General features: G+C 68.2%; 52 protein-coding genes (1 of these 52 only partly in view). 22 read left to right on the forward strand and 30 right to left on the reverse strand.

Going from position 1 to position 55431, the window contains the following annotated elements; genetic code table 11:
• The first annotated feature begins 47 nt into the window (after positions 1–47).
• The 6 genes from EOW65_RS02305 (at position 48) to EOW65_RS02330 (ending at position 5392) form a co-directional block, all read left to right on the forward strand.
• Complete coding sequence (locus EOW65_RS02305; RefSeq protein WP_128147390.1) at positions 48–602, forward strand: thioredoxin family protein; 555 nt, start codon at positions 48–50, stop codon at positions 600–602.
• Positions 602–1282 carry a phosphoglycolate phosphatase gene (gene gph, locus EOW65_RS02310; protein WP_128147391.1) on the forward strand — a complete coding sequence of 227 codons (681 nt, stop codon included), beginning with the start codon at positions 602–604 and terminating at the stop codon, positions 1280–1282. The genes EOW65_RS02305 and gph overlap by 1 nt, the downstream gene beginning before the upstream one ends.
• 73 nt (positions 1283–1355) lie before the next feature.
• Positions 1356–2219, forward strand: a complete 864-nt coding sequence (locus EOW65_RS02315) for an MBL fold metallo-hydrolase (protein ID WP_206364006.1) — start codon at positions 1356–1358, stop codon at positions 2217–2219.
• A 35-nt stretch (positions 2220–2254) separates the two neighbouring features.
• A complete protein-coding gene (locus EOW65_RS02320) occupies positions 2255–2683 on the forward strand; it encodes a TIGR01244 family sulfur transferase (protein ID WP_128147393.1) in 429 nt (142 codons plus the stop codon).
• A 20-nt stretch (positions 2684–2703) separates the two neighbouring features.
• Positions 2704–4455 carry a SulP family inorganic anion transporter gene (locus tag EOW65_RS02325; RefSeq protein ID WP_128147394.1) on the forward strand — a complete coding sequence of 584 codons (1752 nt, stop codon included), beginning with the start codon at positions 2704–2706 and terminating at the stop codon, positions 4453–4455.
• 130 nt (positions 4456–4585) lie between these two features.
• Positions 4586–5392 carry a LuxR family transcriptional regulator gene (locus tag EOW65_RS02330; RefSeq protein ID WP_128147395.1) on the forward strand — a complete coding sequence of 269 codons (807 nt, stop codon included), beginning with the start codon at positions 4586–4588 and terminating at the stop codon, positions 5390–5392.
• A gap of 325 nt (positions 5393–5717) precedes the next feature.
• Here EOW65_RS02330 and tsf read toward each other — a convergent pair whose 3' ends face one another.
• Both tsf and rpsB read right to left on the reverse strand, forming a co-directional pair.
• On the reverse strand, positions 5718–6617 hold the full coding sequence (gene tsf, locus EOW65_RS02335) for a translation elongation factor Ts (protein ID WP_128147396.1): 900 nt from the start codon (positions 6615–6617) through the stop codon (positions 5718–5720).
• 111 nt (positions 6618–6728) lie between these two features.
• Positions 6729–7484, reverse strand: coding sequence for a 30S ribosomal protein S2 (gene rpsB, locus EOW65_RS02340; protein ID WP_113900212.1), 756 nt, complete (start codon positions 7482–7484; stop codon positions 6729–6731).
• Between the two features lie 294 nt (positions 7485–7778).
• Here rpsB and EOW65_RS02345 point away from each other — a divergent pair, with 294 nt between their 5' ends.
• The 3 genes from EOW65_RS02345 to EOW65_RS02355 all read left to right on the forward strand — a co-directional run bounded on the left by EOW65_RS02345 (position 7779) and on the right by EOW65_RS02355 (position 10366).
• Entirely contained in the window at positions 7779–8675 is an 897-nt protein-coding gene (locus EOW65_RS02345; protein ID WP_128147397.1) for a PfkB family carbohydrate kinase, read from the forward strand.
• Entirely contained in the window at positions 8672–9586 is a 915-nt protein-coding gene (locus EOW65_RS02350) for a pseudouridine-5'-phosphate glycosidase (RefSeq protein WP_128147398.1), read from the forward strand. The genes EOW65_RS02345 and EOW65_RS02350 overlap by 4 nt, the downstream gene beginning before the upstream one ends.
• Before the next feature lie 63 nt (positions 9587–9649).
• On the forward strand, positions 9650–10366 hold the full coding sequence (locus tag EOW65_RS02355) for a DUF502 domain-containing protein (RefSeq protein ID WP_128147399.1): 717 nt from the start codon (positions 9650–9652) through the stop codon (positions 10364–10366).
• On the opposite strand, the gene EOW65_RS02360 is transcribed toward EOW65_RS02355, so the two are convergent.
• Both EOW65_RS02360 and EOW65_RS02365 read right to left on the reverse strand, forming a co-directional pair.
• Positions 10327–11376: a patatin-like phospholipase family protein gene (locus tag EOW65_RS02360; RefSeq protein WP_128147400.1), complete on the reverse strand. Its 1050-nt coding sequence runs from the start codon at positions 11374–11376 to the stop codon at positions 10327–10329. The two genes, EOW65_RS02355 and EOW65_RS02360, sit on opposite strands and share 40 nt — an antisense overlap.
• A 125-nt stretch (positions 11377–11501) precedes the next feature.
• On the reverse strand, positions 11502–12275 hold the full coding sequence (locus tag EOW65_RS02365) for a 3-hydroxybutyrate dehydrogenase (RefSeq protein ID WP_128147401.1): 774 nt from the start codon (positions 12273–12275) through the stop codon (positions 11502–11504).
• Positions 12276–12579: 304 nt separating this feature from the next.
• On the opposite strand from EOW65_RS02365, the gene EOW65_RS02370 reads away from it, so the two are divergent.
• From EOW65_RS02370 to EOW65_RS02380, 3 genes are all read left to right on the forward strand, one after another.
• The gene (locus tag EOW65_RS02370) at positions 12580–14400 is read left to right on the forward strand and encodes an extracellular solute-binding protein (protein ID WP_128147402.1); all 1821 of its coding nucleotides are present in this window, start codon (positions 12580–12582) and stop codon (positions 14398–14400) included.
• A complete protein-coding gene (locus EOW65_RS02375) occupies positions 14397–14513 on the forward strand; it encodes a lipoprotein (RefSeq protein WP_113900206.1) in 117 nt (38 codons plus the stop codon). The genes EOW65_RS02370 and EOW65_RS02375 overlap by 4 nt, the downstream gene beginning before the upstream one ends.
• 111 nt (positions 14514–14624) lie before the next feature.
• Positions 14625–14942: a hypothetical protein gene (locus EOW65_RS02380; protein ID WP_128147403.1), complete on the forward strand. Its 318-nt coding sequence runs from the start codon at positions 14625–14627 to the stop codon at positions 14940–14942.
• A gap of 135 nt (positions 14943–15077) precedes the next feature.
• On the opposite strand, the gene EOW65_RS02385 is transcribed toward EOW65_RS02380, so the two are convergent.
• From EOW65_RS02385 to EOW65_RS02395, 3 genes are all read right to left on the reverse strand, one after another.
• A complete protein-coding gene (locus tag EOW65_RS02385) occupies positions 15078–16235 on the reverse strand; it encodes a multidrug effflux MFS transporter (RefSeq protein ID WP_128147469.1) in 1158 nt (385 codons plus the stop codon).
• Positions 16236–16386: 151 nt separating this feature from the next.
• On the reverse strand, positions 16387–17037 hold the full coding sequence (locus tag EOW65_RS02390) for a DsbA family oxidoreductase (RefSeq protein ID WP_128147404.1): 651 nt from the start codon (positions 17035–17037) through the stop codon (positions 16387–16389).
• Entirely contained in the window at positions 17034–18560 is a 1527-nt protein-coding gene (locus EOW65_RS02395; RefSeq protein ID WP_128147405.1) for a class I adenylate-forming enzyme family protein, read from the reverse strand. The genes EOW65_RS02390 and EOW65_RS02395 overlap by 4 nt, the downstream gene beginning before the upstream one ends.
• 48 nt (positions 18561–18608) lie before the next feature.
• On the opposite strand from EOW65_RS02395, the gene EOW65_RS02400 reads away from it, so the two are divergent.
• Entirely contained in the window at positions 18609–19232 is a 624-nt protein-coding gene (locus EOW65_RS02400; RefSeq protein WP_128147470.1) for a helix-turn-helix domain-containing protein, read from the forward strand.
• Between the two features lie 155 nt (positions 19233–19387).
• Here EOW65_RS02400 and EOW65_RS02405 read toward each other — a convergent pair whose 3' ends face one another.
• Entirely contained in the window at positions 19388–20503 is a 1116-nt protein-coding gene (locus EOW65_RS02405) for a DUF6456 domain-containing protein (RefSeq protein WP_128147406.1), read from the reverse strand.
• 226 nt (positions 20504–20729) lie between these two features.
• Between EOW65_RS02405 and EOW65_RS02410 the strand changes: the two genes are divergently transcribed.
• A complete protein-coding gene (locus EOW65_RS02410) occupies positions 20730–21017 on the forward strand; it encodes a DUF6477 family protein (RefSeq protein ID WP_128147407.1) in 288 nt (95 codons plus the stop codon).
• On the opposite strand, the gene EOW65_RS02415 is transcribed toward EOW65_RS02410, so the two are convergent.
• A complete protein-coding gene (locus EOW65_RS02415) occupies positions 21018–22598 on the reverse strand; it encodes a helicase HerA-like domain-containing protein (protein ID WP_128147408.1) in 1581 nt (526 codons plus the stop codon).
• A gap of 452 nt (positions 22599–23050) precedes the next feature.
• Between EOW65_RS02415 and EOW65_RS02420 the strand changes: the two genes are divergently transcribed.
• Positions 23051–23743, forward strand: coding sequence for an invasion associated locus B family protein (locus EOW65_RS02420; RefSeq protein ID WP_128147409.1), 693 nt, complete (start codon positions 23051–23053; stop codon positions 23741–23743).
• A gap of 63 nt (positions 23744–23806) precedes the next feature.
• On the opposite strand, the gene EOW65_RS02425 is transcribed toward EOW65_RS02420, so the two are convergent.
• From EOW65_RS02425 to EOW65_RS02440, 4 genes are read right to left on the reverse strand one after another with little or no spacing between them, the layout of a single operon-like run.
• Positions 23807–25009: a beta-ketoacyl-[acyl-carrier-protein] synthase family protein gene (locus EOW65_RS02425; RefSeq protein WP_128147410.1), complete on the reverse strand. Its 1203-nt coding sequence runs from the start codon at positions 25007–25009 to the stop codon at positions 23807–23809.
• Between the two features lie 4 nt (positions 25010–25013).
• Positions 25014–25292 carry an acyl carrier protein gene (locus EOW65_RS02430; protein WP_128147411.1) on the reverse strand — a complete coding sequence of 93 codons (279 nt, stop codon included), beginning with the start codon at positions 25290–25292 and terminating at the stop codon, positions 25014–25016.
• A 6-nt stretch (positions 25293–25298) separates the two neighbouring features.
• Entirely contained in the window at positions 25299–26399 is a 1101-nt protein-coding gene (locus EOW65_RS02435; protein WP_128147412.1) for a UDP-3-O-(3-hydroxymyristoyl)glucosamine N-acyltransferase, read from the reverse strand.
• 50 nt (positions 26400–26449) lie between these two features.
• On the reverse strand, positions 26450–28072 hold the full coding sequence (locus tag EOW65_RS02440; RefSeq protein WP_128147413.1) for a L,D-transpeptidase family protein: 1623 nt from the start codon (positions 28070–28072) through the stop codon (positions 26450–26452).
• A 309-nt stretch (positions 28073–28381) separates the two neighbouring features.
• On the opposite strand from EOW65_RS02440, the gene EOW65_RS02445 reads away from it, so the two are divergent.
• Positions 28382–28936, forward strand: coding sequence for a YcbK family protein (locus EOW65_RS02445; protein WP_394342726.1), 555 nt, complete (start codon positions 28382–28384; stop codon positions 28934–28936).
• Between the two features lie 70 nt (positions 28937–29006).
• On the opposite strand, the gene EOW65_RS02450 is transcribed toward EOW65_RS02445, so the two are convergent.
• Positions 29007–30032, reverse strand: a complete 1026-nt coding sequence (locus EOW65_RS02450) for an AbrB family transcriptional regulator (protein ID WP_164879963.1) — start codon at positions 30030–30032, stop codon at positions 29007–29009.
• A 230-nt stretch (positions 30033–30262) separates the two neighbouring features.
• Here EOW65_RS02450 and EOW65_RS02455 point away from each other — a divergent pair, with 230 nt between their 5' ends.
• From EOW65_RS02455 to EOW65_RS02465, 3 genes are read left to right on the forward strand one after another with little or no spacing between them, the layout of a single operon-like run.
• The gene (locus EOW65_RS02455; RefSeq protein ID WP_128147416.1) at positions 30263–33703 is read left to right on the forward strand and encodes a transglutaminase family protein; all 3441 of its coding nucleotides are present in this window, start codon (positions 30263–30265) and stop codon (positions 33701–33703) included.
• A 21-nt stretch (positions 33704–33724) separates the two neighbouring features.
• Complete coding sequence (locus EOW65_RS02460) at positions 33725–36142, forward strand: circularly permuted type 2 ATP-grasp protein (protein ID WP_128147417.1); 2418 nt, start codon at positions 33725–33727, stop codon at positions 36140–36142.
• Between the two features lie 9 nt (positions 36143–36151).
• On the forward strand, positions 36152–37036 hold the full coding sequence (locus EOW65_RS02465) for a transglutaminase family protein (RefSeq protein ID WP_128147418.1): 885 nt from the start codon (positions 36152–36154) through the stop codon (positions 37034–37036).
• Positions 37037–37039: 3 nt separating this feature from the next.
• Here the strand turns inward: EOW65_RS02465 and EOW65_RS02470 are convergent, their stop codons facing one another.
• The 14 genes from EOW65_RS02470 to pyrH all read right to left on the reverse strand — a co-directional run bounded on the left by EOW65_RS02470 (position 37040) and on the right by pyrH (position 49755).
• Positions 37040–37324 carry a hypothetical protein gene (locus EOW65_RS02470; protein ID WP_128147419.1) on the reverse strand — a complete coding sequence of 95 codons (285 nt, stop codon included), beginning with the start codon at positions 37322–37324 and terminating at the stop codon, positions 37040–37042.
• Positions 37324–38478, reverse strand: coding sequence for a lipid-A-disaccharide synthase (gene lpxB, locus EOW65_RS02475; RefSeq protein ID WP_128147420.1), 1155 nt, complete (start codon positions 38476–38478; stop codon positions 37324–37326). The genes EOW65_RS02470 and lpxB overlap by 1 nt, the downstream gene beginning before the upstream one ends.
• Positions 38475–39287 (reverse strand): LpxI family protein, encoded by an 813-nt coding sequence (locus EOW65_RS02480; protein WP_128147421.1) that lies wholly within the window; start codon positions 39285–39287, stop codon positions 38475–38477. The genes lpxB and EOW65_RS02480 overlap by 4 nt, the downstream gene beginning before the upstream one ends.
• On the reverse strand, positions 39284–40078 hold the full coding sequence (gene lpxA, locus EOW65_RS02485) for an acyl-ACP--UDP-N-acetylglucosamine O-acyltransferase (protein ID WP_128147422.1): 795 nt from the start codon (positions 40076–40078) through the stop codon (positions 39284–39286). The genes EOW65_RS02480 and lpxA overlap by 4 nt, the downstream gene beginning before the upstream one ends.
• 3 nt (positions 40079–40081) lie before the next feature.
• Positions 40082–40543, reverse strand: a complete 462-nt coding sequence (gene fabZ / locus EOW65_RS02490; RefSeq protein WP_128147423.1) for a 3-hydroxyacyl-ACP dehydratase FabZ — start codon at positions 40541–40543, stop codon at positions 40082–40084.
• 80 nt (positions 40544–40623) lie between these two features.
• On the reverse strand, positions 40624–41310 hold the full coding sequence (locus EOW65_RS02495; RefSeq protein ID WP_128147424.1) for an OmpH family outer membrane protein: 687 nt from the start codon (positions 41308–41310) through the stop codon (positions 40624–40626).
• A gap of 9 nt (positions 41311–41319) precedes the next feature.
• Positions 41320–43698 (reverse strand): outer membrane protein assembly factor BamA, encoded by a 2379-nt coding sequence (gene bamA / locus EOW65_RS02500; protein WP_128147425.1) that lies wholly within the window; start codon positions 43696–43698, stop codon positions 41320–41322.
• 217 nt (positions 43699–43915) lie between these two features.
• Positions 43916–44089 (reverse strand): hypothetical protein, encoded by a 174-nt coding sequence (locus EOW65_RS19865; RefSeq protein WP_164879964.1) that lies wholly within the window; start codon positions 44087–44089, stop codon positions 43916–43918.
• 91 nt (positions 44090–44180) lie between these two features.
• Positions 44181–45524: an RIP metalloprotease RseP gene (gene rseP / locus EOW65_RS02505; RefSeq protein ID WP_128147426.1), complete on the reverse strand. Its 1344-nt coding sequence runs from the start codon at positions 45522–45524 to the stop codon at positions 44181–44183.
• Between the two features lie 3 nt (positions 45525–45527).
• Positions 45528–46706 carry a 1-deoxy-D-xylulose-5-phosphate reductoisomerase gene (dxr, locus tag EOW65_RS02510; protein ID WP_128147427.1) on the reverse strand — a complete coding sequence of 393 codons (1179 nt, stop codon included), beginning with the start codon at positions 46704–46706 and terminating at the stop codon, positions 45528–45530.
• 3 nt (positions 46707–46709) lie between these two features.
• The gene (locus EOW65_RS02515) at positions 46710–47531 is read right to left on the reverse strand and encodes a phosphatidate cytidylyltransferase (RefSeq protein ID WP_128147428.1); all 822 of its coding nucleotides are present in this window, start codon (positions 47529–47531) and stop codon (positions 46710–46712) included.
• The gene (gene uppS / locus EOW65_RS02520; RefSeq protein ID WP_128147429.1) at positions 47528–48271 is read right to left on the reverse strand and encodes a polyprenyl diphosphate synthase; all 744 of its coding nucleotides are present in this window, start codon (positions 48269–48271) and stop codon (positions 47528–47530) included. The genes EOW65_RS02515 and uppS overlap by 4 nt, the downstream gene beginning before the upstream one ends.
• A 36-nt stretch (positions 48272–48307) precedes the next feature.
• Positions 48308–48871: a ribosome recycling factor gene (gene frr / locus EOW65_RS02525; protein ID WP_128147430.1), complete on the reverse strand. Its 564-nt coding sequence runs from the start codon at positions 48869–48871 to the stop codon at positions 48308–48310.
• Between the two features lie 152 nt (positions 48872–49023).
• A complete protein-coding gene (gene pyrH / locus EOW65_RS02530) occupies positions 49024–49755 on the reverse strand; it encodes a UMP kinase (RefSeq protein WP_128147431.1) in 732 nt (243 codons plus the stop codon).
• 135 nt (positions 49756–49890) lie between these two features.
• Here pyrH and miaA point away from each other — a divergent pair, with 135 nt between their 5' ends.
• Together miaA and EOW65_RS02540 are read left to right on the forward strand one after the other, a co-directional pair.
• Positions 49891–50781 carry a tRNA (adenosine(37)-N6)-dimethylallyltransferase MiaA gene (gene miaA, locus EOW65_RS02535; protein ID WP_128147432.1) on the forward strand — a complete coding sequence of 297 codons (891 nt, stop codon included), beginning with the start codon at positions 49891–49893 and terminating at the stop codon, positions 50779–50781.
• A gap of 101 nt (positions 50782–50882) precedes the next feature.
• Entirely contained in the window at positions 50883–51758 is an 876-nt protein-coding gene (locus EOW65_RS02540) for an AraC family transcriptional regulator (protein ID WP_240664457.1), read from the forward strand.
• Positions 51759–51904: 146 nt separating this feature from the next.
• On the opposite strand, the gene adh is transcribed toward EOW65_RS02540, so the two are convergent.
• Together adh and EOW65_RS02550 are read right to left on the reverse strand one after the other, a co-directional pair.
• A complete protein-coding gene (gene adh / locus EOW65_RS02545) occupies positions 51905–53431 on the reverse strand; it encodes an aldehyde dehydrogenase (protein WP_240664458.1) in 1527 nt (508 codons plus the stop codon).
• 169 nt (positions 53432–53600) lie between these two features.
• Positions 53601–54692, reverse strand: coding sequence for a hypothetical protein (locus EOW65_RS02550; RefSeq protein WP_128147433.1), 1092 nt, complete (start codon positions 54690–54692; stop codon positions 53601–53603).
• 170 nt (positions 54693–54862) lie between these two features.
• Between EOW65_RS02550 and EOW65_RS02555 the strand changes: the two genes are divergently transcribed.
• Positions 54863–55431 carry the 5' portion of a metallophosphoesterase family protein gene (locus EOW65_RS02555; protein ID WP_128147434.1) on the forward strand. The gene runs 685 nt beyond the window's last position, so only the first 569 of its 1254 coding nucleotides appear in the window; it begins with the start codon at positions 54863–54865; the stop codon falls past the right edge of the window.

Genomic DNA, 55431 nt, shown 5'->3' on the forward strand with positions numbered 1-55431 from the left:
GCGTGCTTGCGCTACTGTGCGGGCGTCCTTGAGTGCAGGAGGTTCGGATGGCGGTCACCCCCCCGGTTTGCGATTTCGGTTGGAAGGCGCCCGGCTTCACCCTGCCCGGCACCGACGGTCGCGACTGGTCGTTTGAGGCGATCCGCGGGCCGAAGGGCACGCTTATCATGTTCATCTGCAACCATTGCCCCTATGTGCAATCGGTGCTCGACCGGATCCTGCGCGACGGTGCGGCGCTGATCGAGGCCGGGATCGGCGTTGCCGCGATCTCGGCGAATGATGTCGCCACATATCCCGAGGACAGCTTCGAGAACATGGTGCGGCTGGCCCGGGACCGGGCCTTCCCCTTCCCCTACCTCTTTGACGAAACGCAAGAGGTGGCAAAGGCTTACGGCGCGGCCTGCACACCGGACTTCTTCGGGTTCAATGCCGCGGATGAGCTGCAGTATCGCGGCCGGCTCGATGCCTCGGGCCGCACCGCCGGCCCCGCGGACGCCAGGCGCGAGCTTTACGAGGCGATGCTGCAGGTCGCCGCAACCGGAAAAGGCCCGGCCGAGCAGGTCGCCTCGATGGGCTGCTCGATCAAGTGGAAGGACGCCTGATGACCCTGCCCGCCCTGATCTTCGACCTCGACGGCACGCTGATCGATTCCGTGCCCGATATCCACGCCGCCTCGAACGAGGTGCTGGCCGAGAACGGCTTTGCGCCGCTCACGCTGATGCAGGTGCGCGGCTTCATCGGCCGCGGCGTGCCGCATCTGGTGCACTGCCTGCTCGAGGCCTCGGGCGCGGGCGGGGATGAAGTCCTCCAGGCCCGGATCACCGCCGAGTTCAGCGCCCGCTACGAGGGCGCCGTCGGGCTGACCGCGCTGTTCCCGGGCGTGCGCGAGGCGCTGACCGCCTTCCGCGCCGCGGGCCATCCGCTGGCGATCTGCACCAACAAGCCGCTTGCCCCGACCTCGGCGGTGCTGCGCCATTTCGAGATCGAGCCGCTCTTCGCCACGATCATCGGCGGCGACAGCCTGCCCGCGCGCAAGCCCGACCCCGCGCCGCTTCTGAAGGCGCATCAGATGCTGGGCGGCGGCCGCGCGCTCTATGTCGGTGACAGCGAGGTCGATGCCGAAACCGCACAGCGTGCTGGCCTGCCCTTCCTGCTGTTCACCGAGGGCTATCGCAAGGCCCCGGTCAGCGCCCTGCCCCATGCCATCGCCTTTTCCGACTTCGCCATGCTACCCGGCATCGTCGCGCATTGGCCCTGGCAGGCTGACCTCGCGTCCCCCTGACACATTCGCCGCTTGCGATATGTTTCAGACAGCCTATATCTGGCGGAATCAGGAGGATACGATGAGCGAGAGCGTGAACCCTGCGGTGAAGCCTTTCTTCGACGAGGCCACCAACACCGCCACCTTCGTGGTTCGTGATCCGGGCGGCGACGTCTGCGCGGTGATCGATTCCGTGCTCGACTTCGATTACGCCTCGGGCCGCACCGACACCCGCTCCGCCGATGCGGTGATCGACTGGATCCGCGCCGAGGGGCTGCGCGTCGAGTGGATCCTCGAAACCCATGTCCACGCCGATCACCTGTCGGCGGCGCCCTATATCCAGGAACGCCTTGGCGGCAAGATCGGCATCGGCGACCGCATCACCGTGGTGCAGAACACCTTCGGCAAGATCTTCAACGAGGGAACCGAGTTCCAGCGCGACGGCTCGCAATTCGACAAGCTCTTCGTCGAGGGCGACCGCTTCGCCATCGGCGCGCTCGAGGGCCATGTGCTGCACACCCCGGGCCACACGCCGGCCTGCCTGACCTATGTCATCGGCGATGCGGCCTTCGTCGGCGACACCCTCTTCATGCCCGATTACGGCACGGCGCGCTGCGACTTTCCGGGCGGATCGGCCGATGCGCTCTATGCCTCGATCCAGAAGATCCTCACCCTGCCCGACGCGACCCGGATCTTCGTCGCCCATGACTACAAGGCGCCGGGCCGCGACAGCTATGCCTGGGAGACGACGGTCGCCGAGGAGAAGGCGCGCAACGTCCACATCGGCGGCGGCACCTCGCGCGAGGATTTCGTCAAGATGCGCGAGGCACGCGATGCCACCTTGTCGATGCCGCGCTTGATCATCCCGTCTTTGCAGGTCAACATGCGCGCCGGTCAGATGCCGCCCCCAGAGGACGACGGCAGGACCTATCTGAAGGTGCCGGTGAACGGGCTCTGACCCGGCCGGCATCCCCGGTCGAGCAGGAGAGACAGATGGACGTTCGGCAGATCACACCGGAATTCGCGGTGGCGCCGCAGATCACCCCCGAGGATGTCGCCGAGGCGGCGCGGATGGGTTTCCGCACGCTGATCGACAACCGCCCCGACGAAGAGGCCGGCGACGCGCTCGACAGCGCGGCGATGGCGGCGGCGGCGGCCGAGCACGGGCTCGCCTTCCACTACCTGCCCTATTACCCGGGCGCGATGACGCCCGAGCTGGTCGCCGAGTTCGAGGCGGCGATGGAAGCGATCGAGACGCCGGTTCTGGCCTGGTGTCGGTCGGGCACGCGCTCGTCGCACCTGTGGGCGATGTCGCAGGCGGGCACGCGCCCGGTGGACGAGATCGTTACCCTCGCGGCCGAGGCTGGCTATGACCATACGGGGCTTGCGCCCCTGCTCCGGATGCACGCTGAAAGGCGTTAAAGAATGAACCGCAAGCCCCCATGCTGAAAAGATATTTTCCGATCCTGACATGGGGGCGCGACTACGGCCGCGCGACGTTTGAGGCAGATCTGGTGGCGGCGCTGATCGTCACCATCATGCTGATCCCGCAGGCGCTGGCCTATGCGCTGCTGGCGGGTCTGCCGGCGCAGGTCGGGCTTTATGCCTCGATCGCGCCGCTTCTCGGCTATGCGCTTCTGGGCACCTCGCGCACGCTCGCCGTGGGCCCGGTCGCCATCATCTCGCTGATGACCGCGACCGCCGTCGGCGGGCTTGCCGCCCGCGGCACCCCCGAATATCTGGGCGCGGCGGTGGCGCTTGCCTTCCTCTCCGGGCTGATCTTCGTGGCCATGGGGCTTTTGCGGCTTGGCTTCATCGCCGCCTTCCTCAGCCATCCGGTGATCTCGGGCTTCATCTCGGCGACCGGCATCCTGATCGCCGCCGGGCAGATCAAGCATTTCCTCGGCGTCGGCGTCGAGGGCAAGACACTGCCGCCGATGCTTCTGGGCCTGGTCGAGAACCTTCCCGGGATCAAGCCGGTGACGGTGCTGGTCTCGGTGCTGGTGCTTGGCTTTTTGTACTGGGCACGCAAATACTTGAAGCCATTTCTTGAGGCACGCGGCCTGTCCCCGCGGCTGGCCGGTGTGCTGTCGCGGGCAGCGCCCCTGGTCGCCGTTGCCGGCAGCACCGCGGCGACCTGGGCCTTCGACCTCGAGCGCTATGACCTTGCCGTCGTCGGCCATGTGCCGCAGGGCCTGCCGGGCCTCGCCCTGCCGCCGCTCGACCTCGCGCTCTGGCGCGAGCTGGCGCTCCCCGCGCTGCTGATCACCATCATCGGCTATGTCGAGACGATCTCGGTCTCCCAGACCCTCGCCGCGAAACGGCGCCAGCGCATCGACCCGGACCAGGAGCTGATCGCGCAAGGCGGCATCAACCTCGCCTCGGCCTTCTCGGGCGGCATGCCGATCTCGGGCGGTTTCGCCCGCTCGGTGGTGAATTTCGACGCCGGCGCCGCGACCCCGGCCGCCGGCGCCTTCACCGCCCTCGGCATGGCGCTGGCCACGCTGCTGCTGACGCCCGCGCTCTTCCATCTGCCGAAGGCGACGCTGGCCGCCACGATCTTCGTCGCCCTCGCCTCGCTCATCGACCTGCGTGCGCTCGGCCGGGTCTGGCGCTACAGCCGCAGCGACGGCATCGCGATGCTCGCGACGATCGTCGTCACCCTGATCGAGGGCGTCGAGACCGGCATCGCCACCGGGGTCGTGCTGTCGATCGGGCTGCATCTCTGGCGTTCGTCGCGACCGCATTACGCCGTGATCGGCCAGGTTCCGGGAACCGAGCATTTCCGCAATGTCCGCCGCCACCGCGTCGTGCTGGCGCCCGAGGTGTTGTCGATCCGCATCGACGAGAGCCTGTGGTTTGCCAATGCCCGCTTCCTCGAGGACGTGATCTACGACGCCGTTGCCGCCGACCCGGAGATTCGCCATCTGGTGCTGAACTGCCCGGCGATCAACGCCATCGACGCCTCGGCGCTCGAGGCGCTCGAAGCGGTGAACGTGCGGCTCAAGGATGCCGGCGTCTGCCTGCACCTGAGCGAGGTGAAGGGCCCGGTGATGGACCGGCTGCTGCGCTCGGGCCTGCTCGGTGCGCTTGGCGGTCAGGTTTTCCTGACCCAATTCGACGCGATGAACGCACTTGCCCCGGCGCTCACCCGCGAGACACTGGCGCAGCCGCGCTGCGAAACCGCGCGCTGAGCTTCCGGGGCGGCGCGATTGTTTCCCAGAGTGCGACAAGGGTTGCGCCGTAACTCTCCCCCATGCCAATATCGTCGCTGCGACCAATCGTGCGCTCACGGCGCCACGGGTCCCGCGAATTGGGAAACAGATGATAAATCATCTCGAAAAACTTCTTTCTCTTCAGGATATTGATAAGCTTTGGGAGCTCCATTGCGAGCTTATGTCTCAATACGGTTTCGACCGGCTGATCTATGCCTTCACCCCTTTCCGCACCGGGGCCGGGCTTGGCCGGCTTGAGGACACGCTGATCCTGTCGAACCATGATGAGCCCTACCTGAATGAATTCCTGCGCGGCGGGCTGTTCATGCATGCGCCGATGGTGCGCTGGACCGCCGAGAATGTCGGTGCCTGCTCCTGGAGCTGGGTCGAAGAGCGCGTGCGCGCCGGCCTGCTGACGCCGCCGGAACTGCATGTGCTCGACGTCAATCACCGGCACGGGGTGCATGCGGGCTATTCTATCTCGTTCATCGACGGATCGAGTCGGGCCCGCGCCGGTATCGGCCTGTGCGCCGAACCCGGCCTGCGGCAAAGCGATGTCGACGAGATCTGGGAGCGCCATGGCCGCGAGCTGATGGTGGTGAACGCGATCACCCATCTGCGGATCTCGACCATGCCCTTCGTCACCGCGCACCGGGCGCTGACGCGACGCCAGCGCGAGGTGCTGGAATGGGTGGCCGATGGCAAGACCACGGCCGATATCGCGATGCTGATGGGGTTGACGATTGCGACGGTGGAAAAGCATCTGCGGCTCGCGCGCGAGGCGCTCGATGTCGAGACCACGGCGCAGGCGGTGCTGAAAGCCTCGCTGCAGCGGCAGATCTTCTTCAACCGCTCCTACATTGACGGCGCGAGCCGGTCCTCCGCAGGCAACGGTGATAATTTTTCCTTTAAGTAAGGAAAACCGGACTGGCGGGAATCTCTGCATTCGGCTTTCATGTCACCGTTCCGTGAGTGGTGGCTTCGGCCAGGAACAGGGGCAAGGGCCGGGTATATTGCCGGCGAAAGCTCCAGCCGGTTTTCCGGTTGCGGCTCGGGCAGGTGCATTCTCACCACGTCCGGGCCGTTCTCATTTCTGCAGAAACGCCAGCAGACGCCCGGAGCGCCCGTGCATTTCACGCAGCGTGAACCGGTATCCCCGCATGCGGGCTGTCTTTCCCGACCGCACAAAAGCAAACGCCGCCCCGGAGGGACGGCGTTGCTCGATCTTCCGAAAGGTCGGATCAGGCGCCGGCCATGGTCTTGGCGACCTCAGCGGCGAAATCCTCTTCCTTCTTCTCGATGCCTTCGCCGACGGCGATGCGCTCGTAGGCGATGATCTCGACACCGGCGTCCTTGGCGGCCTGCGCCACGGTCAGATCCGGGTTGATGACGAACTTCTGGTTGAGAAGGGTGTTCTCTTCCAGGAACTTCTTCATCCGGCCCGGGATGATGTTGTTGTGGATCACCTGCTCGGGCTTCGGCTTCGCCGAGGTCGCGTTCTCTTCGAGCGCCTTGGCAGTCTGCACCTCCAGCTCGCGCTGCAGCACGGCCGGATCGAGCGAGGCCTCATCCAGCGAGGCCGGCGCGGTCGCGGCGATGTGCATCGCGATCTGCTTGCCGATGCCGTTGTCCGAGCCCTTCAGCGCCACGAGAACGCCGATCTTGCCCATGCCGGGAGCGGCGGCGTTGTGCACGTAGGAGACGACGACGTCGCCCTCGACCTTGGCCATGCGGCGCAGGGTCATGTTCTCGCCGATCACGGCGATGGCGCCGTTGATCGCTTCCGAAACCGGCTTGCCGTTGACTTCGGCGACTTTCAGGCCCTCGACGTCGGCAGCGGTCAGCGCGGCGGTCGCGATGTCCGAGACGAGCTTCTGGAAGTCGGCGTTCTTGGCGACGAAGTCGGTTTCCGAGTTCAGCTCGACCGCGACGCCCTTGCCGCCGTCGACGGCCACGCCGACGAGGCCCTCGGCCGCAACGCGGTCAGCCTTCTTCGCAGCCTTCGCCAGGCCCTTGGTGCGCAGCCAGTCGATCGCGGCTTCCATGTCGCCGTCGGTCTCGGTCAGCGCCTTCTTCGCGTCCATCATGCCTGCGCCGGTCGTCTCGCGCAGTTCCTTCACCATCGCTGCGGTGATCGCCATCTCGGCCTCCTCGAAATCTTTTGGAATCTCGGCGCGGTTGAACCACGCCGTCATGTCAGCGGAATGACATGACGGGGCCAGGCGGTCTCGCCGGCCCCGTCGGGTGAGGTCTCAGGCCCCGACTTCTTCCTCGACCGGCGCTTCTTCCAGCGCCCCGAGGTCGACGCCCGCGGCGCCCATCTGCGCGGTCATGCCGTCGAGGGCCGCGCGCGAGACGAGGTCGCAGTAGAGCGCGATGGCGCGCGCCGCGTCATCGTTGCCCGGGATGATGTAGTCCACACCCTTCGGCGAGCAGTTGGTGTCGACCACGGCCACGACCGGGATGCCCAGCTTCTGCGCTTCGAGGATGGCGAGGTCTTCCTTCGACACGTCGATGACGAAGAGCAGATCCGGCAGGCCGCCCATTTCACGGATGCCGCCGAGCGAAGCCTGAAGCTTCGTCTGCTCGCGTTCCATGTGCAGGCGTTCCTTCTTGGTCAGCCCTTCGGCGCCCGAGGCCAGAACCTCGTCGATGTTCTTCAGACGCTGGATCGACTGGGAGACGGTCTTCCAGTTGGTCAGCGTACCACCGAGCCAGCGGTGGTTCATGTAGTACTGCGCGCATTTCTCGGCGGCATCGGCGACGGCCTTCGAGGCCTGACGCTTGGTGCCGACGAAGAGCACGCGGCCACCCTTGGCGACGGTGTCACGCACCACCTGCAGCGCCGCGTCGAGCATCGGCACGGTCTGGGTCAGGTCGATGATGTGGATGCCATTGCGCTCGCCATAGATGAACTCCGCCATGCGCGGGTTCCAGCGTTGCGTCTGGTGGCCATAGTGAACGCCAGCTTCGAGCAGCTGACGCATCGAGAAATCGGGAAGCGCCATGTTCCATTTCCTTTCCGGTTTGCGCCTTGGCGGAGGATCAGGGATCTCTCCCAACCGGTGGACCGCCGGGGATGTCTCCCCCGGAAGGCCCGCCTCCGCCTGTGAAGTGCGCGCCATATAGCCGGCCCCGCTCCGGCTGGCAAGCGGCGGATGCCTCCGGCGGGAGTATTTTCGCCAGGAAAAGCCCTCCCTCTCCTTTTCCTGGCTGAAATCCTCCGGGCGGAGGCCGCAGGACGGGGGCATGGCGCCCCCTCTCCCTCTTGCGTCGCGCGCCCCGTCGGGGCACCAAGAGCCATGGACAAGACACCCGACATTCTGTGCATCGGCTCCGTGCTGTGGGACATCATCGGCCGCGCGCCGCTGCATATGCGGCCGGGCGCCGACGTGCCCGGGCGGATCATCCGCCTGCCCGGCGGCGTCGCGATGAACATCGCGATGACCCTCACCCGCTTCGGCCTGCGCCCGGCGATCCTGACCGCGATCGGGCGCGACCCGCAGGGCACCGAACTGATCGGCGCGGCCGAGCTGCATGGCATTGACTGCCGCTTTCTCTATCGCTCGGATGACCTGCCCACAGACCGCTATATGGCGATCGAGGGGGCAAACGGGCTGGTGGCGGCGGTGGCCGATGCCCATTCGCTCGAGGCGGCGGGCGACAAGATCCTGCGCCCGCTGGCGGACGGCCGGCTGGGCACCCCGCACGCGCCCTGGAACGGCCCTGTCGCGCTGGATGGCAACCTGACCGAGGCGCTGCTGGCCGAGATCGCGCGCTCGCCGCTCTTTGCCCGGGCCGACCTGCGCGTCGCACCGGCAAGCCCGGGCAAGGCCGCCCGGCTGACCCCGCTTCTCGCCCATCCGGGCGCGACGCTCTATGTGAACCTCGAAGAGGCCGGCATCCTGTGCGGAACCGACTTCCCCGATGCCACGGCCGCGGCCGAGGGGCTGCTCGCCCGCGGCGCCGCCCATGTGCTCGTGACCGATGGCGGCCGCGCGGCCGCCGATGGCACGCGCGGTGCCGAGGTGATCTGCCGCGCCCCGCCCACCGTTCTCGTCACCCGCGTCACCGGCGCGGGCGACACTTTCATGGCCGCCCATCTGGTGGCAGAACGCGCCGGGCTCGGCCGCGAGGCGGCGCTTGCGCGCGCCCTCGAGGCCGCCGCGCGCTATGTTTCGGGAGACATCGCCACATGACCGCCCCCCTCACCTTCGCCCCCGAGGTCCGCGCTGCGCTCGATGCCGGCCGGCCCGTCGTCGCGCTCGAATCGACGATCATCACCCACGGGATGCCCTTCCCGCAGAACGTCGAGACCGCGCGCCGGGTCGAGGCCGAGATCCGCGCCCATGGGGCGACGCCGGCCACGATCGCGGTGATGGGCGGGCATATCCATATCGGGCTCACGGATGCCGAGCTCGACCGGCTGGCGCAGGCGACCGGGGTGATGAAGGTCAGCCGCGCCGATCTGGCCGTCTGCCTTGCCGCGAACGCGACCGGCGCGACCACCGTCGCCGCAACGATGATCTGCGCGGCGCTGGCCGGGATTTCGGTCTTTGCCACCGGCGGCATCGGCGGCGTGCACCGCGGCGCCGAGACGAGCTTTGACATCTCGGCCGATCTGGCCGAACTCGGGCTGAGCCCGGTCATCGTGGTCGCCGCCGGCGCCAAGGCAATTCTGGATCTTCCGAAAACCCTGGAAGTTCTGGAAACGAACGGCGTGCCGGTGATCGCCTATGGTCAGGACGACTTCCCGGCGTTCTGGTCGCGCAGCTCGGGGCTGAAGGCGCCGCTGCGTGCCGACACCGCGGCCGAGATCGCCGCGGCGCATCTGATGCGCGGCCGGCTCGGCCTTGCGGGCGGCGCGCTCGTCGCGAACCCGATCCCGCCCGAGGCCGAGATCGCGCGCGAGGTGATCGTGCCGGTGATCGAGACCGCCCTCGCCGAGGCCGAGGCGCAGCACGTGGCGGCGAAGGCGGTCACGCCCTTCCTGCTGCAGCGCATCTTCGAGCTGACCGAAGGTCGCTCGCTCGAGGCCAATATCGCCCTTGTTCTGAACAATGCGCGGCTTGCGAGCGCCATCGCACGGGAAATTGTAGCGCTCCGTTAGCGCCCCCATTGCGGCGGTCGCGGCACGCGCCTAGGTAGTGGCGAACACCTGTCTGGAGCCGCCATGACCGAGCCGCCGACCGACCTGCCCCACCCCCGCAAGAAGGGCGTCTTCGCCGGGCTTCGGGCCTCGTTCCTGACCGGGCTCGTGGTGATCTCGCCGATCGGGCTGACGCTGTGGCTGATGTGGACGGTCGCCGGCTGGGTCGATGGCTGGGTGCTGCCCTTCGTGCCGCAGGAGTTCCAGCCCGAGCAATATATCGGGCTGAACGTGCGCGGCTTCGGCGTGGTGTTCTTCCTCGTCTTCACCATCATCGTCGGCTGGCTGGCGAAGAACATCATCGGCCGCTCGGTGCTGCGCTTCGGCGAAAGCCTCGTCGACCGGATGCCGGTGGTGCGCTCGGTCTACAACGGGCTGAAGCAGATTGCCGAGACCGTCTTCGCTCAGGGCGAGACCAAGTTCGACCGCGCCTGCCTCGTCGAATACCCGCGCCCGGGGCTGAAGGCGGTCGCCTTCGTCTCGTCCCGTTCGAAGGGCGAGATCGCCGCGAACGGCAGCGAGGACGACCCGCTGATCTCGGTCTTCCTGCCGACGACTCCGAACCCGACCTCGGGCTTCCTGCTCTTCGTGCCGGAAAGCCAGATCACCTATCTTGAGATGTCGGTCGAGGATGCAGCGAAGCTGATTATCTCGGCGGGCCTTGTCTATCCGGGGCCGAAGCCGGTGAAACCCGCCAAGGATCAGCCGAAGAGCCCGGCCAGATCGACCGAGGCGCGCTGACCGATCGCATCGGCGTGCTCGGTCAGGAAGCGCTCCGCCGCCACCTGCCCCGCCGCCTTCAGCCGCTTCAGCGTGCCGGTGGTGGGGGTGACCTTTGTCGCCGCACCAAGCCCGGTCATCGTCTTGTCATCAGCCACCATGTGGACGAGCACATCCTTCATCGCCCCTTCGGCGAGCCGGCTTTCCGAGATCAGCCGCCGCACGAAGCTGATCGCGCGCAGCTCGCGCAAGAGCGAGGAGTTGAACGAGATCTCGTTGATCCGCTCGTCGATTTCCGTGGGCGTCTTCGGCACCCCCTCGCGGTAGAGCGGGTTGATGTTGACGATCACGATGTCACGCGGCAGCTCGGGCCCGAACAGCGGGAAGAGCGGCGGGTTGCCGGTGAAGCCGCCATCCCAGAAGGCCTCGCCCTGCCCGGTCTGCGGGTCATAGAACTCGATCGCGCGGAACAGGTTCGGCAGGCAGGCCGAGGCGAGAATCGCCTTCGCGGTGATCTCCTTGCCGGAAAACACCCGGATCTTGCCGGTGCGCACGTTGGTGGCGGCCACGAAGAAGGCCGGACCGGTCTCGGAACAGACATGCTCGTATTCGAAGCGCTCGACGATGTGCTCAAGCGGGTTGATGTAGAAGGGACCGGTGTCATAGGGCGAGATCATTCGCGTCAGCTGATCCATCCAGGCCGCGGGCGCGAAGGCCTCGATCCAGCGGTTGATCGCCTCGGGCTGCGGGAACAGCGCCGAGACCCAGCGGTCGAGGCGCAGGTCGTTCACCTCGGAGACCTGCGACCAGAGCCAGTCGAGGTTCTCGCGCGCATGGCGCCGGCCCGCCTTGCCCTCGGCCCGGCCAAGCCCCGCCTTCAGCGCCGCACCGTTCAGCGCGCCCGCCGAGGTGCCCGAGATCGCCGCGATCTCGAGCCAGTCCTCGTCAAGGAGCCGGTCGAGCACACCCCAGGTGAAGGCCCCATGCGCGCCGCCGCCCTGCAGCGCGAGGTTGATCCGCTTCGTTTCCATCGGTCGTCCTTTCGAGATGCGTCGCCGGGGGGCGCGGCCCCCCGGTCTGCTGCGCAGACTCCCCCCGAGGTATTTAGGGCAAGATGAAGGGCCGGGCCCGTCTCACCTTGCGTCACGGATCGCGATCAGAGGGCGGTCCAGCCACCATCGACCGAGATCGTGGTGCCGGTGATCTGCGCGGCAGCCTCCGAGCACAGGAAGACCGCGGTGCCGCCGAGCTGCTCGACGGTGGCGAACTGCTTCGAGGGCTGGCGCGTCAGCATGACCTCGCGGATCACCGTCTCGCGGTCCATGTCGTGCACCTTCATCTGGTCGGGGATCTGCGCCTCGACCAGCGGCGTCAGCACATAGCCCGGGCAGATCGCATTCGCGGTGATCGGCTCCTCGGCGGTCTCGAGCGCGGTGACCTTGGTGAAGCCGACGACGCCATGCTTGGCCGCGACATAGGCCGACTTGAACGGCGAGGCGGTCAGCCCGTGCGCCGAGGCGATGTTGACGATCCGGCCCCAGCCCGCCTTGCGCATCAGCGGCAGCGCCGCGGCGGTGGTGTGGAAGGCCGAGGACAGGTTGATCGCGATGATCCGGTTCCAGGTGTCGACCGGGAAGGTGTCGATCGGCTCGACATGCTGGATGCCGGCGTTGTTCACCAGGATGTCGCAGGCCCCCGCCTGCTCGATCAGGGCACGGCACTCCTCGCCCTTCGACATGTCGGCCTTGATGTAGCGCCCGGTCACGCCGAACTCGCGGCCGATCTCGGCGGCAAGCGCGTGGTCTTCGTCGCGGTCGGTGAAGGAGTTCAGCACCACATCGGCGCCCGCCCGCGCCAGTTCGCGCGCCACACCAAGGCCGATACCGGAATTCGAGCCGGTGATGATGGCCGTCTTGCCCTTGAGACTCATGTTCAACTCCTGAAAACCGAAAGAGATGCCCGAAAGATTAGCGGAGCGCGAACGAAGGTCCACGTCCGAAGCGCACAATGCCGTGAGCCGGATCGCGCCATCAATGCCTTGATGCAAAAGAAAAAGACGCCCGCGCAAGGCGGGCGTCAAGTCATGAGGCAGGTTTCATACAGGCAAGAAACCTATCGAGCAGTGAGATCTTTATAAGCCTGATGCCGCTGCAATCCAAGGGAAAAGTTTGCGCCCCCGTCTCAGCATCGTTAGCTTGCCGCCTGAAAATACAGGCAAACCGGGGATTGTTGCGATGATGCGATCTGTCTTTTTCCGCCATCTCGGAGCGGCGGCGCTCGCCTTTCTCCCTGTATTTGCAGGGCCGGCCGCAGCCGAGCCCGTGCCGGCGATCGCGATGTATGGCGCGCCTGCCCTGCCCGCGGGTTTCACCCACCTGCCCTATGCGAACCCCGACGCGCCGAAGGGCGGCCGCATCCGTTTCGGTGAATCCGGCAGCTTCGATTCGCTCAATCCGTGGATCCTCAAGGGGCGGCCGGCGCAGGGGATTGCCACTTTCGTGACCGAATCGCTGATGGACCGCTCGATCGACGAGCCCTTCACCCTCTATGGCCTCCTCGCCGAAAGCGTCGAGACCGACGCGGCGCGCAGCTGGGTCGCCTTCACCCTGCGCCCCGAGGCGCGGTTCTCGGACGGCCGGCCGGTGACGGTCGAGGATGTGATCTGGTCCTATCAGACCCTCGGCACCGAGGGCCATCCGCGCTATCAGAACGCCTGGCGCAAGGTGAAGTCGATCGAGCAGACCGGCCCGCGCAGCCTGCGCATCACCTTCACCGAGCCCGACCGGGAGCTGGCGCTTCTGATGGGGATGCGGCCGGTGCTGGAAAAGGCGCAATGGGAAGGCAAGGACTTCGCCCAGGCGACGCAGGTCGCGCCGGTGGGCTCAGGCCCCTATGTCATCGACCGGGTCGAGACCGGGCGCTTCATCACGCTGCGCCGCAACCCCGACTGGTGGGGCAAGGATCTGCCCCTGAACCGCGGCCGCTTCAATCTCGACGAGATGCGATGGGATTACTTCGGCGACGGCGGCGTGGTCTTCGAGGCCTTCAAGGGCGGCGAGACCGACACCTTCCGCGAGACGAACGCCGCGAAATGGGCGCGCGACTACGATTTCCCAGCGGTGCGCGACGGGCGCGTGGTGCTGTCCGAGATCCCGCACCGGCGGCCCTCGGGGATTTCCGGGCTGGTGATGAACACCCGCCTGCCGGTCTTTGCCGACTGGCGCGTGCGCGAGGCGATGATCGACGTCTTCAATTTCGAATTCATCAACGCCACGCTGAACGGCGGCCGCGAGCCGCGTATCACCTCCTATTTCGCGAATTCGGATCTGGCGATGCGCCCGGGCCCGGCCGAGGGCAAGGTCGCGGCACTGCTGGCCCCCTTTGCCGCAAGCCTGCCGCCCGGCACGCTCGAGGGCTATGCCCTGCCGGTGTCGGACGGCCGCGAACTGAACCGCAAGAACAGCCGCAAGGCAATGAAGCTGCTCGAGGAGGCGGGCTGGAGCGTGGGTGCGGATGGCGTGCTGAAAGACGCCGCGGGCGCGCCCTTCAGCTTCGAGATCGTGCTGCAGCAGGGCGCGGCCGAGACCCAGTCGATCGTCGACATCTATGTCGAGGCGTTGCGCCGGATCGGCATCTTCCCGAAGGTGACGACGGTCGACGATGCGCAATATCAGGCGCGCACCAACACCTATGACTTCGGCATGGCCTGGTACACCCGCGCCCTCTCGCTCAGCCCGGGCAACGAGCAGATGCTGTATTGGGGCGCACGCGGGGTCGGCGAGCCCGGCTCGCGCAACTGGATGGGGATGAACGCCCCCGCCGCCGAGGCGATGGTGCGTGCCATGCTCGAGGCGCGCACGCCCGAGGATTTCACCGCCGCGGTGCGCGCCCTCGACCGGGTGCTGACGGCGGGGCGCTACGTCATCCCCGGCTGGTATGCGCCGATCTCCCGCATTGCCCATGACTGCAACCTTCACTTTCCCGAAAGACTTCCGCTATATGGGGACTGGCCGGGCTTTCAGCCCGAAGTCTGGTGGTATGAGGCAGAGCAATGAAGAAGCTGATCCTTCTGACCGCACTTGCGGTCGCCCTGACCGGGTGCAACACGGTCGCCGGTGTCGGCGAGGACGTCTCGGGCGGTGCCCGGACGGTGCAGAGCTGGTTCTGAGCGGGCTCCGTTCCGCGACAATCGAAACAGGAGAAAGGCCTTTTCTCCCGCCCCGTTGAAGCGCAATGTTGAGGCGGGCGCGGGAGGGTTTGCGCCGGGAAGGAGACTGAGATGAAATGGCACCATGTTCAGGACAACTGGAGCGCCTTCTATGAGGCGATCCAGAACCGCTGGCCCGATGCCGAGGAAGACCGGCTTGACGAGATCGACGGTGACCAGCGCGCCTTCATCAGCTATATCGCCGAGCTGACCGGGCAGGACCCGGCCGAGGCCCGCGATGAGATCCGTGACTGGCTGACGGGCGAGCTGCCCTCGGATGTCGTCATGGACCCGCTGCACGACAACCACTCGATCCTGCTGTCGGAGAAGTTCGTGCCTGAGGGCGAGGATGAGTACGACGACGATTCGCGCTTTGGCGACAACGAGTAAGACGAAGGCAGGGGGCGCTGCCCCCTCTTTTGCCTGACGGCAAAATTTACCCCCGGGATATTTTCGGCAATTGGAAGCGGGGCGTTGGCGCAGTGCGTGCCATCGTATCTGTGCCGGAACGAGCGCGCGCGCCTCTCAGATCTGATCGTCGGTGCGCCCCATCAGCGCCCAGGCAAGGCCCGAGCAGATCAGCGTGGCGATCACCACCGGCCGCGCCGTGCCATCGAACATCAGCCCGACCGGGGCCGCGATCGACACCGCGCCCACCGTCGAGAGCGCCGTGACGACCGAGGCGGTCATGCCGGCCAGGTGCCCCATCTTCTGCATCGCCAGCGCATTCAGGTTGCCGAAGGTGAGGCCGGCGATGAAGAACACCGACACGTTCCAGGCGAAGACCGCGAGCAGCCCGCCCGCCGGGGTCACAAGGCCCGCCAGCAGCGCCGCCAGCATCAGCGCCGAGAGGCACACCTGCATCAGATAGGCTCCGCGCACGATCCGCCGCATGCCGAGCCGCATCACGAAGCGCGCGTTGAAGACCGAGCCGGTGCCGGCCAAGATTGCCACCGCGCCGAACCACAGCGGGAAGGTCTCGTGCACGCCATAGGCGGCGTAGAGCTGCTGCGAGGAGGACAGCACCGAGAACATCTGCCCGAAGCCGAGCGCGAGGATCGCCGTGTAAAGCCGCACGTCGCGATCCGACAGCACCTCGCGCGCGCCCGAGAGCAGCGCGCCCGGCACGAAGGGGCGGCGACGCTCGGGCGGCAGGGTCTCGGGCTGGCGCAGGTTCACCCAGAGCACGCCGAGCACGCCGAACACCAGGAAGGCGCCGAAGATGCCGCGCCAGCCGAAGACCGCGGCGATCGCCCCGCCGATCGTCGGCGCCAGCGCCGGCACCAGGATGAAGAGCATCATGATGAAGGAGGTGATCTTCGCCATCTCGCGCCCGGCGTAAAGATCGCGCACCAGCGCCATCGGCACGATCCGCGGCCCCGAGGCGCCGATCCCCTGCACGAAACGCGCGATCAGCAGCATCTCGAGGCTCTGCGACCAGGCGGCGGCGAGCGCCCCCACCACATAGATCACGATGCCGCCGGTGATCGTGCGCTTGCGCCCGATCGCGTCCGAGATCGGCCCGACGAAGAAGGTGCCAAGCCCCATGCCGAGCACGAAGACGGTCAGCACCAGCTGGGCGCGGTTCACGTCCCCGGGCGAGAGCGTCGCGGCGATCTCGGGCAGCACGGGCAGCATCGCATCGATCGAGAAGGCGACGGTGGCGGTGAGCGAGGCGAGCATCGCCACGAATTCGGGCAGCGACAGGGTGCGCACAGGTGCGGGAACAGGGGACTGGGTCACGGGAGGGGCCTTTCAGGTTCGCGCCGACCATAGCCCCCTTGCGCGGGAATGCCAGCCCCGCGCCGCGCGGGATCGCGCAGGGGGCTGTGCGTCAGTGCTCAGCTTCGGGATCGGCTTGCGGGGCGGCCGCAAGCTCGTCGATCACCGCAAGCCAGGTCTCGACCGGCTGCGCGCCCTCGACCATGTGCTGGTTGCCGATGATGAAGCTCGGCACGGCGCGGATGCCGCGCTCGCGCGCATGGGCCTCGCGGGCAAGCACCTCGTCGCGATCGGCATCGCTGGCAAGGAGCCGCATGACCAGCGCCCGGTCCATCCCCGCGGCCTCGGCGATCCCGGCCAGAACCTCGGGCGCACCGATGTCGCGCCCCTCGCGCCAGAAGGCGCGCATCAGCGCCGACATCACCGGGGTCTGCCGCCCCTCGATCCCCGCCCAGTGCAGCAGCCGGTGCGCATCGAGCGTATTCGGCACCCGGGCGATGGCGGTCAGGTCCAGCGTGACCCCGGCCCGCCGCGCGGCTTCGAGCACCGGAATGTCGATAGTGTCGGCCTCGGCCCCGAACTTCGCGCGCATGTAGTCGCCGCGCGCCATGCCACCCGGGGGCATCGTCGGATCGAGCCGGAACGGATGCCAGGCCAGCACGAAGGGATGGCCCGGCCGCGCCTCGAGTGCGCGGTCGAGATTGGCCTTGCCGATCAGGCACCAGGGGCAGACGGGGTCGGCGAAGATGTCGAGCGGGATCATGCGTCGGGCTCCTTGGGCCAGGCATCGCGCAGGGCGCGGCGGTCGATCTTGCCGTTGCGGTTGCGCGGCAGCTCGGCAACGGCGCGGAACAGGCGGGGCTGCTTGTAGCGGGCCAGCGTGGCGCCGGCATGGGCGGCAAGCGCCCCGGGCGTCGCGGCGCCGGTATGGGCAAGGGCGATCACGCTCGCCTCGGCGCTGACCCGGATCTCGACGGCCGCGACTTCCCCCGCCTCCGGGCAGATGGCCATCGCCGCCTCGACCTCGAGCGGGCTGACACGGAAGCCGCCCGCATTCATCATGTCATCGGCGCGCCCCTCGTAGCGGATCGCACCGGCCGGGGTCATCGTCACCGTGTCGCCGGTGAGGAACCACTCCCCATCGGCGCTGAAGCGCGCGGCGGTCTCCTCGGGTGCGCCCATGTAGCCGAGGAACAGCCCCGGATCGGTGCGGTGCACGGCGAGCGTGCCGGGGGTGCCGCGCGGCACCGGCACGCCCTCGGGGTCCAGCACGGCGAGGGTGCGCCCCTCCTGCGGCCAGCCCGCACAGCCCTCGGGCGCCGGATGCCCCGGCGCGCCCGAGACGAAGGTCGAGCATTCCGACATGCCGAGCGCCTCGTAGATCTCGGTGCCGGTCGCCTCGCGCCAGTGCTGCCGGGTGAGCGCGGGCAGCGCCTCGCCGGCGCTGAGACCGTGCCGCAGCCGGGGTAGGTCGATCGTCGCGTGATGTTTCAACATCTGCCGGTAAACCCCCGGCGCGGCGGCAAAGATCGTCGCGTCGAAGCGGCGCAGCAACAACGGCAGCGCCTGCACCGGCACGCCGGGCGCCGGGATCAGCGCGGTGGCGCCGACCGACCAGGGGTCCATCAGCCCGGTGCCGAGCGTGTAGGTCCAGTTGAAGGCGCCGGCGTGCAGGATCCGGTCCGCGGGCGTCAGCCCGTACCAGCCCGCATGCATCATCCGCCGCGCCCAGATCGCGCGATGCGCATGCATCACCGCCCGTGGCTGGCCCGAGGTGCCCGAGGTGAAGACGATATAGGCCAGCCGGTCGGGAGCGCCCATCTCCCAGACACAGGGGGCGAGCGCCTCGAAGCCGCGCAGCTCGGCCTCGCCGATCACCCGCGCGGGGCTCTCGGGCAGCGCGATCCCCTCGCCCGCGACGATCGCCGCCGGGGCGACCTGCACCGCCATCTTGGTGATCTCGCCCGCCGTCAGCTGCGGCGAGGTCGGCACCGGCACCAGCCCGACCGCGATGGCGCCGAGATAGGCCACCGGAAACTCGGGCGTATTGCCAAGCCGCAACAGCACCCGGTCGCCCGGCACCAGCCCGGCGTTCAGGAACCCCGTGCCCGCGCCGCGCACCGCCGCCTCGAGCCGCGCCCAGGACCAGCGCTCGGCCCCGGTCGGGCTGAGGATCTGCAGCGCCGAGCGATCGGCGCGCTCGGCCGCGGGCGCCAGCACATGGGCCGCCATGTTGAAGGACGGGGGCGCGGGGTCTGCAAAGGAGGAAGCATGGACAGAGAGCATGGCTTCCTGCTACGCCGCGTGCAGCGGGGTTGCAAGCCGGAGGCCGCCATGGGCGAGATCGAACACGCGAAGATCATCCGCATCGCGCGCGAGAGCGGCGAGGAAGTGGTGCCCGAACCCGTCGACCTCGCCGCCCGCGTGCGCGAGCTGCGCAAGGCCCGCGGCTGGACGCTCGAACAGGCGGCGGCGCAGGCGGGGCTCGCCCGTTCGACCCTCTCGAAGATCGAGAACGGGCAGATGTCGCCGACCTACGAGGCACTGAAGAAGCTCGCCGAGGGGCTGGCGATCTCGGTGCCGCAGCTCTTCACCCCGCCCTCGAAGGGGCAGGTGACGGGGCGGATGGCGGTGACCCGCGCGGGCGAGGGCGTGGCGCATCTGACCACGACCTACGAGCACGAGCTTCTGGCGAATGCGCTGCGCAACAAGCAGATGCTGCCCTATCGCGCACGCATCCGGGCGCGCAGCTTCGAGGAATTCCACGGCTGGGTGCGCCATGACGGCGAGGAATTCCTCTATGTCCTCACCGGCATCGTCCGGCTTTACACCGAGTTCTACGAGCCGCAGGAGCTCAAGCGCGGCGACAGCGCCTATTACGACGCGAGCATGGGCCACAACCTCGTGTCGGTCAGCCATGAGGATGCGACGGTGCTCTGGGTGACCTCGCTCGTCTGAGCCGAGACAGACAGGGGGCGCTGCCCCCTCTTGGCTACGCCAATTCACCCCCGAGGTATTTTGGGCAAGGAGAAAGCGCAAAGGGGCTTTGGCTTCCAGTTGCCTCAAATATCCCGGGGGTGAGGGGCAGCGCCCCCTGCCCGCCTCCGGGCCGTTCAGCCGATCAGCGGCGAGGTGCCGCCACAGGTCTCGTCGTAATGGCGCTTGAGCCGCATCAGCGCGATGCGCAGCACGATCTTGCCCGATCGCGCCGACCAGCCCAACCGCCGCTCGGCGGCCTCGAGCCCCTCGAGAAAGCAGCAGCAGCGCAGCACCATGTCGCCGAGCCCCGGGCCGAGGTCGCGCAGCGCCGCGGCGAGGCGTTCGCGGGCGCGGTCGGAGCCGCCGGAGCCCGGGCCGAGATCCGGGCGATAGCCCGCGCGCTCGCCACAGGTGAGAAACCGTTCCCAGTTCTGTGCCACACGCGGGCCGATCTGGGCGAGTTCGAAATCCTCGCGCAGCCGCTCGCCCGCCGCGACCAGCTCCGGGCCGAGAAAGGGCTGCCCCTGCGCGTCGCGCCGTCGCGCCAGCACCGCGAGCGGGCTTTCGGCGAGGTTGGCGCGCAGCCGCCGCGTCTGCCCCGTGGCCTCGGGCACCGCGCGCTCGCCCCAGTCGCGATGCTGGCCGGCAAAGACCGAGCCTGCCGCCTCTCCGCCCGGCAGGCCGCGTGCGAGGGTCTCCTCCTCGATCATCCGCTTCAGCGCGGCGCGCCCGGCAACGGTGATCTCATAGCTCGTCACCCGGCCGGCGCGGTGCAGCTGGATCCAGTCCTTCAGCGCGAAGACCCGGGCCAGCGCGCGTTCGGTCACCGCGGTACGGACCGTGCCGCGCAGCACCACGGCCTTGTCCATGTCATCGGCGATGAGCAGCAGCGCCGAGGGTTCGGCGAGGCGGCGCAGGATCCGGCGCCCCTCGCGCGCCACAAGCTCCTCGTCCGCGGGCAGGCCCGCAGGGCGGATCGGTGCGGTCATCTCGGTCTCGTCCTTTCGATGAACGGCCGTCCCGACGAAAGCGGAGCCATGCCCGAGCCGCGCCAGCGCCTCGTCGACCAGCGGGTCGTCCCGGCGCGCCTCGACCTGGCGCACGCGGCGCAGCACCGTCGAGGCGTGACAGCCCTCGGCCCGCGCCAGCGCACGCAGCGGGATCCCCTCCTCGACATGGCGCAGATAGAGCCGCGCATGGTCCGGCAGCCATGCCGGAAGCGGTGCCAGGGCCGGGCTGGTCGTCGTCATGTCTTCCCCCGGATCGGCGCGGCGCAGGCGCCGTCGCCCTGCCGCCGTTTCGTCGGTAACAACCGTGGGTTGCTTTGATTACCCGTTCGTTAATAACTCGGGCGACCCCCAGATTTCTTTAAAAATTCTAAAGATTTCCATATGGGCCGCGCGGTTCTGCGGGGCTTCGCGCAACACCCGTATAGGTTGAGTGATGCTACTCTGGTCTTTGCACGGGGGATCTGCCATGACCGACCTTCACGACAGTATCGCCGCGCTGCGCCGGCCGCGTCTGCTGATCCGCGCCGCGCGCTGTGGCCAGGGCGAGTACAACCGCGCGCGCGATCTGAAGCGGCTGATGCGGCTTGCCGAGGCGCCCCCCCCCGAGGCGGCGCTGCGCGCGCTGATTGCCGAAGAGGCGACGCTCGAGGCGCATCGGCGCGAGGGGGGCGCGCAGTACAGCCTGGCGCGCCACATCGAGTTGTTGATCGCGATGATGGCCGAGGCGCGGCTTCTGCCGCGTCCCGGCGCCTGATCAGCGGGCGCGAAACAGCGTGCCGAGCACACCGCGCACGATCTGCTGCCCGGCCTTGGTGCCAAGCTGGCGCACCAGGCTCTTGCCGAAGGTCTCGAGCAGGCTGTCGTTGCGGGCGGAGGAGTTGCGCCGCGGCGCGGTCCTGGCCGTCTTGTCGCTGCCGCCGCCGTCATAGCGGCGGGCATTGCGGAACTCGCGCGCCGCGTCGGCCGTCGCGGCCTTGTCCTGCGCGGCCTTCTCCTCGGCCTCGGCCGCATCCTGTGCGGCGGCGGCCGCGCGCGCGGTCAGGATTTCATAGGCCGACTCGCGGTCGATGACCTTGTCGTATTTCAGCCCGAAGGGCGAGGCGGCCAGAATCGCGCGGCGCTCCTCGGGCGTCAGCGGGCCAAGGCGCGATTGCGGCGGGCGCACCAGGGTGCGCTCGACCATGCCGGGCACGCCCTTCGCCTCGAGGAAGGAGGTCACCGCCTCGCCGGTGCCGACCTCGCGGATCGCGTCTTCGGTGTCGAAGCGCGGGTTGGCACGGTAGTTCTCGGCGGCGCGCTTCAGATCCTTCTGGTCGCGGGCAGTGAAGGCGCGCAGCGCGTGCTGCACCCGGTTGCCAAGCTGCCCGAGGATGTCCTCGGGCACGTCCGCCGGGTTCTGGGTGACGAAATAGACCCCCACCCCCTTCGAGCGGATCAGCCGCGCGACCTGCTCGACCTTGTCGACCAGCGCCTTCGGCGCGTCGTCGAAGAGAAGATGCGCCTCGTCGAAGAAGAAGACGAATTTCGGCTTTTCCGGATCGCCCACCTCGGGCAGCTGCTCGAAGAGTTCCGACAGCAGCCAGAGCAGGAAGGTGGCGTAGAGCCGCGGGCTGCCCATCAGCCTGTCGGCGGCCAGCACGTTGACCCGGCCGCGCCCGTCGGGCGCCGGGATCATCATGTCGGCGAGATCAAGCGCCGGCTCGCCGAAGAATTTCACCGCACCCTGGTTTTCGAGGACCAGCAGCGCGCGCTGGATCGCGCCCACCGATTGCGGCGCGACATTGCCGTAGCGCAGCGACAGCTCGTCGGCGCGCTCGCCCACATTCACCAGCATCGCCCGCAGGTCCGCCATGTCGAGCAGCGCGAGCCCCTCGCTGTCGGCGACGTGGAAGGCGATGTTCAGCACCCCCTCCTGCGCCTCGGTCAGGCCAAGCAGGCGCGACAGCAGCAAGGGCCCCATGTCCGAGACCGTGGTCCGCACCGGGTGCCCCTGCTCGCCGAAGAGATCCCAGAAGGTGACCGGAAAATCGCGATAGGCAAGGTCATAGCCGATCGTCGCGGCGCGGGCGGCAAAGGCCGCGTGCAGCTTGCCCGCGGCCGTGCCCGGCATCGCGATGCCGGCCAGATCGCCCTTCACATCGGCCATGAAGACCGGCACGCCGGCGGCCGAGAAGGCCTCGGCCAGTACCTGCAGCGTCACGGTCTTGCCGGTGCCGGTGGCCCCCGCCACCAGCCCGTGCCGGTTGCCGTATTTCAGCAGCAACTGCTGTGGCTGCGCATGCCCCTCGCCGCCGCCGCCGACAAAGATCCCCGCCTCGGTCAGAACACCCGTCATCCGTCCCTCACACGCCAGCGCCCCGGCCGGGGCGCGCACCATCGTTACCGGGCAGAATACAAATTTAACCTCTCGGTGCCAGCCCGAACCTGCCCGGCAGCGACTTGCGGCCGCGTCAGGACTGTTCTCTCCGTTGGACTGGCCGCAGCCGTTCCGGTGCAGCATTCTTTCACGAAAACAGGTGTTTACAGAACCGTCATTTGACTGTTGACGAAATTTTCGTTCCGTTTTAGCGTTCCTCCCAATGACAAAGTCGGCCGGTCCGACAGGGGGAAAAATGAAAAGGGCTCCACATTCGGGGCCCTTTTCTTCTGTCTCCGGCATCACCCGCTGTTCACGCAACTGTAATGCGCTGCCGCCGCCCGGACCGCCTCAGCGCAGTTTTGCCCGCTGACAGCCGCGAGCCGGCGTGCTAATGGCGCGGTGACACCTGTTCAGCATGGAAGGCAAAAATGACTGAGCTGACGAAACACCTCGCGATCGCATTGGTCCTGGGCCTTGCCGCCCCGGCAGCCTTCGCGCAGGACGCCACCGCGACCGACGGCGCCGCGACGCCCCCCCAGGCGGCCGAGGCTCCGGCTGCGACGGCCCCCGCCGCCGGCGATGCCGCGGCGCAGCCCCCTGCCCCGGCCCAGGCCCCGGCCGCCGACAAGAAGCCCGATGGCCCCGGCTCGACCTATATCGCCAAGACCTTCGATGACTGGTCGCTGCAATGCGTCCACACCGAGGACGGCAACGATCCGTGCCAGATGTACCAGCTGTTGAAGGACGAGAAGGGCAACAACGTCGCCGACATCTCGTTGGTGGCTCTGGCCGGCAGCGCCAAGGCCGTGGCCGGCGCGACGATCATGACCCCGCTCGAGACGCTGCTGACGCAGGGCGTGGTGCTGAAGATCGACGCCAACGAGCCGCGCTCCTATCCCTTCACCTTCTGCGCGCCGGTGGGCTGCTTCGCGCGCGTCGGCCTGACTGCCGAGGAACTTGCCACCTTCAAGAAGGGCAACAAGGTGTCGATGACGGTGGTCCCGGTCGCTGCGCCCGATCACCCGGTCACCGTGGCGATCTCGCTCAAGGGCTTCACCGCTGCCTATGAGGCTGTGACGAAGACCAGCACCGCCACCGTGGTCGAGCCCAAGAAGCAGTGAGCTGCGTCTGCAGCTGGCCCGCAAGGGTTTGAAACGCCTCCCCTCGGGGAGGCGTTTTCCGTTTCATCCCCGGCTCAGCACCAGCACTGCGTTCAGCCCGCCGAAGGCGAAGGCGTTCGACATTGCAACCGGGACATCGGCCTTGCGCGCCGCGTTCGGCACCACGTCGAGCGGGCAGTCGGGATCGGGCGCCTGAAAACCGAGAGTCGGCGCCAGCACTCCGTCGCGCAACGCGAGCAGACAGGCGATCATCTCGATCGCCCCGGTCGCGCCGATGCAATGCCCGTGCATCGCCTTGGTCGAGGAGACGGGCGGCGGTGCCTCACCAAAGACCGCGCGGATCGCCGCGGCCTCGGTGCGGTCGTTCGCCGCAGTGCCGGTGCCATGGGCGTTGATGTAGCCGACCTCGCCGGGCGCGATGCCGGCATCGGCAAGCGCGCCGCGCATCGCCCGCGCCGCGCCATCGACCGAGGGCATGACGATGTCGCCCGCATCCGAGGTCATCGCGAAGCCGCGGATCTCGGCGAGGATCTCGGCGCCTCGCGCCCGCGCGGCCTCGTATTCCTCGAGCACGAAGACGGCGGCGCCCTCGCCCTGCACCATGCCGGTGCGACCGAGGCTGAACGGATGACAGCCCTCGGGCGACATCACCCGCAGCCCTTCCCAAGCCTTCAGCCCGCCGAAGGTCAGCATTGCTTCCGAGCCGCCCGCCAGCATCCCGTCGGCCATGCCGGCGCGGATCATCTGGAATGCGAGACCGATCGCGTGGTTCGAACTCGCACAGGCGGTGGCGACCGAGAAGGCCGGCCCCATCAGCCCCCAGGCCATGGTGATGTGCGAGGCGGCGGCGTTGTTCATCAGCCGCGGCACGGTAAACGGATGGACGCGGTTCTTGCCCTCGGCAAAGACGGCGCGGAAGGCGTCGTTCACCGTGCCGTTGCCGCCGCCTGCGGTGCCCATCACGCAGCCCCAGCGGACCGGATCGCCCGGCACCGCCGCAAGCCCCGCCTGCGCCATCGCCTCGACCGCGGCGACGAGGGCGAATTGCGTGAAGCGGTCATAGAGGGAAAGCTTCGTGCGGTCGAACAGCGCCTCGGGCTCCCAACCCGTCACCTGCGCCCCGATCTGCACCGAGAGACGCTCGACATCGGCGAGTTCGAGCGGCCCGATTCCCGTGCGCCCCTCGGCCATGGCCGCAAGGGTTCCGGGCAGGTCCCGGGCCAGGGCGTTGACCGTCCCGGCCCCGGTGATGACAACGCGCCGCATCGGCTCAGGCAACCGCCGCCGCCGAAGGCCCGGAGATCAGCCGCTCGACTGCCCGCACGATCGCGCCGACCGAGGAAATGTCGAAATCGGTCTGCGCCGGCTCGTTGGCGTTGAAGGGCACGGAAACTCCGAAGGTCTCCTCGATGGCGAAGATCATCTCGACGAGACCGAGGCTGTCGAGCCCCAGCTCCTCGAGCGTCATCTCGGGGCGCACCTCCGCAGGCTCGAGCACCGCCTCGCGGGCGATGATGGAAATGATCTGGTCTTGCACGTCTGGCCTCATCTGCCGTTAATTTCCGCCCCTCTTCTCGGACAGCTTTGCAACAGTTTCGCGAAGCTCGGCCACCTGTGCAAACAATCTCGTCAGACGGCGGATATTTTTCCAGGCCTCGACATGGGTCTTCATGTTGATCGCCGGATATCCGAGCAGCACGCGGCCGGCCGGCGCGTTCGACAGGATCTTGGTGGCGCCGCCCGCGATCACGTCATCGCCGATGAAGATGTTGTCGGAGACGCCCACCTGCCCCGCCAGCACCACCCGGTCGCCGATCCGGGTCGAACCGGCGATGCCGACCTGACCGCACAGCAGGCAATCCTCGCCGACCTGCACATTGTGGCCGATGTGCACGAGATTGTCGATCTTGGTGCCGCGCCCGACCGAGGTCGCGCGCACCGTGCCGCGGTCGATACAGGCATTGGCGCCGAGTTCGACATCGTCACCGATCTCGACGGTGCCGAGCGAATGGATGCGGTGCCAGTGCTGGTCGTTGAAATGGGCGCGTTCGCCGAGCGTCTCGCGGATCTCCTCGACCCCCGATTTCTCCGGCGTGACGAAGGAGAAGCCGTCGGCGCCGATCACCGCACCGGGCTGACAGATGAAGCGATCGCCGATCACCACCCGCGCGCCGATCTTGGCGCCATAGAGGATCAGCGCGTCGGCACCGACCCTGGCCCCCTCGGCGATCACCACCTGGGCTCCGATCCGGGCGTTCGCACCGATCGTCACGCCGCGCCCGATCATCACGAAGGGACCGATCGCCGCATTCTCGCCGATCTCGGCACTGGCGTCGATCACCGCCGAGGGGTGGATGCCGGGTGCGATCTCGGGGCCCGGATCGAAGGCCTTCGACAGTCCCGCCATCGCAAGCCGCGGCCGCGCGACGAAGATCGCGGCCTGAAGCCCGTAGGAGCGCCAGTCGGCGCCCTCGAACAGAAGCGCCACGCGCGCCTCGCCCGCCCGGATACCATCGGCGTATTTCGGGCTCATCGCCAGGGCAAGCTGGCGCGGGCCGGCGGCGGCGGGCTCGGACGCGCCGTCGATCGGCAGGCTCAGATCGCCCTCCGCCCGCGCATTCAGTACCCGCGCAATGGTTTCAACCGTCTGTGCCATGCTTGCCTCCTCGAAATCATCGCCTGCGGGCGCAAGCGCCCGTCCCCGATCTAGTTCGGGAGCACCGGCAATTCCACCCCTGCCTTCTCGAGCGCGGCAAAGAGCGCCGCATCGCGGCCGTAGACATCACGGCGATATTCCATCCGCCCGCTCGCCGTCGGCCAGGCGGTGAAATAGACCAGATGCACCGGCACCGGCGTGTCCAGCCGAACCGTCGTCTCCTGCCCGGTGGCGAGGATCCTCTGGAAATAGGCCTCGGGATCGGGCGCCTGCGGCGCAAGCAGCGCATAGGCCAGCTCGAAGGGCTTGCCGACCCGCACGCAGCCATGGCTGAAGGTGCGCACGTCCTTGCTGAACAGCGACTTCGATGGCGTGTCGTGCAGGTAGATGTTCCAGGGGTTCGGGAACAGGAACTTCACCAGGCCGAGCGCATTGCCGTCGGATGGCGGCTGTCGCATCGCGAAGGGGAAGGTCTTTGCGGTATAGGCGGCGAAATTCACCGCCGAGCGCGGCACGGTGCGGCCGCGGCTGTCGACGAGGTTGATGTGCGCCGCCGCGTTCGGGTTGCGCTGCATCATCGGCAGATATTCCTTGACGGTGATCGAGCGCGGCACCGACCAGCTCGGGTTGATCACCATCATCTCCATCTCATCGGAGAATTCGGGCGTGCGGCGGTCGGCCTGGTTCTGGCCGACGACGGTCACCGTCTCGAAGGTGGTCTTGCCGTGATCGACGATGCGGGCGGAGAAATCGGTGATGTTCACCCAGATGTGGCGCGCGCCAAGGTCGATGCCGTTCATCCAGCGCAGCCGCTCCATCGCGACAAGGATCGCGCCCATCCGTTCCTCGGGGCTGCGGTTGATCTCGGCAAGCGTCGCCTCGCCGGCGACGCCGTCGGACTTGAGACCGAGGTCGAGCTGATACTGCTGCACCGCCTTCTGCAGCGCCGCGTCATAGCGCGGGCTGGCCGAGCGGCCGAGATACCCCATCGCCTGTAGCCGGTGGCGCAGCGCGATCACCGCCGCCCCGCTTTCGCCCGGGCGCAGCACCTTCGCCGGCACCGTCGCGCCCCAGCCGCCCTGCGTCATCTGCGTCGCAAGATTGAGCCGTGCGCGCATCAGCTGGGCGTATTGCGGCGCGTTCGGGGCGAGATCGCGCAGGAAGCGCGCCGGCACCTCGGCCGCGGCAAAGCCTGCGATCAACTCGGCGGTGTCGCGGCGGGGGATCTCGCGCACCAGCCCCGGATCGATCTTCTTCGGTTCGAGCACGCCGTTCGAGACATCATGCGCATAGGCGGCCCAGGTGCGGGACATGTCGGCCTCGAGCAGGCCACGCTCGCGCTCGGAGCGGATCGAGGCGAAGCGCGCACGCAGTCCCGCGGCATCGTAGTGCGCGACCGGCAGGCCATGCGCCCCGGCATTGTCGAGCGCGGCAAAAAACGCCGCGCGGCGGTCGGCATCGGCGCCGGTGGTCCAGATCGGGGCATAGCTGCGCCCGGCATAGAAGGCGGCGAGTCTCTCGTCACCCGCCACGCCCTCGGCCACCGCTTGCGCGAAGCCATCCATCATCGGCGCGTCGGTGACGGTTGGCGCCATCGTCCCGCCGATCGCCGTGCCCGCCATCAAGGCCACCAGCAGCGCCGCGCCGCCGACACCGCGCATCGCACCCCACATCTGTCCCGTTCCCCCTGAAACATCAATGTTCCCAGAGTCCTGCAAAACCCCGGCACTGTCCAGATCTGCGCAACAAAGCGGCCTCGGCTGCGGCGCCGAAGGCACAGCACTGCGACGGACGGGCAACAGGCAAGAATTTTGGGCAGAAAACTGCCGATTTTCCCCCTTGCGCTTTTTGATCCGGATTCCGCGATTGGAACGCGACAGAGGCTGTGCCATAACTGTGCCATGGTAAGGGGGAGGCAGGTCTCAACCGCACGTCGAATGACGGCACCCTCGAACGACAGGACAGGCGAACTGGATATGAGCATGACGACACTTTCCCGCCGCGGGCTTCTTGCAGCCTTCGCCGCGACCGCTGTCACGGCCGCGCCGACCGCATCGAACGCCTTCGGCTTCCTGCGCGGCGCCGGTGATATCCGACGCATCAAGATGTATTCCGGCCGCACCGGCGAGAGCATCGACACGATCTATTGGATCGAGGGCGAGTACGTCCCCGAGGCGCTCAAGGAAATCAACCATTTCATGCGCGACTGGCGGACTGACCAGAAGGTCGTGATCGACCCGCGCACGATCGACATCGCCGCCGCCTCGCACCGGCTGATGGACACCGGCGAACCCTACATGATGCTGTCGGGCTATCGCTCGCCGGCGACCAACGCGATGCTGCGCGCCCGCTCGCGCGGGGTGGCGAAGAACTCGCTGCACATGAAAGGCATGGCCGCCGATCTGCGGCTGAAGTCGCGCTCGGTACCGCAGATCTACGCCGCGGCAGCGGCCTGCCACGCCGGCGGCGTCGGCCGGTACATGCGCTCGAACTTCGTGCACATGGATTGCGGCCAGGTCCGCACCTGGAACGGCTGAGACGCCCCCATCGCTGCCCGGAAAAAAGCGCCGCCCTTGCGGCGCTTTTTCGTTTCGGTACGCGGCCGGATCAGGCTCCGGTCCGCCCTCCCCGGGTGGCGAGCGGCACCAGCACGATCAGCGTCAGGATCCGGACGAAGTGATGGAGCGCGACATAGGCCGGGTCGAAGCCGAGCGACAGGCCGATCGCTGCCATTGCCTCGACCCCGCCCGGTGCGAAGGCGATCCAGACCTCGGCGAGCGGCAGTCCGGTGACCGCCGAGGTCAGCGCCGCGAAGATGAAGGAGACGGCGAGCGTGGTGGCAACGAGCGCAGCCCCCGCCTTCGCCATCCGCACAATCGCGACCAGCCCGACCGAGGTCAGCCGGGTGCCGAGCGTCGCACCGGTCAGGGTGAAGCCGGCGAACAGCGCCCAGGCCGGCGCCGCGCCCTGCACCAGCCCCGCCGCATGACCGCCGCCGCTCAGCACCAGCCCGGCAAGCAGACAGGCCGCCGGCACGCCCCGCCGCTGCCCGAGAAAGCCAAGGCCATAGGCCGCCGCCAGCAGCAGGGCGAAAGGCGCAACCGGCATCGCCGCCCGTGCGGCCGGCACCACCGGCGCGGTGTCGAGCAGCGTCGCCAGCGGCGGCACCAGCGCCACCAGCACCAGCATCCGCACGATCTGCAACACCATGATCGCGTTGACATCGCCCCGCCCCTCGAGCGCCAGCGCGATCACGTTCGACATCGTGCCCGGGGCTGTGGCCAGAACCGCGGTCTCGCGTGTGTAGCCGAAGCCGCGCGTCAGCACGAGCGCGCCGCAGGCCAGCGTGACGATCAGAGACAGCACGAGGAAGCCGAGGCTCAGCCCCCAGGCGATCACCCGGTGCCCGATATCGGGGTCGATGCCCGAGCCGAGTGAGATTCCGATCACGCAAAAGGCGACGTCGCGCAGCCGGGCCGGCACGTCGACCGGCAGGTTCGCCGCCGCCGCCAGTGCCACCGCAAGGCTCGCTCCGATCAGTGCCCCCGCCGGCACGCCGAGCGCAGTGAAAGCCCCGGCCCCCGCCGCGCCGATCAACACCGCCAGGACCAACGCTTTCGCTTTCTCCCGCATTCCAGTCCCTTCTGCGCAAACTGTCACGCGCCCTGATATAGCGCCTTGAGTGCAAAAGGGAAAACCCCGTCCGGGGCGAAGAGTGCCGGACCCGGCGCCGGCCAGCGGCCGCCCATTTTTTAAGCGCCCCCTCCGCTGCCGTCGCTTTCGGGCCCGCCTGCCATGCGTTAGGGGTGGTGGTGTCAGGGCCATCGCCTAATCTGGCCGCACCGAACGAAGAAGGCGCGACCATGGCGATTTACGCATCCATCCATCACCTGACGCATTACAAGTATGACCGGCCCGTCACTCTGGGCCCGCAGATCATCCGCCTGCGTCCCGCGCCGCATTCGCGCACCCGGGTGATCTCGCATTCACTGAAGGTCTCGCCCGGCGGGCACTTCGTGAACCACCAGCAGGACCCCTACGGCAACTGGCTCGCCCGCTTCGTCTTCCCCGAGCCGGTGACCGAGCTGAAGATCGAGGTCGATCTCGTCGCCGACATGACGGTCTACAACCCCTTCGACTTCTTCGTCGAGGAAAGCGCCGAATACTGGCCCTTCGAGTATCCTGAAGAGCTGCGCGACGACCTGTCGATCTATCGCACGCCCGAGCCCGAGGGCCCACTGCTGGCCCAGCTCCTCGGCACGATCGATTACAGCAAGACCCGCACCGTCGATTTCCTCGTCAACCTGAACGCGCGGATCGCGAACGGGATCAACTACACGATCCGGATGGAGCCCGGCGTGCAGACCCCGGACGAGACGCTCGGCCTGCGCTCGGGCTCGTGCCGCGACAGCTCGTGGCTCTTGGTGCAGGCGCTGCGACACCTCGGCTTTGCCGCGCGCTTCGTCTCGGGCTATCTCATCCAGCTCAAGCCCGATGTCGTCTCGCTCGACGGGCCGGCGGGCACCGACCACGATTTCACCGACCTGCACGCCTGGTGCGAGGTCTACCTGCCCGGTGCTGGCTGGATCGGGCTCGACCCGACCTCGGGGCTTTTGACCGGCGAAAGCCACATCCCGCTCGCCGCAACGCCGCATTACCGCAATGCCGCGCCGATCGTTGGCGGCTTCACCGCCGCCGGCACGCCCGAGGTCAGCTTCGATTTCGACATGAAGATCAATCGTGTGGCCGAACACCCGCGGATCACCAAGCCGTTCTCGGACGAGGCCTGGGAGCGACTCAACGCGCTTGGCCGCAAGGTCGATGAGACCCTGCGCGACGGCGACGTGCGGCTGACCATGGGCGGGGAGCCGACCTTCGTCTCGGTCGACGATTTCGAATCGGCCGAGTGGAACACCGCCGCCGTCGGCCCGCAGAAGCGCGGGCTGGCCGATACCCTGATCCGCCGGCTGAAGCAGCGCTTCGCGCCCGGCGGCTTCCTGCATTACGGTCAGGGCAAGTGGTATCCGGGCGAAAGCCTGCCGCGCTGGACCTTCTCGCTCTACTGGCGCAACGACGGGCTGCCGGTGTGGCAGAATCCCGAGCTGATCGCGCGCGAGGATGCCCCGCAGCAGATGGGCTCGGCCGAGGCGGGAGCGTTTCTCTCGACCTTCGCGACCAGGCTCGGCCTCGACGGCAATTATGCCCAGCCCGCCTACGAGGATCCGGCCGAGTGGATACTGAAGGAAGCGAACCTGCCGCCGAATGTCTCGCCCGAGAACTCCAGGCTGAAGAACCCCGAGGACCGCGCCCGCTATGCCCGCGTCTTCAACCGCGGCCTGACCGAGCCCTCGGGCTATGTGCTGCCGCTTCAGCGCTGGTGGCAATCGGCCGACAGGCCGTCGCACTGGCGCTCCGAGCTGTGGAAACCGCGGCGCGGCCATATCTTCCTGATCCCCGGCGACAGCCCGGTGGGCTTCCGCCTGCCGCTCGGATCGCTGCCCTATATTCCGCCCGCGCAATATCCCTACAGCTACCCGGCCGATCCGACGGTGCCGCGCGCGCCGCTGCCCGATTATCAGGCCGTGGTCGCGGAACGCCGCCGCAAGATCCAGGAAGAGATCGACCGCCTCGCGCAGGAAGACGCCGAGCGCGCCGCGCTGCTGCCCGGGGTGACGCCGGGCCATGCGCAGGGCTTCCGCGCCGGTGCGAAAGAGGCCGAGCGGCAGACATGGGTGCCGCAGGACACCCATCTCGGCGACGGGGTCGATCCCGCAATCGGCGCGGTGCGCACCGCGATCGCGATCGAACCGCGCGACGGCCGGCTGTGCCTCTTCATGCCGCCCTGCGACACGCTCGAGGATTACCTCGAACTGATCGCCACCGCCGAGGCGACGGCGGCCGAGCTGAACCTGCCGATTCACATCGAGGGCTATGCGCCGCCGCATGACCCGCGGCTGAACGTGATCCGCGTCGCCCCCGATCCGGGCGTGATCGAGGTCAACATCCACCCCGCGCACAGCTGGGAGGATTGCGTCGCCACCACCGAAGCGATCTATGAAGAGGCGCGGCTGTCGCGCCTTGGCGCCGACAAGTTCATGATCGACGGCCGCCACACCGGCACCGGCGGCGGCAACCACGTGGTTGTCGGCGGCGCCACACCGAATGACAGCCCGTTCCTGCGCCGCCCCGATCTGTTGAAATCGCTGATCCTGATCTGGCAGCGCCACCCCTGCCTCAGCTACCTGTTCTCGGGCCTGTTCATCGGCCCGACCTCGCAGGCCCCGCGCATCGACGAGGCGCGCCACGACACGCTTTACGAGCTTGAGATCGCCCTTTCGCAGATCACGCCGCCCTGGAAGGGGATGACGCCGCCGCCGTGGCTGGTCGACCGGCTGTTGCGCAACATGCTGACCGACGTCACCGGCAACACGCATCGCGCCGAGATCTGCATCGACAAGCTCTATTCGCCCGACGGGCCGACCGGCCGGCTGGGTCTGGTCGAGTTCCGCGGCTTCGAGATGCCGCCGCATCCGCGCATGTCGCTCGCCCAGCAACTGCTGCTGCGCGCGCTCATTGCGCGGTGCTGGATCGCCCCGGTCGAGGGCCGGCCGGTCCGCTGGGGCACGGTGCTGCATGATCGCTTCATGCTGCCGCACTACCTGTGGGAAGACCTGCTCAGCCTGCTCACCGACCTGAAGAACCACGGTTTCGAGATGGATCCGGTCTGGTTCGAGGCGCAGGCCGAGTTCCGCTTCCCGTTCTGCGGCCAGATCCAGGCCGAGGGCGTTCATCTCGAGGTGCGTCAGGCGCTCGAGCCTTGGCATGTGCTGGGCGAAACCGGCGCGATCGGGGGCACCGTGCGCTACACCGACAGTTCGGTCGAAAGACTTCAGGTGAAGTTGACCACCCTCCATCAGGACCGCTACAAGGTGATGTGCAATCGCCGCCCCGTGCCGATGGCCAAGACCCAGACCTCCGGCGTCTCGGTCGGCGGCGTGCGCTTCAAGGCCTGGCAGCCGCCCGAGGCGCTGCACCCGACGCTGCCGGTGAATGCGCCGCTCGTCTTCGACATCTACGACACCTGGACGGGGCATGCGCTGGCCGGCTGCACCTATCACGTGGCCCATCCCGGCGGGCGCAACTACGACACCTTCCCGGTCAACGCCTACGAGGCCGAGGCGCGGCGCCTCGCCCGGTTCGAGCCCTTCGGCCACAGTGCCGGCGTCTATGCCCCCGCCAGCGAGACCCCGCATCCGGAATTCCCCTTGACGCTGGACCTGCGCCGGCCCATCGGACTGTTCTGACCAAAGAGCCAGAAATGAACCATGACCGAGCCAGCCCCGATGCCCCCCGCCCCGGACCTCTTCTCCGACTACCGGCTTACCCCGGGCGTCGCGGACGAGCTGTTCGACGCCGAGGGGCGGATGCGGCCGGTCTGGCGCCGTTTCGTCGACCGCTTCTCGCGCCTCAACCGTGACGAGATTGCCGCGCGCTTCGAGCGCGGCAATCTCTATCTGCGCGATGCCGGCGTGTTCTTCCGGCAATATTCGAACGACCCGCTGCAGGAACGGGAATGGCCGCTCAGCCATATCCCGGTGATCCTGCACGAGGACGAATGGCGGGGCATCTGCGACGGGCTGGCGCAGCGCGCCGACCTGCTCGAGGAGGTGATGGCCGATCTCTACGGTCAGGGCCGCCTCGTGCGCGACGGGCATCTCCCCGCCGAGCTGATCGCGGGCTCGCGGCAATGGCTGCGGCCGATGGTCGGCGTGCCGCCGCGCGGCGGCCATTACCTGCATTTCCTCGCCTTCGAGGTCGGCCGCTCTCCCGACGGCTCGTGGCTGGTTCTGGGCGACCGCACGCAGGCGCCCTCGGGCGCGGGCTTTGCGCTGGAAAACCGGATGGCGACCGGGCGGATCTTCCCCGAACGCTTCCCGCGCGCCCATATCCACCGCCTTGCCGGCTTCTTCGGCGCCTATCGCGAGGCCCTGCAACGGCTTGCCCAGGGCCCGAACGGGCGCGAGCGCACGGCGGGCATCCTCACACCCGGACCGCATAACGACAGCTATTACGAACACACCTACATCGCGCGCTACCTCGGCCTGATGCTGCTCGAGGGCGAGGATCTTCTGGTCGAGAACGGTCAGGCGATGGTGCGCACGATCGAGGGGCCGCAGCCGCTCGGCGTGCTGTGGCGGCGCATCGACGGCGCCTTCGCCGATCCGCTCGAACTCGACCCTTCCAGCCGGATCGGCACGCCGGGGCTGATGGAGGCGGTGCGGCTTGGCAACCTCGCCCTCGTCAACGCGCTCGGGTCTGGCGTGCTCGAGATGCGGGCGATGATGGCCTTCCTGCCGCGGATCTCCGAGGTGCTGGCAGGCGGGCCGCTGAAACTGCCGAACATCGCCACCTGGTGGTGCGGCGGCGCGACCGAGCGCGGCTATGTGCAGGAAAACGCCGCGCGGATGATGATCGGCCCGGCCTATGCCTGCGACCTGCCCTTCGACCTCGGCGCCGAGTCGGCGCTTGGCGGCGCCTTCCGCGACGGCGGCACCCGTTCGATCGCCGACTGGCTCGAACGCGACGGCAAGGGCCTCGTCGGCCAGGAGGCGGTGACGCTGTCGACAACGCCCGTCTGGGTCGATGCCGAGGACGGCGGCCGGGTCGAGCCGCGGCCGATGACGATCCGCATCTTTGCCGCGCGCACGCCGCGCGGCTGGCGCTTCATGCAGGGCGGCTATGCCCGGATCGGCAAGACCGGCGACGCGACGGCGCTGGCGATGCAGCGCGGCGGGTCGGTCGCCGACGTCTGGGTTGTCTCCGACCGGCCGGTGCCGCAAGAAACCCTCGCGCCGCGCCCGACGCCCGACTTCCACCGCGCCACCACCGCGATCCTGCCCTCACGCGCGGCCGACAACCTCTATTGGCTCGGCCGCTATGTCGAGCGCAGCGAAGACGCGATCCGCCTGATCCGCGCCTATCACCTGCGCCTTGCCGCGACCGACAACCCGAATGACGCGCGCCTGCTGCGGCTCGACGAGTTCCTCACCGGCTATGGCTATGACCTCGCCGAACCGGTGCCGGCGGCGCTGATCGACCGGCTCGAGGCGGCGCGCAGCTGCGCGGGCAAGGTGCGCGACCGGTTCTCGACCGATGGCTGGGCGGCACTGAGCGACATGCTGAAGACGGCGCGGCGGATGACCACGACGGCCAAACCCGGCGACGATGCCGCCCGCGCGATGTCGGTGCTGCTGCGCAAGATCACCGGCTTTTCCGGCCTCGTGCACGAGAACATGTATCGCTTCTCGGGCTGGCGTTTCCTCAGCTTCGGCCGGGCGCTCGAGCGGGCGGATTCGCTCGCTGCGCTGCTCGCCACCTTTGCCGATGCCGAGGCACCCGAGGGCTCTCTCGACATGGCGGTCGAGGTCGCCGACAGCGTCATCACCCACCAGCGCCGCTACCGGGTCGAGACCTCGCGCGATACCGTCGTCGATCTGCTCGCGCTCGATGCCGACAACCCGCGCGCGATCCTGTTCCAGGTGCAGCGGCTGCGCTATCTGGCCGAGGCCCTGCCGGATGCGCGCGAGAACGGCCGGCTGACGGCGCTGCTGCGCGCGATCGTGCCGGTCGAAAGCGCGCTGCTGATCGCCACGCCGGCCGAGATCGACACCGGGCGGCTGTCGGCCCTGCGTGGCGATCTGGCCGGGATTTCGGATCTCATCGGCGCCGCCTATCTGCGGTAAGGGGCTGACATGCTGTATGAAATCAAGCTCTCGATCGACTACGACTATGCCGCGCCCTCGGATCACATCCGCAATCTGGTGCGGCTTCTGCCCTCGGACATCCCCGGTCGGCAGCGGGTGCTGTCGCGGCTGCTGACGGTCGATCCGATGCCAGACGAGCGGCGCGAGGCGATCGATTTCTTCGGCAATCCGACGACCTCGGTCGCCTGGCATGCACCGATTGACGCGGTCTCGTTCCAGCTCGCCGCCAAGGTCGAGCGCCGCACCGCGGCGCCGAGCGGCGACCTCTCCGCCCTGCTCGACCGGCTGCCCGCCGAGATCGCGGCGCAGCAGAGCCTTGCCCCCGAGGTGCCGCACCACTTTCTGGGCGCAAGCCCCCGCGTCGCGCCGATGACCGAGATCACGGCCTTCGCCCGCAAGCAACTGGCGGCCGGGATGACGGCGCAGCAGGCGGTGGTGGCGGTCGGGCGCGCGCTGAACCGGACGATGACCTTCGACGCCGAGGCGACCACCGTCGACACCTCGGCGCGCGAGGCCTTCGCGCAGCGCCGCGGCGTGTGTCAGGACTTCACCCATATCATGATTGCCGCCCTGCGCGGTCTCGGCATTCCGGCGGGCTATGTCTCGGGCTTCCTGCGCACCTTCCCGCCGCCCGGCAAGCCGCGGCTCGAGGGCGCGGATGCGATGCACGCCTGGGTCCGGGCCTGGGTCGGTTTCGAGGCCGGCTGGATCGAGTTCGATCCGACGAACGACCAGTTCGCCGGTGACGATTACGTCACCATCGCCGTCGGCCGCGACTATTCCGACGTCGCCCCGGTGCGCGGCGTGATGCGCACCGCGGGCGGGCACGAGACCCGCCAGGCAGTCGACGTGATCCCGCTCGAGAAGATCTGAGGCTCAGCGCTGCGCCAGCCAGCCGGCCAGTGTCTCGATCTTGTCATGCGCCGGCGGGTGGTGGTTCAGGATGAAATCGCGCAGCCAGACCGCGCGCTCGGGCGGCAGCTGGCCGGTCAGTACCCAGCTCACCCGGGCAAGCGCCTTGTCCGCATCGCGGTGACAGCGCGCGCAGCTTGCCTCCCAGATCGCCTCGCCCGCCGGCTCCTCGATCACCGGCGTTCTCTCTCCGGCACATGCCGGTGCCGCCAGCACCGCCAGCAGCCCAAAAGCCCAAACGCCCCGCATCAGCCCCTCCGTTCGATCGCCGCCAGCACCGAGCGCGCCGCGCGCAGCCCCGGCGCCTCGCCGCCTTCGCCAAGGCGGCGCATCGTTTCCTCCATCGCCGCGTGCTGATCCGCCCGCGCCTCAGGGCTTTCCAGAAGCCGCACGAGGGCGCGGCAGATCCGGTCTGGCCGGCACTCGGGGCCAAGGAATTCCGGGATCGCCCGGGTCTCGGACACCAGGTTGACCAGTGTCACCGTGTCGATCCGCAGCATCCGCCAGATGATGTGCCAGGTGAGAAAGCTCGCATCATAGGCGATCACCATCGGCGTGCGGCTTGCCGCAAGTTCCAGGCTGACCGTGCCCGAGGCGGCCAGCGCCAGATCCGCCGCGGCAAAGGCCGCGCGCTTGTCCGCTGCCTCCTCGACGACAATCGGCGCGACCGGCCAGCGCGTGGTCATTTCGCGCACCAGCGAGGAGACGCCGCGCACCGTGGGCAGCACCACCCGCAGCCCGGGTTCGCGGTCGCGCAGTCGCATCAGCGCCTCGTCGAAGCGCGGACCGAGCCGCTCGACCTCGCCGCGGCGCGAACCGGGCAGGCACAGCACCAGTGGCTGCTCGTCGCCAATGCCATGGCGCTCGCGGAAGAGCGCGGCCTCGACGGCACTTGCCCGCGGCTCGGCGACCACCGGATGGCCGACGAAATCGCAGCTCATGCCGGCGGCTTCCATATAGGGCGGCTCGAACGGCAACAGTGCCAGAACGTGGTCGATCACCTGCGCCATCTTCGCCGCGCGGCCGGGGCGCCAGGCCCAGACCGAGGGCGCGACGTAATGGATGGTGCGCAGATCCGGCCGCGCCGCCTTGACGAGGCGGGCGACGCGCAGCGAGAAATCGGGGCTGTCGATGGTGACGAGCGCGGCGGGCGCGGTGTCGAGCACCGCCTGCGCGGTCTCGGCGATGCGGCGCTTGAGCTGGCGATATTTCGGCAGCACCTCGGCGAGGCCCATCACCGAGAGCTCTTCCATCGGGAACAGGCTGACGAGGCCCTCGGCCTCCATCAACGGGCCGCCGACGCCGGCGAACTCGACGCCCGGCGCAAGCGCCTTCATCCCGGCCATCAGCGCCGCGCCGAGCTTGTCGCCCGAAGCCTCGCCCGCGACCAGGAACAGCTTCATCCTGCCCGCCCCCACAGGAAAATGCCGGCGGTCACGGCCGCGGCGATGGTCGCGGCGCGGTCAAGGAGCAGCACGCCCCCCGCCTCGAAGGCAATGCCGGAAAGCCCCGCCGCCGCGGCCTTCGCGACCGTCTGCGGCCCGATCGCCGGCAGGTCGATGCGACGATCCTGCCCGGGTTTCGGCGCCTTGAAGAACAGCCCGCCCGCCGGTGCGGGGTGCAGCGCGCGATGTGCGGCGACGAAATCAAGCATCGCATCGGTGCCCGGCAGACTCTCGACCGCAAGGCAGAGCCCGCGCGCAACAACCGCACCCTGCCCGACATCGACCGAACCAAGCGCGGCGACGATCGCCGCCGCACGCTTGGCGTCGGCCTCGTCCGTCGCGGTGACGGTGCCGGTCAGCACGCCTGCGCCCGGCACCAGATCGGGCGCGATCTCGTCGGCCCCAACGGCGACAAGGCCCCAGTCCTCGAACAGCTCGATCACCGCGCGCAGCGTCGCGTCATCCCCCGCCTGCATCGCGCCGACGAGCCGCGGCACCAGCAGTGCGGTCTGCGCGTCGAACATCTCGGGTTCGATCTTCGGGCGGCGGATCGCGCCGGCAAAGCAGACCCGCGACACGCCCCGCGCGACCAGCGCGTCGAGGAAGGGTACCAGCCGCTCGATGCGGAAGCGCAGCGGCTCGGCCCCCGGCACGGCCGAGGGAAAGCCGTCAAGCTCGCACAGCAGCATCCCCGGCGCCGCCGCCGCCAGCAGCGCCGGCAGCCCGCCCGTCCCCGCGATCAGCGCGGTTTCGGCGCCGGCGCTCATCGCGGCGTCAGGAAGCTGCGGTCCGACGGACCGAGAATGAAATCAAGCACCTCGCGGGCAAGTGCGCTGTCGGTGCCCTCGTCATGGAGTTTGCGTGCCTGTTCGCGGAAGTTGCCCTCGGACAGCGCCATGTAAAGCTCGCGGAGCGCGCCGATCTCGGCGCGCGACACGCCGCGCCGCTTCAGCCCGACGAGGTTCAGCCCCTCGAGCTGCGCCCGCGGCCCGGCAACGAGCGCATGCGGGATCACGTCCGAGGTCACCATCGACAGCGCGCCGATGATCGCGCCATGGCCGATGCGCACCCATTGGTGCACGCCCGACAGCCCGCCGACGATCACGTCATCCTCGATGTGGCAATGCCCGGCGATCGCGACCGAATTGACCAGGATCACCCGGTTGCCGATGGTGACGTCATGGGCGACATGGCTCGAGGACATGAACAGCCCGTCGTCACCGACCCGGGTGATGCCGCCGCCGCCCTCGGTGCCGGGGTTCATCGTCACATATTCGCGGATCCGGTTGCGCTTGCCGATCACCAGGCGGGTCTTCTCGCCCTTGTATTTCAGGTCCTGCGGCACCTGACCGAGCGAGGCGAAGGGAAAGACCGTGGTGTCCTCGCCGATCTCGGTCAGCCCGGAGATCACCACATGCGACTTCAGCTCGACGCCCTCGGCAAGCACGACTTCGGGCCCGACGTGACAGAACGGCCCGATGCGGACCCCCGCGGCGATCGCGGCGCCCTCTTCGATGACGGCGGAAGGATGAATGACGGCGCCCGGATCAATGCTCATGGATCAGGCCTTGAGGTCCATCATCGCGGTGAACTCGGCCTGCGCCGCAAGCTGGCCCTCGACCAGCGCCTGCCCCTCGAACTTCCAGATCTTGCCGCCGCCGCGCTTCACCTTCACATGCATCTCGAGCACGTCGCCCGGCACCACCTTGCGGCGGAATTTCACCCCGTCGATGCCCATGAAATAGGTCGCCAGCGGCTTGTCGATGACATTGAGCGAGATCCCCACGACGATCGCCGCGGTCTGCGCCATCGCCTCGACGATGGTGACGCCAGGCATCACCGGCTCGTCCGGGAAATGGCCCTGGAAATGCGGCTCGTTGCAGGTGACGTTCTTGATGCCGACGGCCGACTCGAAGGGCACGATGTCGCGCACCTTGTCGATCAGCAGGAACGGGTATCGGTGCGGAATGATCCGCTTGATCAGGCTGAGATCGGCAAAGGTATGGGGGGCGGGTTCGGTCATCATCTGTCCTTGATCATCAAGCATCCGCGGTCGAGCCTTGCTAACAACGCAGGCGCCGCTTGGCAAGAATGCGGGCGGCCTCAGTTGCCCTGAGTGGCCGGCGCGGCGGGAGTTTCGGGCGCCGCGGCCCCCTCGGTGCCGGCGCTGGTGCCGGGAGCCGGCGTCTCGGCCGGCGGCGGTCCGTCGCCCACTTTCTCGTCGACGAGGCGGGCCAGATCGTCGGTGACGTCGGCCTCGGTCAGCCCGCGGATAATCACCCGCCGGTCAAGCACGACAACCGCGCCGCGTTTCGTCAGGATGTCATCGAGCATCGGCGTCACCGCCTCGAGAAAGGCCTGCCGGTCCTCTTCGAACCGCCGCGTGAGCGCCTGCGCCTTCGCCTTTTGCGCGTTGCGGATGCCCGTCGCGCGCTCGTCGAAGGCGTTTGCCTCGGCGCGGAAGGCCTTCGGGTCCATCGTCGCGCGCCGTTCGGTCAGCGCCTTCTCCTCGGCGATCAGTTCGTCGGCGATGCGGTTGTTCTCGTCCGACAGCGCCCGCGACTCGCTGGCGAGATCGGCGCGGATGCGCTTGCCCCAGCGGGTCGCCTCGAACAGGGCCTCCCAGTCGAGGGTCAGCACCGGGCTCGGCACGCGGATCACCGTGTCGCCATGGCCCTGCGCCTGCTGTGCGGAGAGCGGCGCAGCGGCGAGACCGGCAAGCCCCGCCGAAAGCAAGACGAGGCCGAGGCGAAGCCCCGGCCCCCCGATGAAACGCGACAAGATCCGCATCGCCCTGCCTCAGAACTGCGTCGAGATCGTCAGGTCGAAGTTCTGTTCCTTGTCGTAGTCTTCCTTCTTGATCGCCTTCGAGAAGTTCAGACGCAGCGGCCCGATCGCCGAACGCCAGAACACCGAGAAGCCGATCGCCGAGCGCAGGTGCATGCCGTCGTCGACAGAAACATTATTTGCGCCGGCGGTATCATCCAGCCCCCAGAGCGAGCCGATATCCCAGAACAGGCCGCCGGTGACGCCGTATTCCTCGGGAATGCCGATCGGGAATTCGCTCTCCATCCGCAGCGCGGCGAAATACTTGCCGCCGAGCGCATCCTTGTTCGGCGCTTCGAGGTCACGCGGGCCATAGCCGTTCGATTCGAAGCCGCGGATCTTGCCGTTGCCCGAGAACCGGTCGAGCAGCGTCAGCTTGGTGTTGCTGCGCTTGTTCACCATGCCGCCTTCAAGCTCGGCGCGCAGCGTCACCTCCTCGTTCCAGACCTTGCGCTCGGCGCGCAGCAGGGCGGTGGAGGTCAGGCTGTCGACATCGCCGCCGAAGCCCGCGAGATCCTGCGACAGCTTGAAGGTGAAGCCATAGCGCGGATCGATGCCGGTGCGGCGCGTGTCCCAGGTGTAGCTGTAGCCGAGCGACGAGGTGTCCTTCTCGCCCGCTTCCCGGGTCAGGATCGGCGAGGAGCCGGTGGCGTCGCTAAAAACTCCATCGTTATTCGGATCCTTAACATACTCAGTCAGGCCAAAGAGCTTGTCGCGGCTGAACGTGTAGCGCAGCTCGAGCCGCGAATTCTCGGCCAGCGGGAACTCGATCGAGGGCGAGATCCCCTGCCGGCGCGTCGAATAATCGGAGTTGTCGTTATTCGTGGTGTTGTACCACATGTGATAGCGGAACTTCAGGTCGCGCCCGAGCAGATAGGGCTCGATGAAGTCGAGATCGCTTTGCTGCGTGCCGGAGGTCGTGCCGATCTGCACGCCGAGATACTGACCGCGGCCGAGGAAGTTCGATTCCTGCAGCCCGACGTTCACCCCAAAGCCCGACGAGGCGCCATAGCTTGCGCCGAAGCTGAGCGAGCCGGTGGGCTGTTCTTCGACGTTGACGTCGACGATGACCTGATCCGGGCCCGAGCCCTGACGGGTGTTCACATCGGCCTTGGTGAAGAAGCCAAGCGCGCGGATGCGTTCTGCCGAGTTGCGGATCTCGCGCGGGTTGAAGGGGTCGCCTTCGACGGTGTGAAACTCGCGCCGGATCACGCTGTCGAGCGTGGTGGTGTTGCCCTCGATGTCGATGCGCTCGACGAAGACGCGCTCGCCGCGCACCAGCGCGAATTCGACATTCAGGGTCTGGGTTTTCGGATCGCGGGTGATGCGCGGATCGACGCGCACGAAGTTCGCCCCCTTGCGCAGCGCCGTCTCTTCCATCCGGGTGATGGCGAGGTCGATGGCCGTGGGCGAATAGATCACCCCTTCTCGGATCTTCGCGAGCTTCTCGAAGTCCTTCGCGTCAAGCTCGGGCACCTCGGAGACGGTGCTGATCTTGCCGAAGTGATACTGCTGACCTTCGCGGATGTTGAAGGTCATAAAGAAGCCCTGGCGGTCGCGCGCCATTTCCGACGACACGCCGGTGACCTGCACGTCGGGGTAGCCGCGCGAGTGGTAGAAGTCGGTCAGCAGCTGGCGGTCGAGATCGACGCGATCGGCGATGAAGCTGTCGCGCTGGATCAGCCGGTGCAGGATGCCTGCCTGCTTGGTCTGCAGCACGTCGCGCAGACGACGGTCGGAATAGGCGGTGTTGCCGGTGAAGCTGATGCGCTCCACTTCCGAAACATAGCCTTCCTTCACCTCGAACACGACGTCGACGCGGTTGTTCGGGCGCTTGATGACCTTCGGATCGACGCGGACGTTCGGGCGCCCGGCATCGGCATAGCCCTTGGCGATCTCGGCGGCGTCGGCCTCGACCATCGCCGGGTTGTAGACCTTGCGCGGCTGCGTCTTGACCTGCGAAGCAAGGACCGAATCCTTCAGCACCTTGTTGCCTTCGAAGGAGACGATGTTGACGCTCGGGAACTCCTGCACCCGGATCACCAGCGTGCTGCCTTGCGGCACCAGATCGACCTTCTCGAACAGGCCCGAGCCCTGGATCCGCTGATAGGCGTCATTGAGCTGCGCCGCGCTCACTGCCGAGCCGCGCGCGATCTTGGCATAGGCGAGAATCGTCGCCGCCTCGATCGTGTCGTTGCCTTCGATCTTCACCTGCGAAAAGCGATATTCCTGCGCCATCGCCGCCACCGGCGGCAACGCTGCGGCGAAACCGCCGCCCAGAAGCGTCACCGCGACAAGCCGGGTCGTGAGAAGGGAACGCCCGAGAAATGCGTTCTTCCGCCGGTTCGTCATTGCCTGTCACCCCGCCCTGTATTTCTCTCAGACTGCAAGATCGTGAGTAGCTGGAAAGGGGAAGCTTGTCAAAACCGCAAGATGTCGGAATCGCCGCCTTGGCGGCATTCCTTCCGGGGCGTTGCGCCATTGCCCGCCGACCCGGCACAAAGCCGCTTGGCGCGCCATGGCGGACATGGTGCGGCAGGCGGTCCGGGAGGGAGAAACCGCTTCCGGATCAGAGCTGATAGGGCGAGCCTGCGGCCGGGCCGAAGAGCTGGACCAACTCGTAGCCGAGCACCCCGCCGATCATCAGCGCGATCAGGATTGCAGCCGGGGCCATCAAGCGATCAAGCGCCAGATCGACGACGAGCGACAGGCCGCGATGGCTGTCTGCGAGCATCATTTGCATGAGCGACCCCTCCTGCGTACGGACCTTCCGCACACCTGCAGGTAGTCGATCATTGTGGCCGAATTGCGGCCGGGCCGCGCCGGCGCAGCGCTCAGGGGCAGAAGATGTCGTTCCACAGCCCGAACAGCATCATCGTCAGCACCAGCGACAACCCGAGCGCGGTGAGCAGGTTCATTGCCCGGTCCGACGGCGGCTTGCCGGTGACGGCCTCCCAGACGTGGAACATCAGATGCCCGCCGTCGAGCACGGGAATCGGGAACAGGTTCAGGAAGCCCACGGCCGTCGACAGCACCGCGACGAACCAGATGAAGCTGGCCGTGCCCGCCTTCGCCGCCGCCGCCGAGCCCTGCGCGATGCCGATTGCACCATGCAGGTTGCACGAGGAGATCTGGCCGAGAATCATATGCTTGAGCGCCGAGACCGAGGAGGCGGCGACCTCCCAGGTCTGCGCCGCCCCGCCCTTCACCGCTTCGAGCACGCCGGTCGGGCGGGTGCGCGGGGTGAAGACCGGCTCGCCCGTTGCGCCGATCATCCAGCGCGTCTCGAATCCCCCCGCAGCGGTCGGCACGTCGGTGCGGCGCGGGGTCAGCGTCATCTGAAGCGTCTCGGCCCCGTCCTTGCCCGTCCGCCAGACCGTCAGCGCCACAGGGGCGCCTTCGCTGGTCGTCACCTTCTGCTGCAGATCGGCAAAGCGCCAGACCGGCGCGCCGTCGATCGCGGTGATGACGTCGCCCGCAGCCAGCCCCGCGGCATAGGCCGCCGAAGACGGCACCACCCCGCTCAGCCGCGGCGGGAACAGCTGCGGCCCGCTGACCTCGGCCACCTGCCCGTCGCGCTCGACCCGCCAGGTGAGCGCAGGCTGCGACGGCAGCTCGTCCGTCACCGCGCTCAGCGTCGTGTAATCGGGCGTGTCGCGCCCCTCGATCGCCAGCACCCGGTCGCCGACGCGCAGATCGCCCGTGCCGCCCGGCAGAACCGCAAGCTGCCCCACCGTCGGCACATCGGTCGCGGTGCCGGTCCAGATCATCATGCCTGCAAAGATCGCGATCGACAGCACGAAGTTGAACACCGGCCCCGCCGCCACCGTCACCGCCCGCGCCCAGAGCGGCGCGCCGTGCATGGTGTGGCGCTTTTCCTCGGGGCTGAGTTCCGCCATCGCGCCCTCGTCCGCGCCGGCCGAGGCGGCATTCGCATCGCCCAGGAACTTGACGTAGCCGCCGAGCGGAATCGCCGAGACCTGCCAGCGCGTGCCGTGCCGGTCGACGCGCGACAGCAGCCGCGGCCCGAAGCCGATCGAGAAGGCCTCGGCCTTGATCCCCGACCAGCGGCCGACGATGTAATGGCCGAACTCGTGCACCGTCACGATGATCATCAGCGCGACGACGAAGGCCACCAGCGTATAGAGCGCGTTGCCGAAATCGGGGAGAAACTCCAAGGCTCAGATCCTTCCGGTCGAAATTCTTTCGCGGCCGAGGGCACGGGCCTCGGCGTCGGTCTGCAAGACGTTATCGAGGCTGACGGCGGCATTTCCAAGCCCTTGCCGCGCGCACATGTCCGCGAGCACCGACTCGACCAGCCGTGCCATGTCGAGAAAGCCGATCTGCCCGGCGATGAAGCCGTCGAGTGCGACCTCTTTTGCCGCGTTGAAGGCCGCCCCGGCCGTGCCGCCGATCGCCATCACCTCACGCGCGAGGCGCAGCGCCGGGAAGCGGACCGGATCGGGGGCGCGGAAGCTGAGCGATCCGATCTGCGCCAGGTCGAGCCGCGCCACCGGCAGCTCGGCCCGCTCGGGCCAGTTCAGCGCATAGCCGATCGCGTGGCGCATGTCGGGCGCGCCCAGATGCGCCATCAGCGCCCCGTCGCGGAAGCCGACCAGCGCATGCACCAGGCTCTCGGGATGCACGAGAACCTCGATGATATCCGGATCGACGCCGAAAAACTCTTTTGTTTCGATGACTTCCAGCGCCTTGTTGAACATCGAGGCGCTGTCGATGGTGATCCGCTGCCCCATCGCCCAATTCGGATGGGTCGAGGCCTCGGTGACGGTCGCGGTCGCCAGTTTCTCGAGCGGCCAGTCGCGGAACGCGCCGCCCGAGGCGGTGATGATGATCCGCTCGACCGCCGTCATCTCCTCGCCGACGAGGGCCTGAAAGACCGCCGAATGCTCGCTGTCGACGGGCAGGATGTGCGCGCCCTGCCGCCGCGCCTCGGCCAGAAGCAGCGGCCCGGCGGCGACAAGGCTTTCCTTGTTGGCAAGCGCCAGCGTCGTGCCATGCTTCAGCGCCGCGAAGCCCGGCGCGATCGCCGCCGCGCCGACGATGGCCGACATGATCCAGTCGGCCGGCCGCTCCGCCGCCTCGATCAGCGCCGCGGGGCCCGCCGCCGCCTCGATCCCCGAGCCGTGCAGCGCCGCGCGCAGCGCCGGCAGCCTGTCCTCATGCGCGGTCACCGCGATCTCGGCGCGCAGCTCGCGCGCCTGGCTCGCCAGCAGGTCGACATTGTGCCCGCCGGTCAGCGCCACCACCTGAAACGCCGCTGCCCCGCCCTGCCGCACCAGCAGGTCGAGCGTGTTCACACCGATCGAGCCGGTGGAGCCGAAAACCGAAACCTTGCGCATCCGTCACATCCCGTCGAAGGGCAGCCGCATGAATTTCATCACGACCAGCAGGAAGACCACCGCCCCGATCAGCGCGTCGAACCGGTCGAGCACGCCGCCATGGCCGGGGATCAGGTGCGAGCTGTCCTTCACACCCGTCCGCCGCTTGATCGCGCTTTCCGCGATATCGCCCATCTGCCCGGCAAAGGCGGTGAGCGGCGAAAGCCACACGAGCGTCCAGCCGCCCCAGCCGAGCGCGGCAAAGCCCGCGCCCACGGCCACCGCGCCGATCCAGCCCGCGACGGTGCCCGACCAGGTCTTCTTCGGGCTGACCCGTGGCCAGAACTTCGGCCCGCCGATCGCTCGGCCGGCGAAATAGCCCGCCACGTCGGACACCACGACGATGGTCACGATCCACAGGATCACCAGCGCCCCCGCGTTGATGCGCAGCACGATCAGCCCATAGCTCGCCGCCATCACTGCAAAGGCGTAAAGCGCAAAGACCAGACGGTCGCGCCGCGGCAGCGCAGCGCCCACGATCACCGGCACCAGCAGCGCCCAGCGGGTGAGCGCGCCCGGCCAGTAGAGCACCACCGCCATCAGGGCCGCAGCAAGCAGGGCAAGTCCCATCGAGTGGCCGCGCCCGCTGCCCGCCGGCGCCGTCATCGTCGCCAGCTCCCAGATCATCAGCCCGCAGACGACCACCGCGAGCAGGCCGAAGGTCTTGCCGCCCAGCCAGATGGTGACGGCGCCGATCGCCACCATCACCAGCCCCGACAGTACCCGCGGCCGCAGGTCGGTCCAGCGCGAGCCGCTCGCCGGTGTCGTCGTGCCCTGGGTGCTCATGCCTTCGCTCCGCCAAAGCGCCGCTCGCGCGTGCTGAACACCGCAAGGACCTTCTCGAGCTCGGCCGGCCCGAAATCGGGCCAGAGCGTGGGGGTGAACTCGTATTCCGAATAGGCCGCCTGCCAGGGCAGGAAGTTCGAGGTTCGGGTCTCGCCCGAGGTGCGGATCACCAGATCCGGATCGGGAATGCCCGCGGTGTCGAGCCGGGCAGCAAAGGCCGCCTCGTCGATCGCGTCGGGGGCGATGCGACCTGCGGCGGCATCTTCCGCCAGCCGCACCGCAGCGCGGCGCAGCTCGTCGCGGCCGCCGTAATTGATCGCCACGGTCAGATTCAGCCGGGTGTTCGGCGCGGTGCGCGCCTCGATCCCCGCCATCAGCGCCTGCAGCTTTGGGTCAAGCCGCTCGCGCGCACCGATGAAGCGCATCCGCACGCCTTCGGCCGACAGCCCGTCGGCTTCCTTCTCGATGTAGCGCGCGAAGATGCCCATCAGCCCAAGCACCTCCTCGGTCGAGCGCTTCCAGTTCTCGGTCGAAAAGGCATAGACGGTGAGCCAGCGCACGCCCAGATCCGGGCAGGCGCGGACGATCTCCTTCACCCGCTCGGCGCCGCGGCGGTGGCCGACGAGCCGCGGCCAGCCGCGGTTCTTCGCCCAACGGCCGTTGCCGTCCATGATGATGGCGACATGCGGCACGCCGTAATCGACGGGGCCACAGCCGGCCGGGGGCTCACTCGCGGGCATCAAAGGCCTCTTTGCTTGCGGGGAATGCAGGTCGGCTCAGACCTGCATGATCTCCGCCTGTTTCGCCTCGAGCGCCTTGTCGATGACAGCGATATGCTTCTTCGTCAGCTCCTCGACCTCGGCTTCCCAGAACTTCACATCGTCCTCGGACATGCCCGAGGCCTTTGCCTTCTTGATCTGGTCCATGCCGTCGCGGCGCACGTTGCGGATCGCGACGCGGGCGCTTTCGGCATATTGCGCGGCAACCTTGGTCAGCTCCTTGCGGCGTTCCTCGTTCAGCTCGGGGATCGGCAGCATGATGATCGGGCCGTTGGTCTGCGGGTTGATGCCAAGGCCCGACTCGCGGATCGCCTTCTCGACCTTGTTGATCAGGCCCTTGTCCCAGACGTTGACGGTGACCATCCGCGGTTCGGGCACGTTGATCGTGCCGACCTGGTTGATCGGCGTCAGCGAGCCGTAGGCGTCGACCAGGATCGGCTCCACCATCGAGGCAGAGGCCCGGCCGGTACGCAGCGTGCCGAATTCATGCTTGAGCGACGCCATCGCGCCTTCCATGCGGCGTTCGAGGTCGTCGGTGTCGATTTCGATGTCGTCGGACATGGGTTATCCCCCGGATCTTGAAGTCTGTCTTTCTTTAGCCGCAGCGCGCGGCCTTGGGTAGGGCTTTCGGGGGCCAGCCCCCGAACCCTTGGAGTATTTCGGCAAGGAAAAGGCCCGGACGCGGAAATCCGCCGGTCCGGGCCGGCCTCGGGTCAGCCCTTTACCGTGGTGTAGGTGCCCTGCCCGGCCAGGATGCCGCGGAAGCCACCCGGCTCGTCGAGCGAGAAGACGATGATCGGCAGATTGTTGTCACGCGCGAGCGCGATCGCCGAGGCATCCATCACGCCGAGGTTCTTCTGCAGGCACTCGTCATAGCTGACCTGATCGTAGCGCTTGGCGTCGGGGAACTTCTTCGGGTCCTTGTCATAGACGCCGTCGACCTTGGTGCCCTTGAAGATCGCCTCGCAGTTCATCTCGTTCGCGCGCAGCGTGGCTGCGGTGTCGGTGGTGAAATAGGGGTTGCCGGTGCCCGCGGCGAAGATGCAGATCCGCTTCTTCTCGAGGTGGCGCACGGCACGGCGACGGATGTAGGGCTCGCAGACCTGATCCATCGGAATCGCCGAGATCACCCGGGTGTGGATGCCGAGCGCCTCGAGCTGCGCCTGCATGCCGAGCGCGTTCATCACCGTGGCGAGCATGCCCATGTAATCGGCGGTGGTGCGTTCCATCCCCTGCGCGGAGCCCGCAAGGCCGCGGAAGATGTTGCCGCCACCGATCACCATGCAGATCTCGACGCCGAGATCATGCACCGTCTTCACCTCGCGGGCGATGCGGGCGACGGTCGGCGGGTGCAGCCCGTAGCCCTGATCCCCCATCAGTGCCTCGCCCGAGATCTTCAAAAGCACACGTTTGTACTTCACAGTCGGCTCTGCCTCTGCACTCATCCCGGGGATCCTCATTTCGGTTGTCATCGCGGCGCAAAATGTCGCAAATGGCCTCCGGGTTCAACTCGGGAATTCCATCCGTCGTCAGCGGGCGTCAGCGCCCTGCCCCTTGCCTTTGGACTGCTCCGCAAGCCAATGATACCGCTTGATAAAATTCCGGATGACCGGCCGGTCCTGATCGCCGGCGCGACGGCCAGCGGCAAATCGGCACTGGCACTTTCGCTTGCGCAGGCGCGCGGCGGGGTGGTGGTGAATGCCGACGCGCTGCAGGTCTGGTCGTGCTGGCGGCTGCTGTCGGCACGCCCTTCGGCCGCGGAAGAGGCGCTCGCGCCGCACCGGCTCTATGGTCACAAGGCGCCCGGAGAGGAGTATTCCGTCGGCGCCTGGCTGCGCGAGGTGGCGCCGGTCCTGGCGGCGTTCCGCGCCGGCACCGGGCCGCGCCCGATCATCGTCGGCGGCACCGGGCTTTACTTCACCGCATTGACCGAGGGGCTGGCCGAGATCCCGCCGACGCCGCCGGCCGTGCGGGCCGAGGCGGACGCGCGGCTCGCGGCCGACGGCATGGCGGCGCTGCTGGCCGCGCTTGACCCCGAGACGGCGACGCGGATCGACCGGCTGAACCCGGCGCGGGTGCAACGGGCCTGGGAGGTGCAGCGGGCAACCGGGCGCGGCCTCGCGGCCTGGCAGGACGCGACGCCCGCGCCGCTCTTGCCGCTTGCCGATTGCACACCGCTGCTTCTGGACGCCGACCGCGACTGGCTCGCCGAGCGGATCGACCGCCGCTTCGGTCTGATGCTGGAACAGGGCGCGCTCGAGGAGGTGCGGGCGGTGCTGCCGATCTGGGAGCCGCGCGCACTCTGGGCGAAGGCGATCGGCGCGCCCGAGCTCGTGGCGCATCTGCGCGGCGAGATCGACCTTGCGACGGCAACGGCGCAGGCGCAGGCCGCCTCGCGCCAATATGCCAAGCGGCAGCGCACCTGGTTTCGTGGCCGGATGCGAAACTGGCACAACATCCAGACCCCCTGAGTCGCGCCGGCAACATCCCGCAAGGGCCTGAATTTTCTGTTGGTAACGGAAACGGCTTCTCTCCTATGCTGCGCCCGTAGCAAGCCAACCGGATCCTGCCCGTGAAACTCTTCACCGCACCGCCGCTGTCGCATCTGTCCCGTTCCCCCGCTGGCGAGACGCCGCGCGAGCGGCAGGCCGCCTGCCTGCCCTCTGCGCCCTCGCAGCTGCGTCTGATGCCGATCGCCCGGCTTGCCCAGGGCGGGCGCTGGCGGGTCGAGGCGATGCGGGCGCTCTCGGAGCCCTGCCTGCTGTGGTTCACCCGCGGCCAGGGCCGGATCACCGTCGGCGGCACCACCCGCGGCTATGGCGCGCATAACGCGATCTTCATTCCCGCGGGCGTGATGCACGGTTTCGATATGAGCCCGCAGACGCATGGCTCTGCAATCTTCTTCGGTGCCGACTGCAATCTGCCGCTGCCGCAAGGCGCGCTGCATCTGCGCATCCGCGACGCCGCCTCGCAGGTCGAGCTGAACGCCCTGCTCGAGGCGGCGCAGCGAGAAAACGAAAGCGACCGGCCCGCGGCCGATCGCGCGGTGCATCACCACCTTGGCCTGCTCAGTGTCTGGCTCGAGCGGCAGGCGGCGTCGGGCGCGAACGACCTGCCGGCGCCCGATGCGGCGCGCAAGCTGGTGGCGCGCTATGCGACGCTGCTCGAACGCGAGTTCCGCTCGGGTCATGGCGTTGCCGATTACGCCGCCCAGCTTGGCGTGACGCCCACCCATCTGACCCGGTCGTGCCGCTCAAGCTGCGGCCGCGCTGCCTCCGACCTGCTGCAGGATCGTCGCCTCTACGAGGCGCGCCGGCTGCTGTCGGAAACCCGTGCGCCGGTGAAGGAAATCTCGGAGGTGCTGGGCTATACCAGCGCCGCCTATTTCACCCGCGCCTTCCACGCCCGCACCGGCAAGACCCCGTCGCAGTTCCGCAAGGCGCCCTGAGCTCCCCCCCGTCGCCGCGCGCGGGGCCTGTCTGCGCAACGAAAAGGCCGCCCGCGGGGCGGACGGCCGAGCCGGACGGAAAGGGGGGAGGTGTCCGGAAAAGAGGACCGCCCCCGAAGGGGCGGCCCCGCTGGGCTGGGGAGGTCTCAGAAGAAGCCCAGCTTGTTCGGATTGTAGGAGACCAGCATGTTCTTGGTCTGCTGATAATGGTCGAGCATCATCTTGTGGGTCTCGCGACCGATGCCCGACTGCTTGTAGCCGCCGAAGGCCGCGTGGGCCGGGTAGGCGTGGTAGTTGTTGACCCAGACGCGCCCGGCCTGGATGTGGCGGCCGAAGCGGTAGCAGGTGTTGATGTCGCGCGACCAGACGCCGGCGCCGAGGCCATACATCGTGTCATTGGCGATATGCAGCGCTTCCGCCTCGTCCTTGAAGGTGGTCACCGAGACGACCGGCCCGAAGATTTCCTCCTGGAACACGCGCATCTTGTTGTGGCCCTTGAGGATCGTCGGCTGGATGTAGAAGCCGTTCGACAGCTCGCCGTTGAAGCGCGCGGCGTCGCCGCCCACCAGCACCTCGGCGCCTTCCTGGCGGCCGATCTGCAGATAGGACAGGATCTTGTCCTGCTGTTCCTGGCTCGCCTGAGCGCCGACCATGGTCTCCATCAGGCGCGGGTCGCCCTGCTTGATCGCTTTCACGCGGGCGATGGCGCGCTCGATGAAGGCCTCGTAGATGTCTTCCTGGATCAGGGCACGCGACGGGCAGGTGCAGACTTCGCCCTGGTTGAAGGCGAAGAGCACGAAGCCTTCGACCGCCTTGTCGAGGAAGGCGTCATCCTTCGCCATCACATCCGAGAAGAAGATGTTCGGCGACTTGCCGCCCAGTTCCAGCGTGACCGGGATCAGGTTCTCGGTCGCGGCCTGCATGATCTTGCGGCCGGTCGCGGTCGAGCCGGTGAAGGCGATCTTGGCGATGCGCGGCGATTTCGCCAGCGGCGCGCCGACTTCCGGGCCCATGCCGTTGACGATGTTCAGCACGCCGCCCGGCAGCAGGTCGGCGATGAGTTCCGCCAGCACCATGATTGCGGCCGGGGTCTGTTCGGCGGGCTTCATCACCACGCAGTTGCCGGCAGCCAGCGCCGGGGCGAGTTTCCACGCCGCCATCAGGATCGAGAAGTTCCACGGGATGATCTGGCCGACGACGCCGAGCGGCTCGTGGTAGTGATAGGCGACGGTGTCGTTGTCGATTTCCGACATCGTGCCTTCCTGGCTGCGCAGGACACCGGCGAAGTAGCGGAAGTGGTCGATCGAGAGCGGGATGTCGGCGGCGGTCGTCTCGCGGATCGGCTTGCCGTTGTCCCAGGTCTCGGCGGCGGCGAGCAGGTCGAGGTTCGCTTCGAGCCGGTCGGCGATCTTCAGCAGCACGTTCGAGCGGTGCGCGGCCGAGGTGGTGCCCCAGCCATCCTTCGCGGCATGCGCGGCATCAAGCGCCAGCTCGATATCCGCGGCGTCCGAACGGGCGACTTCGCAGATCTTGCCGCCGGTGATCGGGGTGATGTTGTCGAAATACTTGCCGCTGACCGGCGGCACGAATTTGCCGCCGATGAAGTTGTCGTAGCGCGCCTTGAACGGCGACACCATCACGCCCTTGAACTCGGCCGACATGTCGGTTGCCATCTGGATTTCCTCCCTGAATGCTGCGGGTCCTCCACGACCCGCGATGCGATCAGGGTGCGCCAGCTTTCCCGAGTTGCATAGCCGCAATGCGTGCCCCGAATGGCAGACTGTCTCGGGGCTGAGACAGGTGCAGGCGCAGAAACCCGGAAGTTGCGGAAAAGGACGGGGCTCAGAAGCCCTCGTCCTCTTCTTCCGTTTCCTCGGCGCTGCGCAGATCCTCGGGCAGCACCGCCACCGGCGCGGCGCCGCCGACCGGATCGGCAAGCAGCGCATCGAGACGCGCATCGCGATCGGGCGCCTCCTCGAGCAACGCCCAAAGGGCCCGCATGTCCTCCTCGAAGCGCGCCTCGCCGACCTCGCCCGCATCGCGCAGCTTCTCGACCTCGCGCATCACCTCGATCGCATATTCCGACAGGCCAAGCGCGCGCATCTCGCCATGGAACAGAATGTCATGGCGGATCGCATGGGCGAAGGCGAAGAGCACCAGCTGCGACAGTGCCTCGCCGGCCGAGAAGCCCTGCGCGATACGGGTGCCGATCAGCGCCTCGCCGGCCATGGTCATTTCCATGCCGAGGCTTTCGAGCAGCTCGCGCAGCCCGTCCATCACCGCCGGATCGACGGCAACGGGGGCGATCGGCGGCGCTTCCTCGGGGGCGCCGCCCAGCTCCTCGGTGAAGCCGATCACCCGCGCGCGGGCCGGCGTCGGGCGCGGCGGTGCGGCCGCGACAGGGATGTCTTCGGCGGCCGGTTCGACCGGCGCCACCTCGACGGCCGCGGCTTGCGCGACCAGCGGCTCGGTCACCGCAATCTCGGCCACCGGGGCTTCCGACGCAGACGGCGCAGGCTCCAGCGGTGCAGCCTCCGGGACGGCCGGGGCCTCGACGGGCACCTCTTCCGGGGCCGCCTCGACGACGACAGGCATTTCCGGCGCGACGCTCTCGGCGGCAACCGGTTCGGCCGCTGCAGCTTCGATCACCGTCTCGCCGTTCAGCGCGGCGATCAGGGCCTGTCCGGCCTCGGTCGGTGCCAGCACCACCTCGTCACGGGCGCCGAACAGGCGCTTCAGGAAGGACGGCCGGCGGGTGATCTCGGTGACAAGGCCGGCGCCGATCAGCCCCGGCAGCGGCCGCGCCACCTCGAGCCCACGACCCCGCGCCACCACCTGCAGCGCGGCACGGTCGACGGCACCGCGCTCGGCGTGCAGCTCCGTGACGACGATCAGCAGATCCAGTTCCGGGCGCTCGGGCAGTTTGTCCTGCATGATGCTCTCCTTCGTCAGAGGCGAGCGGCATCGCAGATCGAGCCCGCGCCGTCAATGGAGCGCGGTGCCGCCGCGGGGGTTTCCGCCTGCGCGCCGGCTGCGCTTTCCGCTTGCCTCGCCCTGCCCCGATCTGGTCTTCTGGCCCGGTTTCCGAAAGGCCCCCTCCCGCCGTGGCAGTCCGTTTCGTCCATACCGCCGACCTGCATCTCGACTCGCCGCTCGTGTCGCTGGCGCTGCGCGATCCGGCGCTGGCCGAAGAGGTCGGCACCGCCACCCGCACCGCGCTGAGCCGGATCGTCGATCTGTGCCTTGCCGAAGCGGTCGATGCACTGCTGATCGCGGGCGATCTGTGGGACGGCGCGCAGGGCTCGGCGAAGACGCCGCGGTTCCTGCGGCAGGAGCTTGCCCGCCTGGGGGCTGCGGGGATTCGCAGCTTCCTCATCCGCGGCAACCATGACGCGATGTCGAAGGTCACGCGCGAGCTGGAGCCGCCCCCCGGCACCCATGTCTTCGGCGGCCGCGCCGCGACCGAAGTGTTCGAGGCGGCGGGCTGCACCATCGCCGTGCACGGGCTGAGTTTCGCGCAGGAGAGTGCGCCCGAAAGCCTGCTGCCGCGCTATCCCGCCCCGGTGCCCGGCGCGGTCAACATCGGCATGATGCACACCAGCCTGAACGGCAGCCCCGGGCACGACAATTACGCCCCCTGCGCGGTCGCCGATCTGGATGCGCAGGGCTATGA

Origin of the sequence: Paenirhodobacter ferrireducens, from assembly GCF_004022265.1 — a bacterium.
In the GTDB taxonomy this organism is placed as follows: domain Bacteria; phylum Pseudomonadota; class Alphaproteobacteria; order Rhodobacterales; family Rhodobacteraceae; genus Rhodobacter; species Rhodobacter ferrireducens.

What these genes read in the sequence shown, in the direction of transcription:
- EOW65_RS02465 (WP_128147418.1), top strand. Translation starts at nt 36,152, where the DNA reads ATGCTGTATGAAATCAAGCTCTCGATCGACTACGACTATGCCGCGCCC.
- EOW65_RS02470 (WP_128147419.1), bottom strand. Translation starts at nt 37,324, where the DNA reads ATGCGGGGCGTTTGGGCTTTTGGGCTGCTGGCGGTGCTGGCGGCACCG.
- miaA (WP_128147432.1), top strand. Translation starts at nt 49,891, where the DNA reads ATGATACCGCTTGATAAAATTCCGGATGACCGGCCGGTCCTGATCGCC.
- EOW65_RS02325 (WP_128147394.1), top strand. Translation starts at nt 2,704, where the DNA reads ATGCTGAAAAGATATTTTCCGATCCTGACATGGGGGCGCGACTACGGC.
- EOW65_RS02550 (WP_128147433.1), bottom strand. Translation starts at nt 54,692, where the DNA reads ATGCAGGACAAACTGCCCGAGCGCCCGGAACTGGATCTGCTGATCGTC.
- dxr (WP_128147427.1), bottom strand. Translation starts at nt 46,706, where the DNA reads ATGCGCAAGGTTTCGGTTTTCGGCTCCACCGGCTCGATCGGTGTGAAC.
- EOW65_RS02350 (WP_128147398.1), top strand. Translation starts at nt 8,672, where the DNA reads ATGACCGCCCCCCTCACCTTCGCCCCCGAGGTCCGCGCTGCGCTCGAT.
- EOW65_RS02320 (WP_128147393.1), top strand. Translation starts at nt 2,255, where the DNA reads ATGGACGTTCGGCAGATCACACCGGAATTCGCGGTGGCGCCGCAGATC.
- uppS (WP_128147429.1), bottom strand. Translation starts at nt 48,271, where the DNA reads ATGCCCGCGAGTGAGCCCCCGGCCGGCTGTGGCCCCGTCGATTACGGC.
- EOW65_RS02360 (WP_128147400.1), bottom strand. Translation starts at nt 11,376, where the DNA reads ATGGAAACGAAGCGGATCAACCTCGCGCTGCAGGGCGGCGGCGCGCAT.
- gph (WP_128147391.1), top strand. Translation starts at nt 602, where the DNA reads ATGACCCTGCCCGCCCTGATCTTCGACCTCGACGGCACGCTGATCGAT.
- frr (WP_128147430.1), bottom strand. Translation starts at nt 48,871, where the DNA reads ATGTCCGACGACATCGAAATCGACACCGACGACCTCGAACGCCGCATG.
- EOW65_RS02440 (WP_128147413.1), bottom strand. Translation starts at nt 28,072, where the DNA reads ATGTGGGGTGCGATGCGCGGTGTCGGCGGCGCGGCGCTGCTGGTGGCC.
- tsf (WP_128147396.1), bottom strand. Translation starts at nt 6,617, where the DNA reads ATGGCGATCACCGCAGCGATGGTGAAGGAACTGCGCGAGACGACCGGC.
- EOW65_RS02415 (WP_128147408.1), bottom strand. Translation starts at nt 22,598, where the DNA reads ATGACGGGTGTTCTGACCGAGGCGGGGATCTTTGTCGGCGGCGGCGGC.
- EOW65_RS02330 (WP_128147395.1), top strand. Translation starts at nt 4,586, where the DNA reads ATGATAAATCATCTCGAAAAACTTCTTTCTCTTCAGGATATTGATAAG.
- bamA (WP_128147425.1), bottom strand. Translation starts at nt 43,698, where the DNA reads ATGACGAACCGGCGGAAGAACGCATTTCTCGGGCGTTCCCTTCTCACG.
- EOW65_RS02380 (WP_128147403.1), top strand. Translation starts at nt 14,625, where the DNA reads ATGAAATGGCACCATGTTCAGGACAACTGGAGCGCCTTCTATGAGGCG.
- lpxB (WP_128147420.1), bottom strand. Translation starts at nt 38,478, where the DNA reads ATGAAGCTGTTCCTGGTCGCGGGCGAGGCTTCGGGCGACAAGCTCGGC.
- EOW65_RS02375 (WP_113900206.1), top strand. Translation starts at nt 14,397, where the DNA reads ATGAAGAAGCTGATCCTTCTGACCGCACTTGCGGTCGCCCTGACCGGG.
- EOW65_RS02515 (WP_128147428.1), bottom strand. Translation starts at nt 47,531, where the DNA reads ATGAGCACCCAGGGCACGACGACACCGGCGAGCGGCTCGCGCTGGACC.
- EOW65_RS02305 (WP_128147390.1), top strand. Translation starts at nt 48, where the DNA reads ATGGCGGTCACCCCCCCGGTTTGCGATTTCGGTTGGAAGGCGCCCGGC.
- EOW65_RS02425 (WP_128147410.1), bottom strand. Translation starts at nt 25,009, where the DNA reads ATGCGGCGCGTTGTCATCACCGGGGCCGGGACGGTCAACGCCCTGGCC.
- adh (WP_240664458.1), bottom strand. Translation starts at nt 53,431, where the DNA reads ATGGCAACCGACATGTCGGCCGAGTTCAAGGGCGTGATGGTGTCGCCG.
- EOW65_RS02450 (WP_164879963.1), bottom strand. Translation starts at nt 30,032, where the DNA reads ATGCGGGAGAAAGCGAAAGCGTTGGTCCTGGCGGTGTTGATCGGCGCG.
- EOW65_RS02430 (WP_128147411.1), bottom strand. Translation starts at nt 25,292, where the DNA reads ATGAGGCCAGACGTGCAAGACCAGATCATTTCCATCATCGCCCGCGAG.
- EOW65_RS02395 (WP_128147405.1), bottom strand. Translation starts at nt 18,560, where the DNA reads ATGCTCTCTGTCCATGCTTCCTCCTTTGCAGACCCCGCGCCCCCGTCC.
- pyrH (WP_128147431.1), bottom strand. Translation starts at nt 49,755, where the DNA reads ATGAGTGCAGAGGCAGAGCCGACTGTGAAGTACAAACGTGTGCTTTTG.
- EOW65_RS02405 (WP_128147406.1), bottom strand. Translation starts at nt 20,503, where the DNA reads ATGACGACGACCAGCCCGGCCCTGGCACCGCTTCCGGCATGGCTGCCG.
- EOW65_RS02390 (WP_128147404.1), bottom strand. Translation starts at nt 17,037, where the DNA reads ATGATCCCGCTCGACATCTTCGCCGACCCCGTCTGCCCCTGGTGCCTG.
- EOW65_RS02460 (WP_128147417.1), top strand. Translation starts at nt 33,725, where the DNA reads ATGACCGAGCCAGCCCCGATGCCCCCCGCCCCGGACCTCTTCTCCGAC.
- EOW65_RS02455 (WP_128147416.1), top strand. Translation starts at nt 30,263, where the DNA reads ATGGCGATTTACGCATCCATCCATCACCTGACGCATTACAAGTATGAC.
- fabZ (WP_128147423.1), bottom strand. Translation starts at nt 40,543, where the DNA reads ATGACCGAACCCGCCCCCCATACCTTTGCCGATCTCAGCCTGATCAAG.
- EOW65_RS02445 (WP_394342726.1), top strand. Translation starts at nt 28,382, where the DNA reads ATGACGACACTTTCCCGCCGCGGGCTTCTTGCAGCCTTCGCCGCGACC.
- EOW65_RS02370 (WP_128147402.1), top strand. Translation starts at nt 12,580, where the DNA reads ATGATGCGATCTGTCTTTTTCCGCCATCTCGGAGCGGCGGCGCTCGCC.
- EOW65_RS02400 (WP_128147470.1), top strand. Translation starts at nt 18,609, where the DNA reads ATGGGCGAGATCGAACACGCGAAGATCATCCGCATCGCGCGCGAGAGC.
- EOW65_RS02355 (WP_128147399.1), top strand. Translation starts at nt 9,650, where the DNA reads ATGACCGAGCCGCCGACCGACCTGCCCCACCCCCGCAAGAAGGGCGTC.
- EOW65_RS02385 (WP_128147469.1), bottom strand. Translation starts at nt 16,235, where the DNA reads ATGCTCGCCTCGCTCACCGCCACCGTCGCCTTCTCGATCGATGCGATG.
- rpsB (WP_113900212.1), bottom strand. Translation starts at nt 7,484, where the DNA reads ATGGCGCTTCCCGATTTCTCGATGCGTCAGCTGCTCGAAGCTGGCGTT.
- lpxA (WP_128147422.1), bottom strand. Translation starts at nt 40,078, where the DNA reads ATGAGCATTGATCCGGGCGCCGTCATTCATCCTTCCGCCGTCATCGAA.
- EOW65_RS02495 (WP_128147424.1), bottom strand. Translation starts at nt 41,310, where the DNA reads ATGCGGATCTTGTCGCGTTTCATCGGGGGGCCGGGGCTTCGCCTCGGC.
- EOW65_RS19865 (WP_164879964.1), bottom strand. Translation starts at nt 44,089, where the DNA reads ATGCAAATGATGCTCGCAGACAGCCATCGCGGCCTGTCGCTCGTCGTC.
- EOW65_RS02420 (WP_128147409.1), top strand. Translation starts at nt 23,051, where the DNA reads ATGACTGAGCTGACGAAACACCTCGCGATCGCATTGGTCCTGGGCCTT.
- EOW65_RS02480 (WP_128147421.1), bottom strand. Translation starts at nt 39,287, where the DNA reads ATGAGCGCCGGCGCCGAAACCGCGCTGATCGCGGGGACGGGCGGGCTG.
- EOW65_RS02365 (WP_128147401.1), bottom strand. Translation starts at nt 12,275, where the DNA reads ATGAGTCTCAAGGGCAAGACGGCCATCATCACCGGCTCGAATTCCGGT.
- EOW65_RS02435 (WP_128147412.1), bottom strand. Translation starts at nt 26,399, where the DNA reads ATGGCACAGACGGTTGAAACCATTGCGCGGGTACTGAATGCGCGGGCG.
- EOW65_RS02345 (WP_128147397.1), top strand. Translation starts at nt 7,779, where the DNA reads ATGGACAAGACACCCGACATTCTGTGCATCGGCTCCGTGCTGTGGGAC.
- EOW65_RS02410 (WP_128147407.1), top strand. Translation starts at nt 20,730, where the DNA reads ATGACCGACCTTCACGACAGTATCGCCGCGCTGCGCCGGCCGCGTCTG.